Origin of the sequence: Cetobacterium somerae (genome assembly GCF_022430525.1) — a bacterium.
Taxonomy (GTDB): Bacteria; Fusobacteriota; Fusobacteriia; order Fusobacteriales; family Fusobacteriaceae; genus Cetobacterium_A.
This window is the reverse complement of sequence record NZ_CP092520.1, coordinates 115,343-173,013: the sequence shown is the minus strand read 5'-3', so window position 1 is coordinate 173,013 and position 57,671 is coordinate 115,343. Positions and strand designations below refer to the sequence as shown.

Below are 57,671 nucleotides of genomic sequence, written 5' to 3'. Positions count from 1 at the left end.
TTATCTCTAGAGTTACTTCTAAGTATTAAGTAAAATGGAACATCACTATATAAGAAAGATAAATTTAAAATTATTCGAGATAATCTTCCATTACAGTCACCAAAAGGATGAATTTTAATAAATTTAGCAACAAATAGCATTGTTTCTAAATAGATATTACTTCCACTTTTTAATTTAACCAAAAGATCTCTTATTGATTTTTCTACTGCTTCTGAAATTAAAGAGGGTTGTAAAAATATTGTATCCATATCTATACAAGCTCCATCAACTCTATATTCTCCAGGAAGTCCATTATTATTGTTATCTAATCCTTTGCTTAATATATTATGAAAGTCTTTTAAATTTTCTGAATTAAATAGATTATTATAGTCTATTGCTTTATTCTCACTTTCTCTAAAGATAATATCTATAGCAGAAATTAAAGTTAGGTGATTTAAAGTAGTTATAAACTCTTTTTTCTTATCTTTATATATTACTAATTTATTATCATTAAAATCTGTTATATCTAAATTTTCTGTTAACTTCTTTATATCTTCTATTATAGATTTAGTCATATCAATATCTTTTTTATAAGTTGGTTTACTACTTTCAAATTTTATGAAAGATGGTTGAAATATTTCAGAGAATAATCTTTTTGTACCAGTTAGATCTAACCCTTCATTTTCAATGGTATTGCTTTCAAAAACCATTCTTATCATAGTTTCTGTTCTATAATCCTTAAAGAAAGGAGTCAAATCACTTCTTTTTTTTATAGATTCAATATATTCTAACATCAGTATAAAATCCTCTTTATAATTTTTCCACCAAGACATGAATCTCTCCTTTTGTTATATAATTAGTTTTTATATTATATTTTATAGTGTATGCAGTTCTTTGTCAATTAATTTCCCCACTCGCTAATAACAGTATTTAAAAAAATTATTACTCCAAATCCTTTTTCTTTATTAAACCATTTAACTATTTCTTTTAACATACTTCCCTCTAAAAAATAAAAGTTGCAGGAAAATAACCTGCAACTTTTTACTATTGTATCTTGTTTTCTATTTCAATTTCTTTTACTTTTTCTCTTAATTCTCCATCACTTGTAAAAATATATTTAGAGCTATATCTTCCAAAAGCATTTTGATCATACTTTCCCCATTTACCTGCAAGTTTTTTTTGACCACCACCATATACCGGTAACATAGCTCCATCTATTTCTGGATTTACATGTTGAGAATACCAACTTAATAATTCATATCTCATCTCTTTTATAGTATCCAAATATTCTTCGCCGTCTATGTTGTTTATTTTTTCGTCAGGATCTTTTTGTAGGTCATAAAATTCATACGGTCCATCAGGATATCTGTGTATATATTTAAATTTATCATTTCTTATCATTCGTGTTGGACCATATTCATCATAAACCACAATATGCCCTTTTTCTTCGTTGCTTTTATTTTCTAAAATACTTTTAAAACTTTTTCCTGGATATTTTACACCAACATCTAAATAATCATTTAATTTTAGATATTCTAAAATTGTATGCCTTATATCATAGTGACTTAATAACTTATCTACAACTTCTGGAATAAACTCTCCTTTTTTATACATTATAAATGGAATTTTTACCGATGTATCATACATATTTAGTGGACTTGTTCCATTTCCTTTCCCAAAGATTCCATGATGTCCCATATTCATTCCGTTATCACTTGTAAAAATTATCAAAGTATCCTCCAATATTTTTTTATCTTCTAAAAGCTTCAAGACTCTACCTATATTAAAATCCATAGAGGTTAATGCTGCAAAATACCCTTTTAAAACATCTTTTCTTTCTTCTTCATTTCCTTCAAATGTTTCAACTATTTTCCAAGGATGATAAGGATCTCTTGGACAGGATAAAAATTCACAGCCTTCATATAAATCTAACAACTCTTTTGGATGATTTTTAGAATTCCATGGTGAATGAGGAGCAGTATAATTCAAACTTAAAAAAAATGGATTCTCATCGTTCGAATGTTTTTCTAAAAATTCAAGTGCGTAATCTGTTATTTTATCAGTTATATACTCCTCTTCATAAATTAACTCTCCATCTTTATACATTGGAGCATTGTAATACGGTCCTCCTCCTTTTTGATGAGAATACCAATACTTAAACCCACTTTGAGGTTTTTCTGCGGCTCCCATATGCCATTTCCCACTCATACAACAAGTATAATTATTTTTAGATAAAATATCTACAAATGTATTTTGACCTTTTAAATACTCCTCTGTTGTTGTTCCATTCTCCCATTCATCTAACCAATCTAGTATTCCATGCTGAGATGGTATTCTCCCTGTGAAAATAGACGCTCTTGCAGGTGAACAAACTGGAGATGCACAGAAAAAATTTTCAAATTTCTTTCCATCATGAGCCAACTTATCTAAATTCGGAGTTATTGCATCTTTATTTCCATAACTTCCCAAAGCCCAATATCCTAAGTCATCTGCTATAACAAAAATAACATTACTTTTCTTCCCTAGCATTTATTCCTCCAAGCATTGTTTTTATATTTTTAAATCCTTTTACTCCCACAATTCCTATTGTTATGACATACCAAACTAAACCAAAACATATTAGAAATTTCCAAAATCCAACTAAAATATTTGTCATGCTATCTCCTCCTCTAAAATTCCATCCTTTTCTTTAATTGCTATTTTTAAAAGAGAACCGGCAACCATCGCAATCCAAGCAAAAACAAACGATGCTATCCCTGAATAATATGGCCCTATTGCATCTGTTATTGGACTAAGAGTTGGAATTTGCTGTGCTACTAAAAAACCACCTGGAATTAAAGCACCAATTATTATTGTTGCAAAAGCTCCCCAATCATTAGCTTTTTCCCAATAACAAGCTGCTATTAAAAGTGTTGACACACTTACAGAATAAATTGTTGCTGTTAACGTCATATAAATCCATAAGTCTGACTTTAATGGATACCATAATCCATACAGTAACAGAAATACACCTATTATTCCTATTAAAATTCTATTTATAAATATAGCCCTTTTCTCTGACCAAGAGTTTTTATGAAATATTACTAAAATATCATTATAAATTACACTTGCCCATCCTAAAAGATATGAAGAATCTGTAGACATGTCAGCTGCAAGCATTGCCGCTACTAAAAGTCCTATTATTCCACTAGGTAATAAAACTGATAACATTTTTGGCATTGCATATAATGGATTTCCACCTACTGCATCTAACTTCACTAAAACTAATGCTGTAACGCCCCAAAGTACTGGAATTAGTGATCTTACAATATAAAATATACTTGTTTTAGTATACATTTTTTTAGCGACTTTTTCATCTTTTGCTGATAGAACTCTAGAAACCATTGTTTGCCAAGTTAAAACTGTTGCCGTTAACACTAGTGTTGTATATAAAACATATTGCCACCCTAATTTAGGATGTACAAACGGATTTATTCCTCCTGCTCCATATTGTGTTATAACTGTATCAAATAATTTATTCCATCCAACTTTTATAAATACTGTAAATGTAGTTAATATAAGTCCAATACTCATCAATAAAAATTGCATATAATCTGTTACTAATACCGATAACATTCCACCCAATATTGTATATAACGCTACAATTATTAATAAAACTGTCATTGTTATTTCTAAATATTTTGGATTTAACCCTGCTACATAAACTAAAAATTCTCCTCCAGTTCTTAAAAAGACTCCCATATTTAATAGACCACCTAAAACAATTACAACTCCAGAAGCCCATCTAACTCTACTCCCAAACTTTTTTTCAAAAAATTCTGGAATTGTCACAACACCAGCTTTTCTTAACGGTTCAATACAAAATCCTGTTTTTCCCACGATAAACATAACTATTGTCATTATTATTCCCACAGTTGCTCCAGCAAATCCATATCTATATCCTAACTGACTTGCCGCCATACATGTTATTATTCCAAATTCTGTTGCTGCTAATGATGCCATCCCCACATGCAAATCAACACTTCTTCCTGCAACTAAGAAATCATTGACATTTCTAACATATTTTTTGATAAAAATTCCCACAATTAAACTTAGTAGAATATAAAATCCAACTAATCCTCCATCAAGAAACCAATTAAAATTTGTCATCATACCCTCCTTTTATTTATCTATTCATTAAAATAATAGTCTAATCCAAAAAAAATTGCTCCTTCTAAAATTGCATTTTTTTCATACTTTGATTTTAATAAACAGATTTTTTTATCTTTATTTAAAAGATTATTATTTAAAACTCTTTCTACTTCTTTCCAAAAGAAATCTTTACACTCTGTTATTTTCCCCGTTATTATTATTCCCTCTGGATTTAATAGATATTCTGTCCATAAAATTCCATGAGAAATCGCTTTTACTAAAGATAGTATTAAATTATAAAAATATGTTTCTCCTTTATTTGCTCTGTAAATTATCTCTTCATAATTAAGAACTATTCCCTTCTCTTTATAAACTCTTTCTATTACTCGCCAATTAGCAAGATATGTTTCAAGACATCCTTTATTACCACAACTACATATCGGTGCATTTTCAGAATAATCATATGGAGCATGACCAATTTCTCCAGCTTCAAATTTTGTTCCACTATACAAGTTTTCTTCTACAATTATTCCAGCACCAACCCCTTCATCTATATTAAAAATTATAAAATTTTTCAATTTTTTTCCTAGTCCATTTCTTTTTTCTCTAAGTGCCATTAAGTTTGTTCCATTCTCTAAAATTACTGGAATATTAAATTCTTTTTCTAAAATTTTTTTTAATTCTACATTTTTCCAATTATAGTAGACTGATAAAATAGATATCCCATTTTTATTATCTACAACTCCATTCATCCCCAATGATATAACTTCTACTTTATATCTTTTTATAAATTTTTTAATTAATTTCAATAAATTTTCTAAAACTAAATCTGCCGATATTTTTTCTAAGTTTATTGAACTAAATTCTAATATTTCACCCGATAAACTTCCAATTCCACCTCTTATTTCTTTATCACTCAAATGAACTCCTAAAATTTTTCCAAAATTTTTTTTAAAGTTTAATTTTATTTGTGGTTTCCCAACTACCCCTTTTATTTTTTCCTTTTCTTCTATTAAAATATTATCTTCTATAAGTTGCTTCGTATACCTTCCAATTATAGTTTTAGATACTCCTAAAATATCTGAAAGTTCTTTTCTACTTTTAGCTCCATTTTTATAAATTGTAATTAGTATTTTTTTCTTATTTAAATTCATTTTTTCTCCTTTGTATCCTAAGTATATTTTCTTATCGTGTTTAAGTAAATATCGTTTTCTTCAATTTTAACTCATTTTTTGGGGTTTAGTAAACATATTTAATTCAATTATATACAAACATACCTTTTTATAGACCTTTTTATACATATTTAGTAAACCTTCTATAATGTCATCCTAACTTTCTACAACCTTATAAATATTTTGTTAAATAAAGTTTATCGTTGACAAAGTATAATATTTTGATATAATTTATTTTGTAAAACAAAATATTGAACAAGGAGATTAAATGAAAAACTTTATAATAACAGCATTTATCATTTTTCTATCAATAATCTCTATTTTTTCAGGCGTAGCAACAGTAAATCTCTCTGATATTTTTGTTCAGGGTACAAATAGTAACAATATAATATTTTTAAGTAGGATTCCAAGAACCATAAGTATAATAACTGCGGGATTTGGAATGAGCATCTGTGGTTTAATTATGCAACAACTTACTATGAATAAATTTGTTTCTCCAACAACTGCTGGAACTGCTGACTCCTCAAAATTAGGGATTTTAATAGCTTTACTTTTTTTCCCAAGGGAATCAATTATATTTAAGATGCTAATTGCATCGATATTTGCCATGGGAGGAACATTTCTTTTTCTGGGAATAGTAAGAAAAATAAAAATAAAAGACAACGCTTTAGTACCACTTATTGGTATGATGATCAGTGGAATACTTAGTTCTATAACTATGTTCTTTGCATATAAAGGAGATTTAATCCAAAGTATTAACAGTTGGCTTTTTGGTGATTTTTCAGGAGTACTAAAAGGTAACTACGAACTTCTATATATCACAATTCCTTTAGTTTTAATCGCTTTCTTTTATTCAAAACAATTTACAATCTCTGGAATGGGAGAGGAGTTTGCAGTAAATTTAGGAATTAACTATAAAACTATTGTAAATATAGGATTAATCTTAGTATGTTTTATATCTTCATTAGTTATGATAACAATTGGTGGAATACCCTTCTTAGGTTTAATTATTCCAAATATAGTGTCTCTATTTTTCGGAGATAACTTATCGAAAAACCTTTATATAACTGGAGCTTTAGGAAGTTTATTCTTACTTCTATGTGATATTTTAGGTAGAGTGATTATATATCCACATGAGATTCCAATTGGAATGATAACAGGAGTATTCGGAAGTGGGATATTCTTAGCTATGATATTTAGGAGGTTAAATTTTGAAGAATAATGAAAAAAGGATGGAAAATATCCTACTAGGTCTTCTCTTAGCCTTGTTAATAGCAGCGGCATTTTTTCTCTTAGTAGGTGTTAACAAAAATAACTTTAGATACTTAATATCAACAAGAGGTATAAAAATATTAGCAATAGTTCTAAGTGGAACCTGTGTTGCTATATCAACACTACTTTTCCAAACAGTTACAGATAGTAGAATTCTAACTCCTAGTGTTATGGGACTTGATTCTATGTATGTTTTTTTACAAACAATGACTATATTTCTATTTAGAAGAACTGTACCTTTGCTTACAACACCAATTCCAAAGTTTTTTATAACGGTTGGACTTATGGTTGCTGTTAGTATCTTTCTTCAAAAGTTTTTTAGGGGTAAAAGTAAGGGAAAACTACTTTATATGATTTTAATCGGAATGATTGTGGGAACTTTCTTAGATAGTTTATCTAATGGAATTCAAATGATAATGGATCCAAATGAATTTCTAGTTTTACAAAGTAGTTTATTTGCAAGTTACAATAGAGTTAATACAACACTACTTTCAATAGCTTATTTTATTGTTACCCTTGTATTTTTCTGGTTAAGAAAAGATATGAGAACTTTAGACGTTATGAGCTTAGGATATAGTCAATCTATAAATTTAGGATTAGATTATAAAAAACTTTTAAGAAAAAATCTAACAATAGTAGGACTATTAGTTTCTATATCTACAGCTCTTGTTGGACCAGTTGTATTTTTAGGACTTTTAACAGTTAATATATCAAAAGAGTTATTAAAAACTTATAAGCATAAATATTTAGTTGTCGCTTCTATTTTTATGAGTATTTTATCCTTAATTATAGGACAGCTAATTGTAGAAAAAATATTTAATAATAGTTTCCCTGTAGGAACAGTTATCAACTTTGTTGGTGGAATGTATCTACTATGGATTTTATTAAAAGAAAGGAGAATAGGATAAAATGATTGAGATAAAAAATGTAAGTAAATCATATAGATCAAAGTTTGTTGTAGAAAGTGTTACAACAGATATTCCTGAGGGAAAAATAACTTGTATCATAGGACCAAATGGAGCTGGTAAAAGTACTTTGTTAAATATGATTAGTAGATTAACTCCCTTAGATTCTGGTGAAATAAAGATAGATGGAAAAGCTATTGCTGAATGGGATAAAGCTGAGTTAGCTAAAACAATTGCGACACTAAAACAAGAGAATACCACAAATGTAAGACTTACAGTGTATGAATTAATATCCTTTGGAAGATTTCCTCATAGTGGTGGGAGACTAAACAGTGAAGATAAAAAAGTCATTGAAGAAGCTATTGAATATATGAATCTTGGAGAGTTTAGAGATAAGTATTTAGATGAGTTAAGTGGAGGTCAAAGACAAAGAGCTTATATAGCTATGACAATTGCTCAAAATACAAAATATATACTACTTGATGAGCCACTAAACAATTTAGATATGAAAAGTTCAGTAGCTATGATGAAAATTTTACATAAACTTGTAAAAGATTTCAATAAAACCATTGTTATAGTTATGCACGACATAAACTTTACATCTGTTTATTCAGATTATATATTAGCAATGAAAAATGGAAAATTAAAACATATGGATGAAACTCAAAATGTAGTTGTAAAAGATAAATTAGAAAAACTTTATGAGATGCCATTTCATATTGAAGAGATAAATAAAAAAAATATATGTGTGTACTTCTAGGAGGAGAAAATGAAAAAAATATTAGGTTTATTAGCTGTAGTAGTCGCAATCTGTGTAGGTTCATTTTTCTACCTAACATCTAGTGATAAAGAGGCAATAACTGGAGAAAAAATAACTATAAACCATGTAATGGGAACAACAGAGGTTGTTAAAAACCCCAAGAGAGTTATCGTATTTGATTATGGAATCGTTGAGATGTTAGATACTACAGGTGTTGAAATCATAGGATTACCAAAAGAGAGTTTACCAAAATTCTTAGAAAAATATAGCGACGAAAAATATATTAACGTTGGTGGATTAAAAGACCCTAACTTAGAAAAAATTTATGAAATGAAACCAGATTTAATTATTATCTCTGGAAGACAGGAACCATTTTATGAGCAACTATCAAAAATAGCTCCAACAGTTGGATTAACAACAACTGGTGATGACTATTTAGAAGCTCTTAAAACTAATGCTAAAACTATGGGAGATATATTCTCTAAAGAGACTGAGTTAACAAAAGAGTTAACAGTAATCGAAAACAATTTAAATGAAATCAAAGAAAATGTAAGTAATAAAAATCTAAATGCTGTGGTAGTTTTATCAAACAATGGAAAATTATCAGTATATGGATTAAAATCAAGATTTGGAATAATCTTTGACCACTTTGGATTTAAACCTGTTGATGAGGTTGCTGTTTCAACTCACGGAAGTAAAATAAACTTTGAGTATTTATTAGAAAAAAATCCTGATTATATCTTTGTTGTAGATAGAAGTGCTGTAAACGGTGGAGATGTATCAGCTAATAAAGCTTTTGATAATGACATTATAAAAGCAACAAAAGCTTATAAAGATGGAAACATTATTTTCTTAGATGCTGAAACTTGGTACACTGCAACTGGTGGAATAAAAACTACACAGAAAATGGCTGATGAAGTTAAAGCTGGATTAAAATAAATAGTAAAATAAAAAAAGTTGTAGTGCTCTCTACAACTTTTTTAAAAATGATTCTCCATTATCAGGTAATACCCGCCCAAAGTACTCTGCTACACTTTGACCAATGTCAGAAAGACTACTTCTCTCTCCTATTTCTCTTGAACTTAAACCTTTTTTATAAACTAAAATAGGTACTTTTTCTCTTGTATGATTAGAGTGTCCAATCATTGGATCATTTCCATGGTCTGCAGTCACAATAAATATATCATCTTCATCTAATAACTCCATAACCTTTTTTAACTTTCTATCCACAACTTCAAGTCTATTCCCGTATCTTTCTACATCCTCTTGGTGTCCTGCTAAATCTGTCTCTTGGATATTTGCACAAATGAAAACATTATTATTATTTTTTATCTCTTCTATCAACCTATCCATAATCTTATCACTATCTACACCAAAAATAGATTTCCCCTTAGGATTCTCTACTATATCTGCAACTTTTCCTATTAATATTGTCTTTGCAACACCTTCTAAAATTTTTGGTAGCTGCACTTCACTATCTATTCCATATCCCATATGTTGCACTTGATAACCATTCTTATATACTCCAGATTTTGGTGCATTTATTCCACCAAAAAGATTATCTTTACACTCATACGCATTTTTTACGTCTTCAATACTCACGTTTTTTCCACCAAAAGTTATAACTCTTGGTACCTTTACAACACTTCTAACAACTTTTCCTATCTTTAAAAGATCTTCATAATTTATTAAATCTAGTGCACCTGTTATATTATAAACCTGTCCCAAATCTGCTTCTAAATTATCTCCAACAGTGGCACATTCATCTACTATCAATACCTCTCTTGGTGACCCAAATCTTTTTACTGAATATCCCGAGTTTTTTAAAGCTATTTCCACCTCATCTATAGCCTCATAAAAAGGTTCAGTTTTAGGTTTCTTTGGATAAGTCCCCATAAGCTCTTGATGTCCATAGAAAGTATCGCACCAAAAGTGCTTAAGATTTGCTTTTCCATAAACAGCTTCTTTTGAAAATTTTATATTTCCTATCTCCAATTCTGCAGAATTAGCAATACCTAACTTTTCTAAATTAGGTATCTTTAACTTTGGATTATATTTTAAAACACTTTTATATGTATTAGCTCCAACATCTTGCGGTCGCACTACTCTTACATCATTCATTTCCCCAATACCAAAACTATCTAATACCAACACCACAAATCTTTTCATATCTACATCTCTCTTCCTAAACTATCATACACACCTACAAGTTTTGGATTACTACTTTTGACTCCCTCAACCAATGCCACACTACTTCTCGTTACAAATATCTGTGTTCTAAATGCTCCAATAACTGTTTCTCCAACATTATTATTGCCACATAATTCAAAATAGTAATCTATACTTTCTAAAGTTGGAGCCTCCACTGGTGATCTCCTCATTTTTTTTATATTTTTACCTACTAAAACACTATTCATTCCAGATCTTCTATAATGACCTCCACCATAACAATAAGAATTATAGTCCAAATTATGAGATATTTCAGAAACATATACAATTGCCGGAATCTCTCCTTCTAAATTTCTGCTATTAAATGGCGTTGTTCCTGTTAAAGCGTGCCCTGGTTCTCCGTGAGTTCCTCCATAAGCTTTTATACTTTCAATATTCTCTAAAGAAGTTGCTGAAGGCATATTCAGTTGCTCTACAAATATTCCTAACTCTTTCAATACTCTCTCTGCCTTTTTTATACTTTCAATATTTTTAGTACCCTCTATTATATTTTTATCACAATTATATAAAAAACATGGGAAAGATGTTAAACCATTAATTCTAACGTTGTTCAATTTCAAAATCTCTTTAGCTACATCTTCTATATCATCTAAATAAAATCCACCACTTTGACCAGAATATATTTTGCTATCTTTTTCTAAAACTCTTAGCATAATATCTTGAACTTTTCCATATTTTTTAGCAGCTTCATCTATTTCTTTTATCTTCTCTAAAGAGTAAACTGTTATAATCTCTGGACTATGTCTTACAACTTTATCTATAAGTGACGATGGGATTTGAACTAGATGACCAACGTTCCCAAGTTTAACTCCATTGTCCATCATAATTAGAGCTTCTTTAAAATCTACAGTTACAACTCCAGCAAATCCAATCTCCACTAATTTTTTAGCTAAGTATGGAACTCTTCCAAATTGTTTTGTCATAGCATAAAGTTTAATGCCATTTTCCTCAGCTTTTTTACAAAGAGCTCTTCCGTTTTCTAAAATAGCATCCACATCTAAAACGTATGTATCTGGTAATATTTCACCCTTTTGATGAAGCTCTATTGCTACCTTTATCAAATCTGGATTTTTTTTCTGAACAATATCTATAAACACACTATTTCACCTCTTTTGCTATTTTATAACTCTCTTTTAATATTCTAACTATCGTTTCAACTCCAGCTCTATTCGGATTTATTCTTATCATTCTTTTTTCTAAAGTTGGATCTGTAGCTCTAAATGTTCCAGACACTCTATAAAAAAGCGGAGAAAACTCATACTTTGATTCTGCTCCCACAGGATTTGGTAGTGCTCCTAGTTTTTCAGCATGAACTAACATCTCCTCAGCAATATTTTCTTTTAACTCTACAACTATTACTTTCGACTGAGCATTTACAAGGTAAGCACCCTTAATAAATTCTATCTCTCCACTATTAAATATTTTATGTAACTTATCATTTACTTCACCCTGAATAGCAAGTGAAACAGGGGCATAAACTAATCCTCTTAAAACATCAAGAGCTTCATGTCCTTGAACTTGTCCTCCACCAGAATAGTTACTACTAATAATTTTATTAACAAACTCTTTTTTACCAACTACGCATCCAATCCCTTCTGGACCAAGTAGTTTAAAAGTTGAAAATGCTGAAAGATCAGCTCCTAATTCACTTCCAATTTTATTTACTTTCATAACAGCATAATTATCATCTGTCACAATTGGTGTATTATATTTTTTTATTTCTGTAATAACCTCTTTTATATCATATGAATCATCAATTTTTTGACGAGTATATTGAACTAAAGCTGCATCAAAATTGTTATTTTTTAATACTTCCTTTAGCTCATCTAAATTATTAAAGTCAGCCTCTATCTTTTCCACACCCATCATTTTAAAAGTTACATCTGTTGTAGGATAAACAGGTGCTTTATGAACTAAAACTTTTCTTTCTCTTTTTTCACCTAAAATACTATAAAGTCCCCATTTTATAGCTGCAGTACCAGATCCTCTTACAAGAACTGCTGCTTCACAATCGAAAAATTCAGCTATTACTTTTTCAGCTTTTTCAGTAGTAACAGGTTTATTTAATCCCTTTACAACTCCAAGATCTCCTCTTGTTAAAACTTCATGGCCTTGAAAATATTTTGTTATTATATCTATCATTTTAAATTGCTTCTCTTTTGCTACTTCTATTCCTATAGATTCCAATGGATATGTTTTCATTTTCATTCAACTCCTAAAATTCTCTTTGGATTTTCTACCAACATATTTTTTAAATCACTCTCTTTTACCCCAACCTCTTTTAGCATAGGAACAAAAGTTTCAATTAGATATGCATACCCAATTCCACCATTTGTTTTTAAGTGAGATCTTCTTGTTAAATCAACTGACATTAATAATTTTTCACTCCATCCCTCTTCACAAAGTGTTTTTATAAAATCAACCCTAGTTTCATCAGGAAGATAGTTATTTTTACCAATAGTATCAAACTCTACATAGGCTCCTCTTTTTAAAAGAGATTTTATATAATTTAAATTACCACTCAACGCTACATGTCCTAAAATAACTTTATTTAAATCTACACCTAAGTTTTCTAAAAAATCCAACTGCTCATGCCCTAATTTCCCCAAACTTGTATGAGTTGTTATAAAAACTCCTGTGGCTTTTTGAGCAATTGCAGCTGCGTGGAAAACTTTTTTTTCAAGCTCAGTCATAATTTCAAATCCTGTTCCAATCTCTCCTATAAGTGTTGCACATTTAGTTTTTCCATCTATTCCAATCTTTATATCATCTATCATTTTTTTAGCAAGCTCTTCAACACTTAACTCTTCAACTTCTTTTGGCAAAAAAGGTTCCTTATAATACCCCGTAGACATATAGATATTTAGTCCTGTGGCCTCCTCCATTTTCATAACATAATCCACATCTCTACCAATACCAACATTACTCACATCTACAACTCTAGTTACTCCAAGTTCTTTTAATCTTAAAAACTCCTCTTTCGTTATATCAAAGGTATCCAATTTACAATCTATATTATTTTTCTCCTTAGAGAGATCTATTGTTACATGTTCATGCATATATGTTATATCTTTAATCATTTTCCCTCCAAATTTTAAAATCTCGATTATCTATCTCTTTTAATGGATAGTTTAGAAAATACTCTCTATAAAGTTTTGGCCTTTTATCCTCATTTAAAACTTTAGATATCTCTAGTAAAGATTTCAAATATATCTCGCCCTCTGGTACAACTATAACAATTGCACTTCCTATATCTCCTGTTGGAATAGTTATAGCTGAACAATTTAACATATTTAAAACTTTTAAAAATCCTTTATTTGAATTTTTTTGAATCTCTTTAGCTTTCTCTCCCATAACTCCAAAGACAGAGTCTCCTAAACCATAAAGCTCCACATCTTTTTCTAAATATATAAGCGCACTATATGATTTAAAAGTATTTTTTAAAAACTCTATCATAATATCTCTTTCATAAAGTTTTTCTTGTTTTTCTAAAATATTTATCTCATAACCTTTTTTTAATTTTCCATAGCATTCAATATCTAAATCTATAACGCAGCATTTTTTTATAATCTCTTGAGGTTCAGTTAAAAATATCTCACAAACTTTTTCTAATTCAGTAAAATCTTGAGTTATAAATCCAACTCCTGGTGTAAATTCTATAGAATCTGTTGATTTTTTATTTGTTCTTCCTTTAAGTCCAACTCCAGAAAGTAAAACTGAATATAGATTTAAGCCTATAGCTGGGCCAAGCACAGAGCCTCCCCCATCAGTTCCAACTCCAACTGTGTTTAATCCATATAAAACATTTATCGCTGTTCCACTAGATGAACCAATCATAAGTTTTCCTGTTATTGGATTTAAAAGATTTAGATCTACAGCTCTTCCTCTATCTGTACAACTATCAATTGTGTTCCAAGAATAACCTTTCTTTAATAACTTTTTTATGATGTTATCACTTATCTCACTAGTCTCTTTAACTCCAAAAGTTTTATAATTAGAATCTTCTCTAAATATATCTAAAATTATATTTGGATTTTGCTTCTTCACGCTTTTACCTAAAAATTCCTTTGTTCTTTGTACTCCAGAAAGAGCTTTTATATCCATTTCTTCACCTCACTATAATTTAAGAGGAGTAAAAACTCCTCTTAAACTTTATCTATGCTATGCACCATATAATCCTAAAACTGAGAATATATTTAGTAAAATTCCAAAGAATATTGCAGCTACAGGTCCCACTGCCATATCTACAAGAGGTTTCTTAGCTGTTTTATTTAAAATATAAACTCCAGCTACAAACAGATAACCAAGTCCTGGAGCCATTGCATCAGCTGCAATCATTCCACCAACAATAAGTGCAACTTCTAAAACTCTAGACATAGCTGTTCTAATCTGATCTCCACAACCTTTTACTCCTGGGAATTTATCTAAGAATTTAGCTATTGCTCCAAGAGCATATATCTCAAAACAAATAGCTGCTGCTCCACCTATAAATGCTATAAAAGGATTTCTTAAGAAAATTCCAATTGCAAATACAAAAGTCATTCCTGCTGGAGCATAAACTCCAGTTGCTATAGCAGTTGTAGCAACCAATGGTACAAATCCAATAGCTCTTGCTAATGCTGCAAGTCCAGCTTCAGAAGTTTTTCCATCAGCTAAAAGATTTAAAGATATTGGATCTCCTGCAACTAAATGTAAGCTTATAGCCGCAGATATTATTCCTCCCATAAGAGCTAATCCTAAAATATTTTTCTTTATTCTTTCAACTCTAGCAGCAAATATATTAAGTAACATTGCATTTGATCCAGGAGCATCAGTAGCTGCCTTTTCTCTCATAGCAAAAGCAATCATAATTACCATAGCTACCAGTAATGCCATTCCATCTGGATTTAGTACTACCTTACTTCCATCAAACATGAAAGTTCCATACTTTTGAACAAGTTGTCTAATAACTATAGTCAATCCAAAAGTTGTAGCTCCTTTTTTAAATCCATATTGATAAGCCACTACCAATGCTGGGAATGCAGCAAATGCAACTATAATTGGAGATCCTACTTTTCCTAAAGATGGTAAGAAATTCACTGGTAATTTTGCAAATAGTTCCACAACAACTTTTAATCCAAGAGTTATTAGAAGTCCATAAAGTCCACCAGCTACAGTTGATAAAATTGCACCTTTTTTATCAAAACTAAAAGATGTTCCAATTATATCTGTTCCCAAAAGAATACTATGAATAAGAATTATATGTGTTGTAAGGGAAAATGGAATTCCAAATCCTACAACTAAACCAAAGCTTAAAGCAAAACTTGTAGCTGCTAAAGATTTTCTATCCATTCTTCCCTCTAAAAACTCAGGAACAATAGGTCTTAATCCATCATTGAATATAGCTACTCCTCTGTTTGCTAAAAGTGCTGCTAAACCTCCCAATAAAACTGCAACTATATAGTTCATTCTTACCCCCTATTTTAAAATCTCTGCTAAAATAACTGGTACAACTGCATCTATGTGCTGAGCTGTAAATCCAAAAGCCTTTTTTCCAGCGGCAATTTCAGATTTTATTTCTTCGTCACTTTTTATGTTTCCTGGCATAGAAACTGTAGCGCAATTACTTGCTCCTAAAAGTGCAATAGCCATAGCTAAAGCTCCACCTCCACCAGTATTACAAGCTCCTAAATAATAATCTGCCATATTTGTTTTTACATCCATAGCCGCTTCAATATCTGTTTTCACTGTTATAACAGCTCTTTCTCCACATATTTTTCTTACTGTTTCAGCTAATCTCTCTTTATCAATCTGTCCACCTATAACTATTCTTTTCATTAAAATCCACTCCCTCTTATTTTAATTTTTTAATTATTTTTCTAATATTACACAGATATTTACAAGCATATACTTCTTTTCATCATCTGGTAAAGTTACATCTAAAACCTCTGATAAATCATCATAAATTAGATTAGCTCTTTCAATATGCTCACTTTCTAAAGTCTCTTTAAATACCTCTTCATCTATAGTTTTAACTGGCTCACCATTTTTCACTCTTGTTATAGCCATTGATAGATGAGTTACCATCATCGCACCATTATCTTCAGTAAGTTCAATATTATGCTTTTCATTAAACATATTAATTACATTTAGCATAACATCTTTTGTACAATCAGTTATTGCTCCTGAAACATTTAAAATTTCTAATCTAGTTTGTAAATCCATCTTCCCTCCAAATTTTACTTAATCTATAAGTTTAAATTTTTCCTTATCGAAAAATTTTTTAAATATATTTTTTATAATCTGATTATCTTTTCTTATTACTATAACTGATTCAGTAGCTAAAAGATTTCCCTCATTTTCATTTAGCTCCTCTATTACTATCCCATGTTTTTCTAAGTGTATCATTTTATCTAGAACATCATCATAGTTCCAGATAGCTGCATCAATCTTTCCATCTATTAAATTTTCAATAACTTCTGAATATTTAATATCTACAAAATTTATATTTTCATTTTTTTGAAAATTAAAATTTGTTAAAAAAATATGGTCGTTAGACTCAGGATCCTTTCCAACATTAACCACTTCTCCATTTTTCCTTTTTAAAATAACATGTTTCGTAACATAAGTTCTTGGTCCAAATTGCTCTATAATCTCCAAATCAAATCCAGAATCAATAGCATTTTGAGCTGCTAATTTTGAAACAACACCAAAATGATAAACACCCTCTTCAATAAGTTTTAATCTTACATATCCACCTCTCATGTGAGAAAAATATAATGGAATTGGAATCTTTAAACTATTTGTTATATTATCCATTATTTTTTTATATCTCTGTGAATATGTTATTGGCATAACACATAGTAAGTAATCTACCTTTAAAACTTTTAAAAGATTTTTGTAATCTATATTTTCAATTACAGTTCCATACTTACCTTTTTTCTTTAAATCAATTACTTTTTTATCTGTTAGTTCTTTCAAAGCTTTTTGAATTGTTCCTAAAGATAGTTCTAAATACTCAGAGTAGTTTGTAATTGTATCTAAATTATCATCTATCTCTCTACCTAAAATATCTTTTGACAATCCCACTATAGCTTTTTGTAATTTTCCAGTTTTACTATTCATATCTACCTCTTTTCTAATTTTCATTTTTTTGAAAATAAGATTTATGTACTTATTATAACCTATTTTTTTATAATGTCAACAGTTTTAAATTTTTTCAAACAAAAAAAGTTATAGAGCTACCTATAACTTTTTTAAAACTCTTAATTTTCTTTAAATATATTTTCTCCTGCTCTTTTTCCAAAAACAATTATCTCAGTTATGGCATTACCACCTAATCTATTTGTACCATGAAGACCTCCGACAATCTCTCCTGCTGCAAATAATCCTTCAATAACTTCTCCATTTTTATTGAGAACTTGGTTTTCTTTATTAATTCGAACGCCACCCATTGTATGATGTACTGCTGGAGCAACTTTTTGAATATAATAAGGTCCTTCTGAAATTGAAACTAAACTTCCTCTTCTATTAAAATCTAAATCTTTTTTGTTTTTGACAAAATCATTATATCTTTCAATTGTACTTAAAAGCTTTTCTTCATCAACACCCATAAATTTAGCAGCATCTTCTAAAGTTTCTGAAACAACAATTAAATTGGAATTTTTCAATCTCTCAACTTCCTCTTTATTTTTACTAACATAGTTAGTTATCTTTTCAATCTCTTGTCCCCAAACTAAATAACCTACTCCATTTTCCTGTTTCAATATAGCTTCTGACACAGTATCTCTTCTTTCAAGCTCCTCTACAAATCTCTCTCCACATTTATTAACTAGTATAGCTCCATCAAATCGACTTCCTCCAACATGAGAAAGTTCTCCTGTTTCAGGATTAGAAATAGGAAAAGTTTGAATATACTCCATTTGAATAAAATCTGCTCCAACCTTTTCACACATTAAGTGCCCATCTCCAGTTATCCCACTTATATTTGTAGTTTTATATCTTTCATCTAAACTTGGATTATATTTTTTTCTTAATTCAATATTTCCACTAAAACCACCAGTAGTTAAAATAACTCCTTTTTTACTCATAAACTTAACATTTTTCTCTTCAATAGTTGCTAAAACTCCAATCACTCTTGAATCTCCATCGATTATTAACTCTTTAGAACGTACTCCAGTTCTAATATCAACTCCCAACGAAACTGCTTTTGCTCTTAATTTTGCAATTAATTCAATTGCATATTTACCAGAAAACACTGCTGCTCTTGGTACTGTATGCCCACCAAAATGAATAAGTTCATTTTTAAAAGAAACTTTAATCTCATCCTTTAGCCATCTATATGTTGGTAGAGCTTCATTTACAAAAATATCCAGAAGTTCCAATGAGTTTTCATTATCTCCACCTAAGAGAATATCTTTTTTATAAAGTTCAACTGAATCTTGAATATCTTTTTCTATTTGTGCATCATTTCCAGGAATGTTTATTCCTCCCATAGAAATAAGTGTATTCCCACCAATTGATGACATTTTTTCTAATAAAACTACTTTTGCACCTTTAGAAGCTGCCGAAATAGCTGCTGATAATCCAGCCCCTCCAGCTCCCACAATGACAACGTCAAAATTTTCAACAGGTTTAATTATTTTTTTACTAGCTCCATCTCCTATTTTAACTAAGTTTTCAGCTTCTAACATTTGGATTTCAAGTTTGTCTAAACTTTCACCACCTTGAATTAAAGCATTTTTTATAGCTTCTCTAATTCCTCTTGAACTCATAGAACATCCTGAAACATTAGGAACTAAAATACTATTGCTTTCTAAAACTAATCTAGGTATATGAACAAAGGCTGGATCAGAAATTATTTTAGTTTCATTATGAGAAAGAATTTCTATATTTTTTATAGAGCTATCATTGATTTCAACCTCTACAGAAATATCCCCTCCATATCCTTTTCCTATACCTATAAATTTTCCATTTTTCATTTTTGTCTCCTCATTAAATATAACTGTCTTTATTGGAATTTGAATCTCTGTTATATATTCGTTTTTATTTTGAGATAAAAATGAGTTTATAATATCAATTTCATAAATAAATGGTTCAATACTAATTTTATTTAAAGATATGTAGTCTAAAATCTTTTTTAGTGCACTCTCTTTGTTTCCATATCGATACCTTATTGTTATATATTCATTTCTTTCAATTTTTTCTATACTTTTTAAATAATTTTCATTTTTAAAAAGTAAAAACTCACTTATTTTTTCTATAGTATAATCTCTCAAGTTTGAAAATCTAAATTTTTTTCCCAAATGAGCGCTTCCACATTCAACAGAAGCTTCAATAATTTTATAAATATCAAAGATTGAGTTATTTAAATCTTTATTAGTGATAACATCTAAGTTATATAAAAACTTTTTAGGTAAACACTTTAAAATAATTTTATCCACTTCCAAATAGGAAAATTCATCTAAAAGATTTTCAAGTCTCTTCTTACTATTTTTTAAATTTTCTATCTGAATATCTATATCTTCAATTTTCTTTTTGTATATATCAAAAAAACTATTTATCTCTCTAGTTTCACCTTGGTCAAATCTTTTTTTTATCTCTTCTAAAGAGAATCCATTGTCTTTAAGAGTTATTATATTTTGAAGTTTTAAAATTTGATATTCACTATAATATCTATAACCGTTATTTGGATCAACATAATCTGGTTTCAAAATATTATTTTCATCATAGTATCTCAACGTTTTATTAGAAAGTCCTGTTATCTTTGATATTTCACCTATTAAATACAGATCTTTTTTCATAACTTAACAATAACTCTCCCTTTATTTTCCCCTTTTAAAATTAATTCAATTTTTTCATTTAACTCTTCTAATGTTACTTCTGTAGAAAGTTTTTCTAAATCATCTATCTTCCACTCTATAGATAACTTATTCCATAGAAGCTCTCTTTCAGAAGAACTTATTTGAACAGAGTCCACTCCATAAAGAGTCACTCCTCTTATTATAAACGGATAAACAGATGATTCAAAAGAAGCTCCTGCAACATTTCCACAAGTTGTAACCACACCGTTATATTTCAAAGATTTTATAGCTGTAGAAAGAATATTTCCACCAACAGTATCAATAGCTCCTGCGTAAACTCCTTTTAATATAGGTCTTGATGTGTCATTTACTTCATCTCTTCCTATAACTCTCTTAGCACCAATATTTAATAGAAACTCTTTTTCCTCAAGTTTACCCGTAACTCCAACAACATCATATCCTAATTTACTTAAGATTTTAACTGCAACTGATCCAACCCCACCAGTAGCTCCAGTCACTAAAATCTCTCCATCTTCTGGTTTAACCTCTCCTTTAATAACTAATTTATAAACTGAAATAGCTGCAGTTAAACCAGCTGTTCCATAAATCATGCTCTCTTTTAATGACATATTTTTAGGAAGAGGTACAACCCACTCAGAAGGAACTTTTACATATTCTTGATAACCACCTGAAGTGTTCATTCCAAAATCATATCCTGTGATAATAACTTCTGTTCCAGGTTTTAAATTTGGATTTTTACTTTCTACAACTGTACCTGCACCATCAATTCCAGGAGTATGAGGATAAACTTTTGTAACACCTTTATTTCCACTTGCTGATAATGCATCTTTATAGTTTAGTGAACTATACTCAATTTTAATTAAAGTATCATAATCAGGTAGTTCATCAATATTTTTTTCTACAATACTTCTGTTATATTTTCCATCTTCTTCTGTAACTAAAAATGCTTTAAATTTCATAATAGCCTCCATAAATATTTATTTATAATAACATTATAAACTATGTCCTAAGGTTAATGTCAATTTTCTATATATATTTATCTTATTTTTTAAATTAAATTGTCATTCCTAATTTTCTCATAAAAGATGGATTTAATATCTAATTTCTAAGAATTATAAGTATTGTTATTAATATGTCATTTTAACTAAAATTTATATCCAACTCCTACAGTTACATTTATATTTCTATTATAATCTTTAGCAAACTCTAAACCTACTCCTGCTGTATAGATCATTCCATTTATTTGTTCTAACTCTAGGTTATAACTAACTTTTCCAGTTGTTTTAGGAAGTTCTACTCCTTGAATATCAAACTTCTTCCCATCTTGTTCTTTTCCTAATATATAACCACTTAACTCTTTTGATTTATCTCCAATTGTCTTTATTACTCCTAAAGATAAAATATTTTTTAATTTTCCATTATTTAAATATAAACTCTTAACAAAATCTACTCCAACTTCTATATCAGCTGTATTACTATTTACTGCATCTGTTTTCATTGATATTTGTCCAGGTGTATATCCTTCATTTGTTTTATCTTGATCTATATAAAAATAACTTAATCTTACTTTTGGTTCTACCGTCCAATCTTGCTCTGCATTATAAACATATTTAGCCTCTACAAAAGCATTTAATGAATTAATATCATATTTATCTCCTGTTGAGAATGAATCATATCTGTTTGATACTTTTCTCTCTGCATCAGCTGATGTATATTGATATCCAATCCCACTCATAAATTTAAAATTACTAATATCTGTTTTAGTAAATGTTCCTAAATATAATGAATTTCCTTTTATTTTACTTGAACCTTTAAAGTTAATATCTTGGTTATTTCCACCTAAAACAACTCCAACAGATGTTTTATCACTTAAACCATATTCAAAACTTGCTAATCCTCCAACTATATTTGTTGTTGTCTTATAGTTTCTATGGCTAGTATCAAAACCATAATAATTTTTTCCTGAATCACTACTATCATTTTTAACTCCAGTATAAATAGATTTACCTTGAACTATCATCTCATCTTTTTTAGGTTTTATTGTTAGATATGACAGATTATCTTCAAATAATTTCAAACTATCTCTTGATGATTTCAAAGTATAAGCATAAGGATTATTTGCGTATATTTGATCTAAAATTGTTAGTAATTCACTTAAAGATTCATTATATGTTTTACCTTCTATTAAAGTTGTTTGAGATAATTCTCCAACTTCTCCCGCTATCACTATTGACTCATATACTTTATTCAATTTTCTATATAAAACTTTATCTATATTCAAAGTTGGTTCTTCTGGAGATTTTACAACGCTTATTTCATATGCTTTATTTGTTATTCTATCTACTGCATACATTTTTCCATTTTTATTTTCTATCTCTACACCTGAAGCTATTAGTTCATCTAACTTACTTGTTGAAATATCATATTTTCCTGCCACTACCCATGGTTTTACTGCTACTTCATACGCTGTATTATTTTTACTATCTACAACATACTCTTTATCTTTATATGTTTTTATTTCTCCTGCAGCTTTTAGACTATCATACTCTTTTTGTGTTAGCTCCTTAAATGGCTTTTCTGTCCAGTTTGTTATTTCATATGCTTTATTTGTTGTTCTATCTACTGCATACATTTTTCCATTTTTATTTTCTATCTCTACACCTGAAGCTATTAATTCATCCAACTTACTTGTTGAAATATCATATTTTCCTGCCACTACCCATGGTTTTACTACTACTTCATACGCTGTATTGTTTTTACTATCCACAACATACTCTTTATCTTTATATATTTTTATTTCTCCTGCAGCTTTTAGACTATCATACTCTTTTTGTGTTAGTTCTTTAAATGGCTTTTCTGTCCAGTTTGTTATTTCATATGCTTTATTTGTTGTTCTATCTACTGCATACATTTTTCCATTTTTATTTTCTATCTCTACACCTGAAGCTATTAATTCATCCAACTTACTTGTTGAAATATCATATTTTCCCGCCACTACCCATGGTTTTACTGCTACTTCATACGCTGTATTATTTTTACTATCCACAACATACTCTCTATCTTTATATATTTTTATTTCTCCTGCAGCTTTTAGACTATCGTACTCTTTTTGTGTTAGCTCCTTAAATGGCTTTTCTGTCCAGTTTGTTATTTCATATGCTTTATTTGTTGTTCTATCTACTGCATACATTTTTCCATTTTTATTTTCTATCTCTACACCTGAAGCTATTAGTTCATCCAACTTACTTGTTGAAATGTCGTATTTTCCTGCCACTACCCATGGTTTTACTGCTACTTCATACGCTGTGTTATTTTTATTATTAACTACATATGTTTTACCCTCAAATTCTACAATTTTTCCATCTTTTTTTAAAATATCAAACTCTTTTTGATATACTTCTTGCGATTGATTAATTGTCCATATTTTTATAGTATGATAAATTGCATTTTCATAGTCTAATCCTATATAGTGTCCATCTTTTAATAAAGCCTCATTATTAGATAGTAAATTATTTAAATCTTCTTGAGTAATATTCCAAGTATTCCCACTTTTCCATAAAAGTGAATCTAAATTTTTTTTAGTTGTTATAAAAACATCTCCATCTTTTAACTGAGCATCCAAAACTAATGAGTTAGTTTTTAAACGATCTGATTCTCTCCACCATTTATTATTTATATCTGGCTTTAGGGAAAGTTTTCCCATTGAAATAGTTACATTTTCTCCTAACCCATTTAATCCTATTATTAAATCTCCTCCAGTACTAGATAAAGTACCTTCATTTTCATATAGCGCATGCCCTATTATTTTTCCATTCAAAGTTTTTGTTGGATCAATTCTTAGTGTTAAATCTCCAGTTTCTAAAACTATATCCTTTGCTCCTGTTATTTTAGAAGTTTCAAATAATACAACACTTCCATTAGTTAGTATATTTTCAAAGTTATTAATTTTTTGAAATATATTTAATTTAGTATTCGTAACTTTTTTTTCTCCTAAATTTAAATTATCTTCTCCTAGTCCTCCATCTAAACTACCATTTAGTTGCACAGTATTTGAAACTACTAAATTATCATTTCCATTCTCCAATTCTAAGTTTCCATTAACTATTGAATCTCCTAATAATTTTAAAGAGTTTTCACCATCACTTCCTTTAACAACTGCGACATTATTTTTTACTCCTCCACCATTTATAATGATATTAGATCCAACAAAATTTGTATTATCCTCTAAAAATAAAGCTGTATTATATCCATTGATTATAGTATTATAAAGTGTACTATCATTATCAACTACTAAAGATCCCTTTAAAGTTCCAGCACCATTTATAATAATATTATCATTTATTTTTAGTTGTGAAGCTAATGTAAAACTATCATTTCCTGAAAGGGTACCATTTACAATCTCTTTACCATCTACATTTCCACCATTTCCAACTTCTATTTTATTAATTCCTCCATTAGAATCTAAAAATATTTTAAGACCATTATTCGTAAAATTAACTCCATCACTTGGTGTTTTACCAGCTAATATTCCATTATTTAAATAAATATTAGATGGATTAAGTTGAGAAGTAAATATACCTGTTTCATTCCCTTTAATAAGACCATTATTTATTATAGTTTTAATAGCATCTTGAATATTTTGATATGGAGTAGAGTTGCTTATAAACAATCCCTTTCCACTCCCTTCATCAGCATATCCAGAAATAACTCCATTATTTAAAAATTTTTCTATAAAAACTGCATTTGCATTTTCTTTACTTCCATCCATATAAAACCCTACGGTACTTCCTACACCCTCAACAACAGAACTAATTAATCCCGAGTTATTAATGTTCTCAATATTACTAATTCCACTTAAAGTTTTCTTAGATAAATTTAATTGAACTCCTCGATAACTCATAAAATCTTTTCTACCAATTACAAATGTTGAAATAGTTCCTTTATTAATAAACTCCTTTAAATCACCAGATGTTTTTTTTAAATTTTTACTTCCTGAAAATGAAATTCCTCCTTGCACTCCGTGTATAAAACCTGTATTAACAATACTATTTAGTTTCGAATCAACTACTTCATCTAAACTTACACGCAAAGCTGTTGATGCTGTATAATTTCCAATATTAGTATCTATAACTCCATTATTTACAATATTTCCATTATTTTTTAATAGAATAGAATTATATCTTCCAAAAACAGTTCCTAAATTTAAGAAATTTTTCATACCTTTGCTTAAATTAAATTGACTATTATAAATAATTCCATTATTCATAATCTCCCCACCATCTACACTACTATTAAAAGTTGAAGAATCTATTAATCCGTTATTTATGAGTTTTGAGGTCGTTTCAGTAAAATTTATTACTTCGTTTAAATGGCCATCATTAATATAGCTGTCAGCTATATCTATTGCATAAGTTATACTTCCTGTTATTAAAAAAACTACGATTAAAGATTGACTAATTTTGATCTTTTTTTTTAATTGGTGTTTTAGTACATTAATTTCTTTCACTGTTCCATTCTCCTTTTAACTTTTATAAATTTTTATTCAAAATCACTCTTTTTTTTGACTTTATAGATGTCAAGGGGCGTTGAAGATCTTGAGCCAATTCAATATTTTTTTTATATATATTTTTTTGTAAATATTCAATCTCTTCATTTGTCCAAGGTTTAACACCTACTAATTTTAATTTTGTGATTTTTTCATGTACTTGATACGGACTTTTTTTCAAATATTTTGCAATTTCTTCAACAGAAACTTTTGTATAATTTGTTTTTAAAAAACTAATCTCTTCATCTGTCCAATTGGATACTGATAATCTTTGCTTAGATTTTTTAAACTTTAATTCCCCATAAAGCCTGATAAACTTTTCATAAATTTCTTCTGAAATATTTCTAAAAATAATAACTTTCTCATTTTCAAAATTTATGTACAAATCGTCATTTATCTTATGAAAACTTTTTGGCAAACTACTTATAAAAATATTTAAAATATATAGCTCCTTCTCATTAGAAAGTTTTAATAATTTTATAAATTTTTTAATCATTAACATCCCCTTTATGTTAAAATTGTTATTCTAATAAAAATATCATGTACATGTCTCTTTCATGTCTCTAATTCAATTTATATATTTTATTAAATTTATTTAATAATCCGCAATTTTTTATTAAAAATTGCAGATTTAAATTCAGTGGTGCTATATTAGAGTAATTACAAGAAACTTTAACATCTAACTAAAATAGGAGAATTATTCAGATGAAAACAATGGAGAAAATATTATTTAAAATAAATCAAAATCCTGGAATAACAATATCCGAATTGTCTTTTCTTTTAAATTTAACAAAATCAACTCTATCAATGCACCTAAAAAAATTAGAACTTAATAATTTTATAAAAAAATATCCATTTCACAATAATTTAAAAATTTTTAAAATTCATCCAACAAATCAAGGAAAAAAACTATATTTAAACAAAAAATTAGAGCTTTTAGAAAAAATAAAATAAAAAAAACCACTGAAAAAATCAATGGTTTTTTATTACTTTTTATTTATTTTTAAATTCTCATCTTTTATATAAATTATTTCATCATCAGTCCACTTTTTGATAAGTTTATTATCTAATTGTGAGTTTTTCCCTAATATTGTTACATTATTATTTTTACAAATCACTGTAATTTCATCTCGCATTTTAATAGTATACTTCATAATTCTTTCCCCCTCAGTTAAAATAACAAATCAACACTAAAAAATTATATTATTTATAATTTTATATTAAAAAATAATACCTGTCAAACGATTTGAAAAATTAGTGTTTTTTTTGTATATTATTAATGCAATGTCTAATATCGAACACAACAATAAAACACTTCCATAGTTTAATAAAAAAGCATTCTTTTAATTTAATAAAAGAATGCTTTCTATATTCAATTATTTATTTACTCTATTAACTCTCAGAGCATTAAATTTATTTTTGTAACTCTCTTTTTATCATTATTTCTAATAATTTTGAATAATCAAACTCATAAGTTTTGCAAATTTCTTTTCCTAAATATTCATATAACGAAAGAAGTTCTTTTACATCTGTTCCATCAATTTCAGTTACGATCTCTTCATCGTTCAATATAATACTTAATTTCATTTCATTCCCCCTAGCTTATTAAATTAACTATTACAAATAATCTACTAAATTAAATATTAAATTATTTTTTTATTTCTAATAAATTATATATTATTTTTTATTTTTTTTCAATCATAATTGCTAAAGGAACTATTCCCTATCATAAACTACAATCTATCGCCTCTAACACTAACAAGTTTCTAACTAACTACTAAAATATTATTCTAAAAAGGATATGTATAACTTCTTCTCCTGGATACAACTTTTACTGGTTTTTTAAATATGATATAAATATGGAAAATCTTTCTAATGAAATATCAAAAGTTGTAGCAGATGTACAAATTAGTGGCGGGTCTAAATTACAAAAAATATTTTAACTTCTAAAAATTAAAGGGTATATTTGTAATAAAAACTACAAATATACCCTATTTATCTATATACTATCTCTTTGAAATTTTATTTTTTACAACCTCGTAAATGTAAAACAATATAGGAATTAAAATTAATGTCAATAGCGTTGAAAATATAAGTCCGAAAATAACTGCTATAGCCATTCCTTTATACATCTCACTACCTTGCCCAATTCCTAAAGATAACGGAATCATTCCAAATACCGTTGTCATTGTTGTCATAAAAATTGGTCTTAGTCTTGTTCTTCCAGCCTCTAATATGGCTTCTTTTAAAGGAATCTCTCTTTCTAAAAGAATCTTTATGTAATCAATTAAAACTATTGCGTTGTTTACAACTATTCCTGCTAGCATAATGATTCCAACAAAAACCATCGTATTTGTTTTTTGCCCAGTTAATAAAAGTCCGCTATAAACTCCTATAACTGAAAGAGGAACTGTTCCCATAACAATAACTGGTAAAATATATGATTCAAATTGTGCTGCAAGTATAAAGTAAACTAAAAACATCGCCACTACAAAGGCAGCCTTTAGTTGTTCGTTCACTTCAGCCATATTTCTTCCACTTCCACCAAAAGAATATGTTATTGTTTTAGGTAACCCAACCTCATCTAAAATCTCTTTTATATATTTTTGACCTGTCACTAAATCTAACCCATTTGTAGTATTAGCATCAATTGTCACCATTGTGATTTTATCCTCTTTATCTATTCCGTAAGCTCCCTCTCCAATTTCAAAAGTGGCTATATCTTTAAGTTTTACAACTCCTCCATCTTTTGATTTTATTCTTAACTCTTGAATCTTTTCAGGAGAGTTTCTAAACTCTTCAGCAAGTCTTAAACTTACATCTACCTCTTCATTTGCTGTCTTTATCTTTATTGGCGCTCCACCTAATATTTGATAACTCACCGAAAGCGTTAAATCGTTAACCTTAACTCCATAATACTCCATTTTTTTTCTATCTAAAATTATTCTCACTTCTGGATTTCCATTAACCATAGAGTTATTTATATCTGTAAAACCTGGATTTGCTGCCATTTTTTCTGAAATCACTTTAGAAACATAACTTAATTGATTCAAATCATCAGATTTTAAAATTAGAGATACATCTCTTCCTGTTCCTCTTCCAAAAGCCATTCTAGGAACTAAATTTAACTTTACATCTGGAATATGTGATATCTTTTTTCTTGTTTCGTTCATAATCTCTTGAACTTTTTTATCTCTATCACTTTTAGGACCAATGTCTACCATAACAGAAACTGCTTCTTTACTAACTGAAGATATGAACTTTTTCGTTTGAGGATCTTTTCCAACAATCCCTTCTAACTCTTTTGTAATTCTATTTGATTTTTCAATCTCCATACCACTTGGAAGTTCAGCTATAATAGTATAAACACCATCATCAGTTGTTGGCATAAACTCTCCACCAATTTTCTTAGATCCATACCCAACAACAACTATGAATAAAACAACCATAGCTCCTAAAACTATTCCTTTATATTTTAGTGATAACACTAAAACTTTAGAGTAATACTTCTTTATAGTTTTTAAAATCTTTCCCTCTTCATGAACTGTGTTTTTAGATTTTAAAATTCTACTACATATCATAGGAACAAATGTTATTGCTATTATTAAAGAGGCTAATAAAGAGAATGTGATTGAAAAAGCCATATCTTTATACATCTCTTTTGCTCTTCCCTCTCTTATAACTATTGGGATAAATACTGCTATAGTCGTTGCTGTTGAAGCTATTATTGGGATGATAACTTCTGAAGCTCCGTTTTCAGATGCTTCCATCCTATCTTGACCTAGCTCTGTTAAATGTCTAAAGATATTATCTAAAACAACTATAGAGTTATCAACTAGCATTCCCACTCCTAAAGATAATCCCATTAACGATATTATATTTAGGGTCATTCCTTTTGCTCCAAAGAATCCAAATGTTGCAATTATAGAAACTGGTATAGCTACTGTTACAACTAAAGTTGCTCTCCAGTCTCTTAAGAAAATAAACAGTATTATTCCAGCTAGCACAAGTCCTGTAACAGCATTACTTTTTACTGTATTTATAGATGTTGTTATATCTACTGCAGAATCTCTATTTATAGTAAAAGAAGCTCCCTTAGGTAAAAGAGGTTCCATCTTTTTTAATTCCTCTTTTGCTATTTTAGAAATTTCAACAGTGTTTCCAACATCACTTTTCTCTATATTTATTATTATGTTATCAATTCCATCAGTTCTACCATAACTGTCTCTATCTTTTATACTTAACTCTACGTTAGCAACATCTGTTAAATATAGTGTTTGACCGTTGGCATTTTCTAAAATAATCTCTTTTATATCCTCTAAAGTCTTAGCTTCTCCTGAAACTTTTACTAAGTACTCTTTATCTCCCTCTCTTATATATCCAGATGGGAAGTTTAAACTTGAACTTTTTAAAGTACTATATAAATCTGTTACTGTAAGATTATATGCCTCTAATTTCTCCGGATCAATATTTATACTTATTTCCTTTTCTAAACCACCAAAAACACTTACAGTTCCGACACCTTCTATTCTTTCCAACCTTGGTATAACAACATTATCTGCAAAACTTTTTAGATTTATTAGATCTTCACCTCGTAATCCAATAAGCATTACTCTGTCTCCAGAAGATGAAGTTTTTCTTATAACAGGTTCGTCTATATCGTCAGGTAGATTATTTCTTATTCTACTAACTGCCGTCACTAAATCGTTTACTTTATTATCTATAATAACACCATATTCAAACTCAACTGTTAATGCTGATTTTCCCATGGTAGATTTTGTTGTTATTCTTTTAATTCCTTCTACACTTGTTAATCCTTTTTCTACTTCTTTTGTAACTAGCTTCTCCATATCATCTGGAGAGGCCCCTTTCCAACTCACTCTAATTGCAGCCATTGGCATATTATAATTTGGCATAAGTTGTGTTTTTAAATTAACTAACGTTAATATTCCCAGTATAACCATTGATATTATTATCATCATAGTAACAACAGGACGCTTTATTGAAAACTGTACTATATTCATCTGTTCCCCCTATTCTATAATATTAACTTTATCTCTATCTTCTAATAAAAATTGTCCCTCTGTTACAAGCTTCATATTCGAATAAAGTTCATCACTTATTATCTCTTGCTTGTCTCCGTTAGAATATCCTCTTTCAATCTTTATTCTTCTAGCTTCATCATTTTCTACAACAAAGATATATGAGTATAACTCCTTTATGACAATAGCATTTTTAGGAACTAAATATCCATTTTGTTTACCAGTTTCAACTAAAACCTTAGAGTACATTCCTTTTTTTATTTTTCCTTCTAAATTTTCAATCTCTACTTTTATCTGATATTTTTTATTATCTTTATTAGCTACGGGATTTATTTCATACACACTACCAAAATAGTTATTTTCAATTCCTTCTAAATCTATCTCTGCTTTATTTCCAACAGATAGTTGACTTATCTCATGAACAGAAACTCCTGTTTTTACAAGAATTTTACTAATATCTACAACTGTTACTAAATCAGTATTTGCAGCTATTTTTTCATATAGTTTCAGATTTAAATCTGTAATAACTCCATCTAATTTAGATTTCACAACTAAGTCTTCAAAATCTTTTTTAGCTGATAAATACGTCGCTTCTGAACTTTTCAAATCACTTTCACCTTGCAAATACCCAGTCTTCTTAGCTAGGTATTCATCCTCTGATATAAGGTTTTTATCGTAAAGTTGTTTAAACTTTTCATAGTTTTTTCTTTTTATTTCAAAGTCTGCTTTATTAGAAACATATGTTGCTTGAGCTTTTAAATAAGCTGATTGCACTTCTTGATCCTCTAAGACTAATATAATTTGACCTTTTTTTACTTTATCACCATTTTTAAAGTTTATTTCTTTAACTGTTCCACCTGTTTTAGTTACAACTTTAACCTCATTTAAAGGTTCCGTCACTCCACTTGATATATTTAGTCTTGTTATTAACTCTGGTTTTACTTCAGATATTTTAATATTTTTTCCTAGCTTTTCTTTTGAGTTTTGTTTTGCACTACCATTACCACATCCAATTAGTATTAATGATATTAATATTCCTAGTAATTTTTTCACTATTTCTCCCTCCAATTATTGTTTTCTATACTATATAAGCGACGATCTATATGTTTCAAATGCTACATAATAATCTAATACTGCTGAGTTATAATCTACAGTTGCCTGTCTATATTGACTTTCAGATAATAAGAAATCTACAGTTGAAATAAGCCCCGCATTGTATCTTTCTGTATCTATATTAAAGTTTTCTGTTGCTGCTTCTAAAGCTTTACTTCTAGAGTTTTTCAGTTGTTGTAAACGTATCAACTCTCTATAATTTTTTGTAACAGACAGTTTTATACTATCTGATGTTAGCTCTTTATTTAAAGATTCTATACTCTCATTGTTCTTAGCAACATTATATTCATCAATTCCACTTCCAAATGAAAATACATCCCATTTCACAGAAACTCCACCTCTCCACTCGGCATTATCGAAACTATTTTCAAAGTTATGACTCTCTTTTGAAGTTCCATATGTTGCAAATGCATCAACTTGTGGTAATAAACTCGATCTTGCAACCATCTTTTCAGCTTGAGCATAATCCACTTTATTCACCGCCAATTTAGCAGATAAACTATTTGTTAGTGCTTCGTCTAAATCTTTTCCAAAATCAATTCCTGAAGTTAGATTTTCTGGTACTTGGAAATCTTTTAAAGTAATATCTTCGTTATTTGGAATCATTAACTTTAATTTTAAATCCTTTTTAGCTATTTCTAAATTTGTTTTAGTTCCAGTTATTTGAGCCTCTAAATCTAAAATAGAGTACTCAGTTTTCAATAGATCAGCTTTTGTAACTAACTTTAAATTTAATTGCTCATTTTGTTTATCATATCTAGCTTGCAACTCTTTTCTAGAGCTTTCTAAAACTGTTAAGTTTTTTTCAAAATTTATTATACTTGAATATAAAGATATGATATCTAGTCTCACATCTCTTTTTTCAGCCCAAAAGTATAAATCAGCTATATTTTTAGATGCTTTAGCACCTAAAACACCACCTGTTATAGCTCCACCTCTAAATAGTGGTTGATAAAGTCCAACACTTTGTGAGTAACCACTTTTTTCTCCTCTACCTATTGTTCCATCTGAATCTAATATATCTATCATACTACGTGTAGTATGTTCCGCTCTTTGAAATTGACCGTTATAAGTAACCTTTGGCAAAGCTGTTTTAAAAGCTCTTTTTACATTTAACTCTGCATTCTCTTTAGAAAGTTCAGATGTTTTAATAGTTTTTCCATTTTCTAAAGCTAAGTCAATTGCACTTTCTAGTGTTAACTCCCTTGAAAATGCTACTGTTGAAAACAAAACTACTAAACCTAATAACTTTTTCATTTACTCCTCCTGAATCTATATAAATTTTTTATACTATTTTACTTTAGCTTTGTGTATTTTTTGTGTATTAAAAAAAGTTGCAGATTTTTTTCTGCAACTTTTTTATTTACTCTAATTTATAACTCTTCTGTAGTAAATTCACTGTAACCTTCGTAGTAGTAACTGATATCTATTCCTTTCATGAATAGATTACGGTCATTAATTTCAGTAGTCAATGCTGCTTTTAAAAGGTATTTAATTTCAATATCTTTAATAACACTTCTTTCCATAGCTGATAAATATTCATCCTTATCAACAAGATTCCAATCAATTACTTGCTTGATATTTTGTTTTAATATCAAATCAAGCCATATACGAGTTGCTCTTCCATTTCCTTCACGAAAAGGATGAGCAATATTCATTTCAACATATTTCTCAACAATCTCTTCAAATGTTGTTTCAGGCATAGTGTCTATATATTTTAACGAGTGTTCAAGATACATTAAAGGTGCAAAACGAAAATTTCCTTTAGCTATATTAACTGTTCTTAACTTTCCTGCAAAATCATATATATCTTCAAATAAATATTTGTGAATATACTGAAGTCCCTCAAAAGTTCCTATTTGCACTGCTTTAATATCTCCAGAGTCAAAAAGTTGTTTAGCTTTTTGTTTACTAATCTTCTCCTCTACTTTTGAAAGTTCTATCTGATTTTTAATATTTAATTTCACCTCAATCTTTTATTCTTTTTTCATATCTATTTTTCTTATATTATACCATACCTTTAAAATCCATTTCTATTTTTTCAGATTCTACAGGTGAAGAGTTCCTCACGAAATATTTTCAATAGATCTTTTTTAGTTTTTTCATTTGTTACAATAAACTCTCTAAAACTAAATCCATGTAGATCTAATTCCAACTCTTTTTTTATTAAATTTTTTAAAAGTTTTTCAAGACCAGTGTCATACATATCTCCAACTTGAGGAATTAAACAGTATCTAAATATCTCTAATGGATTATACACTATCTCTCCTGAAATAACATATCCTGAATAATATTTTTTAATCTCTTCTAAATTGTCTGTTAAATCATACTCTTTCAAAATTTCGTTCAACTCTTTTTCTGAAATTCCAAAATATTTTAAGTTTTTATCAAAAATTGTAGATGCAGCTAAGTTATTAACTTCATCCATTATAATCCTTGTTGTTCCTGTAATAACTGCAAATTTACATGGGCTATCCTTTAATCCACTTCCATACAAACTCATTAAAAAACTTTTTATATCTCCTAAAGATTCCTTTCCAAATGCATCTAACATTGGAGCATCATATTCATCTATTAAAATAACAGCTTTTTCTCCATAATATTTTTCATAGAAATATATATTACTGGATATTTTCCTTGTTCACTCATATTTCGTGATGCTTCTATATTTAATCCTGTAAATAGTTTTTTATTATACTCAGCATCTTTTTTATCTAAAAAATATCTTAATGTACTTAAATTTAGAGTTTTTCCAAATTTTTTAGGTTTTGCTATTAATTCTACAGCCACTCTTTTTTCTAAAATTTCATCTATGAAGTCTGTCTTATCTACATAATAGTAGTTTCTTTCAATTATTTCTTTAAAATCATCTATATTTATTGGAAGTTTTTTCTTCATTATACTCTCTCCTTTTTTATGTTTATAATAACATAAAATTAAAAAATGAATATAAAAATAAAATTTGGAAAACGTTTAAAGGAAATTAGAAACCAAAAAAAAGTAACCCAAGAAAAACTTTCAGAACTTGCTAATATTGATAGAAGTTATATTAGTGATATTGAAAGAGGAGTAAAAAGTGTATCTCTAGAAAAAATAGATCAACTTGCAAAAGCTTTAGATATTAACATTGTTGAACTATTTAAATTTTAAAAAATTGAAAAAAGTTGTAGATTTTCACTCTACAACTTTTTTATTTACTCAACTTCACTTTCAATAGCTACATCTTTGCCACTAAAAGCCATTCCTATCTTTATAACTTTTGATACTCCATTATTTTTCATAGATGTATCATATTTCTTTTCATTTATTTGAGTTAAAGCTTCCTTAGCTTTCTCTTCAATAGAGTTTTTGTCCCCTATTTTAAATTCAAATATTAACCCATAATTTCTTTTATCTTTAGGTTCTAAAGCTATATCATATCTTCCATATCCACTTTCTCTATTAGAAGTTATTATATATTTGTCTCCTAATGTTAAAAGTAAACCTAGCATAAAGTGATGATAGTACTTTTCACTATCCCCTGTATCATGATAACTTATAGCTGAGGCATACATTTTTTTAAATCTATTCACAAATGAAGTTAGATTCCCCAAAAACAGATCTTCCATCATAAGACCATAAAAATGTACATCTCCTTTTGTATACGTTTCTATAAAACTTTGTCTAAAGAAACTTTTAATCTCTTGGTTAGGTATTTTTAATGAATATGATTTAAGTCCAGTTATTGTAGAAATTCTTATATCTTCATATGTTAAATATCCTGAAAATAACATTAAAGACCAAATAGTATTTATATTATCTAAATCATCAAAAATTATATTCTCCGAAATTGTTTCCCATATTGTTTCACCTTTAAATACTAGCTCTAACTCTTCAAATACCTTTTCATCGTTTTTAGTCAATAATTGTTTTATCAAGGTATTATCACTTGTATTTACCCAATAAGGATTTAACTCATTTTTACTAGCAAAATTAATTAATGACCATGGATTATAAACTAACTTATTTCCAAACTTATATCCGTTATACCATTTTTTAACCTCTTCTAATTCATACTCTAATTCATAGTATTTTAACAACTCTTCTACTTCCTCTTCAGTTAAACCAAAATGATTAAAATCTCTATCTAAAATTGTTGATACTGCAAGATTGTTTAGTCCTGAAAATATACTTTCTTTAGCTACTCTTAATATACCTGTAAGTACTGAAAACTCTAAATATGGATTCCCTTTTAATGCTGCACTTAAAAAGTTTCGAAAGAAAAATATTGCCTCATCGTAATATCCTTGTGAGTGTGCTGTAACTAATGGTGTATCGTATTCATCTATTAGTATTATCACTTTCTTCTTATATTTTTCATATAAAAATTTTGATAAATCTAAAATCGCATTTTCTTGATTTTCTCTTTTCTTCTCCAAAGTTAAATTGTATTTATCATATTCATTTTGCAATAAAAGATGCAACTTATTTAAGCAAAGATCCCAATTATTAACTTTTATCTCTTTCAAACTTATATATATTACTGGATACTCTCCCATATATTTCATTTTATCTGTATTTGAAATAGCTAGTCCTTCAAATAACTTTTTATTGTTATCTTTATCATCTATATTAAAAAAATAGTTCAGCATTGACATATTTAAAGTTTTTCCAAATCTTCTTGGTCTTGATAATAGCGTCACTTTTGATTTTTTACTTAATAGTTCATTTATTAATAAAGATTTATCTACAAAATAACAATTACTTTCTATTATCTCTTTAAAATCATCTATTCCCACTGGCAAACTTTTCTTAATCATGCTTTCACCTCACCATATATTTTTCTTATATTATACCATACCTTATATTTTTAAACAAAAAAAGTAGTGCGTTCACACTACTTTAATTTATTTAAATTTATTCTGCTTTTTTAAAACTTTCAATAAACTCCTCGATATAACCTATCACATCTACAAGTATTCGCTCTCCAAGATCTACTGTTGAATTTTTAGGATCATAAGGTCCTATCCAACCATTCGGAACAACGCTTTTAAAACTTCTCATTATTTTAACATTTCCATTTTTATAGTTATGAAGTGTTATGTACTTATTAGTTATTTCATCTGATAACTCATTTATTACTAATGGTTCACAATATTCTAAATTTACAGAACCTCTATCTATTGCCATAACTGTGCTAGTTTCTTGGATATCTCCATGACCACCATCATAATCTGGATTTAAAAGTTTGGCTAAATTCCACCAATCAATAGTTGCTACTAACCCACCTTTTTCAAAAGTGTCTAGTCCCACTTGATCTAAAGCTGATATATTTCCGCCATGACCGTTAACAAATATAAATTTCTTTAATCCACTATTTAATAAAGAGTCCACAATAGAATTTAGAATATTTATAAGATTAGTACTTCCTATATTTATAGTTCCTGGAAAATCTTTAATTGATTGACAGTTCCCATAAGGTATTGGAGGAAGAGTTAAAACATCATCTCTATAAGATAGTTTTGATACTATATAATCTGGTATTATGTAATCTGTTCCAAGGGGAGCTTGAGCTCCATGATACTCAATACTTCCAATGGCTATTATAGCTATTGGAGATTTCTTCATAAAGTTTACAACATCTTTAGCTGGAGTATTTGATATATTCATAGTTCACCTCTTTTATTTATTAGAAAATTCTACATTATATAAATCAAAATATCCTGTAGGATGTAGAACAAAATTTTCTACATATTTTTGAGTTGCAACATTTTGATTGTTATAAACCATAGTTACAGATGGTATCTCCTCTTGAATTATTCTTTGAGCCTCTTTATAGTTAGCCATTCTTTTCTCTTGATCTGTTGAAACTCTTGCTTCATCAAGAAGTTTATCCACAGTAGCATTTGAATAGAAAGATCTATTTCCTGGTCTTCCATGAGCTGAACTATGGAATACTGGGTACAGACCATAATCAGGATCTCCTGTTACAGTTATCCATCCTAAAATATACATATCGTGTTCTCCTGCAGCAGTTCTATCTATATACGCTCCCCATTCAAGAGTTTCAATAGTTGCATCAATTCCAATTGTTTTAAATTGGTCTTGTAAAATTGTTGCTATATCTTTTCTAATTGTATTATCACTTATCCAAATAGAAGTTTTAAATCCATTTGGGTATCCTGCTTCTGCTAAAAGATTTTTAGCTTTTTCTACATTATACTCATAATTTTTAACATCTTTATTATACCCTGGAATTTTTGGACTCAATGGTGAATTCCCTGGAACTGCAGTATTTTTATATGCAACCTCTATTATATCATCAACATTTATAGCATGAGCAATAGCTTGTCTTACTCTTACGTCATCAAAAGGTTTATGCTGAGTATTTAATCCTAAGTAAGCATTTCCTAAAGATTGTTCCATTAAAAACTTTAAACTCTCATTACTTTTTATCTTATCTATGTCAACTGGTTCAACATCGTAAACTATATCAGCTTCACCAGTCTCTAAGGCTATTGTACGATTTGTTCCTTCTGGAATAGACTTTATTATAACACTTTCTATTGGTGTTTTTCCCAAATAATAGTCAGGGTTAGCTTTTAAAAATATTCTATCTCCTGCTAGCCATTTATCAAAAATATATGGTCCTGTTCCAACTGGGTTTTGGTCATATTTTTCACTAGAATTTGTTACTGCTTTTTCATTTAATATAACAGCTCCAGGATGGGATAAGTGACTAAGAAGTGGTCCAAAACCATCTTTCGTTACTATCTCCACTGTATAATCATCAATAACATTTACTGCCTCTATCTCACTTATAAGAAATGAAACAGTTGGCTGATTTTTCATTCTATCTAATGTGAATTTAACATCTTTCGCTGTTAGCGTCTCTCCATTATGAAACTTCACATTTTTTCTTAAATTAAAAATAGTTTTTCTTTCATCAATTTTTTCCCAACTCTCTGCTAACCCAGGAACAATATTCATATCCTTATCTTTTTTTAACAGTCCATCATAAATTTGATTATAAACTCTTACCGTTGGAGTATCAATAGCTTTTTGTGGATCCATTGTTCTTGCATCTGACCCTTGAACTATAACAAGAGGTTTTTCCTCTTTCTTCTCCTCCTTTTTTTCACATCCTAAAAGAGTAAGTATCCCAATAATTAATAAAAATATTTTTTTAATCATAATCCCCTCCCACTTTTTAAAAAACTTTTTTTATTTTTAAGGATAATGATAACATATTTTTATACAATTGTCTTATATAAGAATATAATAAGGTTTATATATTGAATAACTAATTTGAAAAAGGAAAGAGCTGTAGATTACTCTACAACTCTTTCTAAAGTTTTTCTAACTCCTCCTACCTCTCCAACCATACCTAAAAAGTATTCTTCGATTATTTCTGATAAACCAACAGCAACTAAATCCACTCCGAATATACTCTCATTAGATAGAATTTTATTTAAACTTCCTTTTTTATAACTACTTAAATTTAAATATTCTATCCCTTTTAAGTTTTCTCTTAATTCTTCTAACAGTGGATCACTACTTAAAGCCATCTCAGCTCCATTGTCATCAACACCCATTAAGTATCTCATCCATCCTGCTATAACTAAAGGAATAAATCTCATTTTTTTCACATCTAACTTCTCATCTTTCAAATACGCTTTTATAGTCTCTCCAAATCTAATGCCAACTTTTTGAGATGTATCTGTTGCTATCCTTTGTGGTTGATCTGGTATAAACGGATTTGAAAAACGCTCATCTAAAACCTCTTCTAAAAACTCTTTAGGATTAATTATTTTAGGGTCTTCTACAACTATCAAAGATTCTTCATATCCTAACCTTCTCACTAAAGTATTTAATAAAGAATCTTTCATACAATCAGATATAGTCTTCTTATTTAATAAACATCCAAATATAGCTAACGTCGTATGTAAAGGATTTAAACAAGTTGTAACTTTCATTCGTTCAACTTTTTCAACAGATTCTCTATCAGTTAATATAACCCCTGCTTCTTCGAACTTCGGTCTTCCATTTGGAAATTTATCTTCTACAACAAAATACTCTGGTACCTCTGCATTTACAAATGGTGCTGTATAACTATTTTTTTTAGTCACTATTATATCCATATTTGAGAATCCTAAATTTTCTAAAAACTCTTTAATCTCTGGTGATGGTCTAGGTGTAATTTTATCTATCATCGTTATTGGATAACTTACTTTTTTCTCATCCTCTAAGTAATTTAAAAACTCTTTCTCCACTAAACCATTTTTTAGCCATTCATTGGCTACTGTTTTTACAGCCTCTTTTATTTTATCACCATTAGCAGAACAGTTATCCATACTCAAGAGAGCTATTGGAGCCTTATTTTTCTTATAACGTAAATATAGTAAAGATGTTATTTTTGCCATTAAATGATTTGGATCTATTACTCCATTTTTTAAATTATACCCTTTTTCAGTTATTGTAAAGCTTATGATTTGTAAATCTTTACTTGTGCAGATCTCTTCTAATCTTTCACAATTTTCAGCTGTTGCATCAATACTTTCAACTATACTCGTTATTACTTCTGGCTTAAATTTTCCCTCTTTATCTAAAGTAACTAGAATCGTTTCATTGTTATATGGCTTAAATACCTTTTCAATAATTTCACCATCATAAGTTTCAGCTACAACAATACCTGTACTCTCTAATCCTTTTTCAATTAAAGTTTGTTGAACTTTTCCCATATATCCTCTAAATATATTCCCTGCTCCAAAGTGTAACCACTTAGGATTTTTTTGAGATATACTGTCTTTTTCCATAAGCATTACCCTCTCTTCTCTTGTCTATTTAAACTATCCCATATTCCCCACATGTACATTATTCCAAGAGCTCTATCATATAATCCATATCCTGGTCTACACTTCTCTCCCCAAATATGTCTTCCGTGGTCTGGTCTTGCATACCCCTCAAATCCAGCTTCATGATAAGCCTTTACAACATCATATATATCTATAGATCCATCACATGTTCTATGTGAAGTTTCTATAAAATCTCCATTTTCATATATCTTTACATTTCTTATATGAGTAAAAGGTATTCTATCAGAAAACTCTCTTACTATAGATGGGATATCATTCTCTGGACTTGCACCTAATGAACCTGAACAAAGAGTTAATCCATTTGATGGACTATCAACTAACTCTAATAATCTTTTCAAATTCTTCCCTGACGTCATAAGTCTTGGTAACCCAAATATTGACCAAGGTGGATCATCTGGATGAATCGCCATTTTTATACCATTTATCTCTGCTACAGGTACTATCTGCTCTAAGAAATATCTTAAATTTTCCCATAACTTCTCTTCGTCAACTTCCTTGTATGCTTCAAATAGACTTTCTAATCTTGCAAATTTTTCAGGTTCCCAACCTGGCATTGTATATCCTTCACTTCCTTTACTTACACTTTTTATAAGTTCCATAGGATCTACATCTTTTACTTTTGCATTTTCATAAAACAGTGCTGTTGATCCATCTTCTAACTCTTTAAAAAGATCTGTTCTTGTCCAGTCAAATACTGGCATAAAGTTATAACAAATTACTTTTACTCCAACTTTGGCTAAATTTTCAATTGTTTTTTTATAATTTTCAATATATTGGTCCCTTGTTGGTAATCCTAATTTTATATCCTCATGAACATTTACACTTTCAACTACATCTATATGTAATCCTGCTTTTTCAGCTTGTTCTTTTATCTCTAATATTCTATCCATTGGCCAAACATCCCCAACTGGAACATCATGTAGTGCCCAAACTATCCCTTCCACTCCAGGAATTTGTTTAATTTGAGATAACTCTACACTATCATTTCCCTCTCCATACCATCTAAATGTCATTTTCATGTTGTCTTTCTCCTTTTATTTAAAATGTAAGTACTATTTTACAAATTTCATTTGGTTTATTTTCTATTAAATCCATCGCTTTATCTACCTCTTTAAAAGGGATAACATTTGATACTAATTTTTTAGCTTGTAATTTCCTATCATTAAATAGCTCTACAACATTTGCAAATTTATATGTCTGATGTCTTGAACCTCTAACATCTAACTCTTTTATAGTTATACCTAACTGAGCAATTTCTGAAGTGTCTTTAGAAAATCCTAAACACATAACTCTTCCAGCTACAGATGTTATTTCAATAGCCTGCTCAAATGTTTTTGGTAAACAAACTGCATCTATTGTTACATTTGACCCCATTCCATTAGTTATCTCTCTAACTTTAGTTAAAGGGTCTTCTAAATTTGGATTAATTACATAATCAGCACCTAACTCTTTAGCTACTTTTAATCTTTTTTCATTAAAGTCTGAAATTATACAAATTCCACCTTTTAATTTAGCCATCTCTAAAACACATAGTCCTATTGGTCCTGCACCAATTATAAAAACATAATCTCCTTTTCTTATATCTGCTCTCCAAGTTATTTGATCAGCTATTGTGTATGGTTCTATCATAGCTGCTTCTTCCCAAGAGATTGAACTGTCAAATTTAAATATATTTTTTCTAGGAGCTACGTAATATTCTTGAAATCCTCCATCTACATGACATCCTCTAACTTTAAGAGATGAACATGCATTTGGTCTTCCTGACTTACATGCATAACATTCACCACATGCAATCATCGGTTCAACAACGACTTTATCTCCAATCTCTAAATCTTTTACACCCTCTCCAACACCTATAACCTCTCCAACCATTTCATGTCCTATTACTCTTGGATAAGTTGCCACTGGAGAAGTTCCATGATAAATATGAACATCAGAACCACATATTCCTGCTGCCTTTATTTTTACTAGTACGTCTGTTGCCTCAGATATTTTAGGTATTTCTCTTTCTACAATCTGTAATTCTTTTGGTTTAGATACTATTATCGCTTTCATTTGAACTCCTTTTTATCCTAATATTAAATTTGGTAAATATAAACTTATTGCAGGAATAAATGTTACCATTCCTAATACCACTAAACTAATTAATAAAAATGGAACTATCGCTTTTATTGCTTCGCCCATAGATATTTTTCCAATACTAGAAGCTACAAATAAACATACCCCTACTGGTGGTGTTGTAAGTCCTATTATTAAATTTAAAACAACCATAACTCCAAACTGAATTGGATTCACTCCTAAAGGTATAACTATTCCAAGTAAAACTGGAAATAGTATAACTAATGCAGCTATTGTTTCCATAAATGTTCCCACAAATAAAAGAAGTAGATTTATAAGTATTAAAACAATATATTTATTTTGAGATATTCCTAAAACCCCTTCTGCTATGGCTTGAGGAACTTGTTGGCTTGTTAAAATCCATGCAAATATATTTGCAAATCCCACTAATAACATAATAGCTGATGTTCCAACCATTGAATCTAAAAGTATTTTTGGTAAATCTTTAAATTTCAACTCCTTATATATAAACTTTCCAACTATAACAGCATATAACACAGCTGCTATCGATGCTTCTGTTGGAGTAAAGACTCCTCCTAAAATTCCAAATAGAATTAAAACTGTAAGCATAATTGCCCAAAAAGCATCTTTAAAACAGTTAATTTTTTCTTTTAAGGTTACTTTAACTCCTTGAGGATGATTTTTCTTTATAGATATTCTATAAGAAACTGCCATCATCCCTAGACCTAAAAGTAATCCTGGAATAGCTCCTGCTAAAAACATTTTTGATACTGATATCCCTGTTAGAGTTCCAACTATAATCATTGGTAAGCTTGGCGGGATTATTGGTCCAATTGTTGAGGATGCTGCTGTTACTGCTACTGCATAGTCAGGATTATATCCTTCTTTTTTCATAGCTGGAATCATTATTCCACCAATACTAGCTGTATCAGCTAAAGCTGTTCCTGATATTCCTGCAAAAACCATCGATGATCCAATATTTGCTAATCCTAATCCTCCTCTAATATGTCCGACAAAGGCGTTACAAAATTTTATAATTCTTTCAGTTATTCCTCCACCATTCATAAGATTTCCAGCCAATACAAACCCTGGAATACAAAGTAGAGTGAATGAATCTATTCCAGCATACATCTTTTGAGGTATTACAACTAAAGGTATATCGCTCAGCAAAAGATAAACAAAAGATGATAATCCTAAGCAAAAAGCTACTGGAACTCCTATGAATAAAAGTATAAAAAATACTCCAAATAACATTAATTCCATTCTACTCTCCCTTCTTCTAAATTAATTGCACTTATTTTTATATCTGACTTTTTAGTAATTTTATCTTTAAGAATCTGTAATCCATATATTAATAAGAATACTCCTGAATAACAGATTGTTCCATAAGATAGATACATTGGAATTCCCATAGCTGGTGATGTTTGTTTTAATCCTAACTCACCAAATGTAAATCCTTCATAAGCTATTATTAGGAAAAAAATATTTAATAAAACATATGTTATTATTTCTAATACATGTTGTAGTTTTTTATTTAGTTTAACTAATAAAATATCTACTCTAACAAATTCATTTCTTTTTAAAGCTAAGGGTGCTGCTGTCATAATCGAATATATAAATAAAAATCTAGAAAGCTCCTCTGTCCAAGAGGGTGCTTTTGGTAAAAAAAATCTAGCAAATACTTGTAAAAACACAACTAATATCAGCATTAAAAAACTAATAATAACCATACATTCCAATGTTTTTTCTATATATCCTTTTTTCATAATCCCATCCTTTCTTATTTTGTATTAACTATTTTTAAATATAGCTCATACTGCTCTGGTGTTAAAATATTTTGCATCTCTGGCATTATTTTATTCTGATACTCCTCTTTGTTTACTGATACAATTTTCATTCCTTTATCTAATAAGTTCTGTCTAGATGTAGTTACAAACTCTTGGAACTTACCTTGTGCAAACAGTTGAGCTTCTTCCGCTGCTTCTAAAACTGCAGTTTGTTGCTCTGGTGTTAGTTTATTAAACTGCTTTTCACCAACTGTTGCATATATCCATTGGATTACATGTTCTGTTTCATAAGCATACTTTTGAACTTCATAAAATCCTAAACTATATATTAAATCATATGGATTTTCTTGTGCATGTATTGTATTTTGTTGAAGAGATGTAAATACCTCTTGTAATGACATTGGAGTTGGTTTAGCTTCTAACTTTTCCCAAGTTTTTACAAAGATTGGAACATCTGGAACTCTAATAATCATTCCTTTTAAATCTCCAACAGATTTTATCTCTCTATTCGTTGTAAGGTTTCTTGGCGCTCTCTCATGATAATAAAGTGGAATTAATCCTGCATTTGTTTGAATATTTTCTTTTATCTCCTGCCCTATCTCACCATTTAGTACTGTATTCATATGATTTAAATCTCTAAAAGCATATGGAACAGCCATTAGTGCTGCTTTTGGTGCCCAGTTTTGTAATGTTTCTCCAGTTAAAACCATATCTAAAGTTCCTAATCTTACGCTATTAATCATATCTGTTTCTGATCCTAATTGACCATTTGGAAAAATTTTAACTTTTACCTTTCCATTTGTTTTAGTTTCTACAGCTTCAGAAAATTTAACTGCTGTTTCATGCCAAATATGATCTGTATTTGCATTGTGCCCTAACTTCCACTCCACTGTTTTCTCTTTACTACCAAAAAAAGAAAAACTAACTGTTGCTATAAATAAAAATAAAACTAAATTAAAAAATTTTCTCATAACTTTATAACCTCCATTTTTACTTTACTTTCAACTTGTATATTAATATATATACTTCTTATTTGTTTTTTTGTCAAATTTTTTGTTCGTTTTTTATATTTATATTTTGAAATTAACCCATTTAAAATATAAATATAGTTCTAACATTGCTTATTTTTTACAAAAATGCTAATATACAAGTTGAGAAATACGAAATTTTGGGAGGATTTTTTTATGATGAAATTCGCTTTAAAAAATTTAAAAGAAAGTAACCGTGAATATGTTTATAGAACTTTAAAAGAAAATATTATAAATTTTTCTTATGTTCCAGGAGATATGATTAGTGAGCCTGAGATTTGTTCACTTTTTAATATGAGTAGAACTCCTATTAGAGAAGCTTTTATTAAGTTATCTGAAGATAACTTGGTAAATATCTATCCTCAAAAAGGAACTTTTATATCTAAAATTAGTACCTCTCGATTAGATGAGGCTATGTTTATGAGAGAATCTCTTGAGAAATCTGTATTTAAAGTTGCACAAGAAAAATTAACACCAGAAGATATAATTGAGTTAAAAAAATTAGTTAAATTTCAAGATGGAATTTTAGAGTTTGGAAGTGATATTAAAGAATTTTTTTATTTAGATAATCAATTTCATGCTACTATTTTTAATAAATGTGGATTTTCAAGTATCTGGAACTCTATTGAAAATATTAGCCAAGATTATAATAGATTTCGTTTTTTAGACACAATCTCTAAAATAAACGCTACTAAAGTAATTGAGCAACACAGTCAGATTATAGAAGCTCTCGAAACAAAAAATGAAGAGTTGTTTAATCAGATAATTTCTGAACATCTTAGAAATATCTGCCCTCAACTAGAGTTATTTAAAGAGAAATTTCCTAATTATTTTGAATAAAAAAAAATTGCAGAATTATTATTCTGCAATTTTTTTAACAAAATATTCTATATTTGTAATACATTTTTAGAACATGTCCTTATTCGGCTTTTTATACTCTTGTATACTATTTTTTAACTCTATGACTACTAATTAGGCCAATTTCAAACGAACGCCTTAAATCTCAAATTAAAGAGTCATTTTTATGGACTTTTGTGTATAAAATAGTACCATCAACTTTTCAGCCTTATTTTACAATACTTTCATTATAAAAGTATATATTTCTAGTATAAGCGGTCGTTTTTACTACTAAAATTCCACTTGTTCCACCTAAAGTATCTATACATACATCTTTAAAAGAAGTCCCTCTTCCAGGTATAAAACTTTGATGAAACTCGTCACTAATAGCATATAGTATTACAAATCCCACTATTTCTAAAATCTCTCTTTTTCCTGCTTTTTCTCTACTTAGTAGTAAACTCATTCCTAAAACCATATATATAAAAAAGTGAGCATTTTTTCTAATATTATATTTTATTCCTTTACCTATAACTTTATTTACTTGTTTTTTTACATATGTTGATTGTCTAGCTGACTCTTTGGCATCTTGATGAGAAAACCAAAATATAGAAAGCATTACAGCTATAGATAAAAATTTAAAAACTTTCTCTTTTTTCATTTACTCATCTCCTTTATTTATGTCAAAAGGCAGAGCATCAAACTCTACCTCTAACTATAATTTTATAATTTATTAATATTTATTTAAAGTCTCTATTATTTCGCATAACTCAATTATAGTTTTATCTAAATTTTGCTTTTTATCATCTATAAAACTACTATTCATACCATACTCTCTTACCTTATCTATCCATCTCAAAACTACCTCTTTTGGATACCCCTCATTTATCAAAGAATAATATATATAAGCAAACTCATTACTTAATATAGAATTAAAAACAGATGGATCATCACTATTTATACTAACCATTAAATATTTATAATTTTCATCATCTTTTTCATACTCTAATCTATTTAAATTAGTTATATAGTGTTCAAAAATACTTTTTAACTCCCCTATTGCCATATTTGACGTTGGATTAGTTTCTATTATTATCCCATCTTCAGATATTTTTTTCAAAACTAATTTTTGAAGCTTTTCAAATATCTCTATCTCCTCTTTTTTTATTCTTATTTGAATAGGTTCATTCATTCTACACAAATATTTTTCACAGTGATATGCTTTTAATAGACTTTCTAGTGTCCATATTTGATTTTTATCTTTAAAGCACAAAACTCTTTCAAACCTCTCTCTTCCTAACTCTTCAATATTTGAATCTACTGATATTAAACATGGACTATAACCTTTTGTGCTAATATCTTCTACATGAAATTTTTCAAACTTCTTACAATACATCTCCCATAAATTAAATATTGTTATCCCATCCATTTTCCCATATATATCTTTTCCTGTGTCAAAAATTAATTTCTCCAAATAAGTAAGATTCATTTCTAAGATACGTTCTCGACTTTTTCCCCACATCCAAATTAAATTTTCAAAATATTCTACTCTAGGAAGTATTATTACTGGATGATGTTCACACCATCTTTTCATATCTACACCTAAGGCTATCCCATGACCTATTCTATCACCTGAATGATATTTAAAATATTTCATAGTTTCATCTATTCTTCTTATGCCTGTTATAATATGTCTAAAATCCTCTCCTGCATGAAAAGAAAAACCTAAACTTTTTATTCCTCGTCCACTATCACATCTATAACCATTATCACTATCTCTTATCCCATCATAAATAGATGTAAATACCCAAGGCTCTGTATTGTTCTCAATGCTTGCACCATCTACTCCTACAATATATTTTGATAGATTTCTAATTTTTCTTAATTCTAAAATATTCTTTTTTTCTTTTTCATATTGAATTATATTTTTATTAAAATTTAATAATCCGTGCTCTGACTTATTTTTACACTTTTTATACCAACATTTTTGAAGTTTTGATTGATCTCTACTTTTAATAAAATGGTATATTATACCTATTTTTGGAAAATCTATATCTCCGTCAAAAAACTCACTTTCTAAAACTTTTTTATAACTCTGAAAAATAGCTAATAACTCTTTTTTCATAATGTCAAATGATGTACTTGGTGAAATTCTAAATTCAACTTTTTTTAAATTAGAATCTTTAAATTGAGTTCTAATTCTATGCTCCCACCAATATTCATCTTCATCAGCACCTATTTTTGTTGACCTTTTAAAATAATTAGTAAAAATATCTAAACCTTTAACTTTATTTCCTTGAACCATAATTTTAAAATAAACATTTTTTACTTTTAAATAATCAAAGAAACATTCTAAAAATATTTTATCTTTATTTTCACCTAAATCTAAATAGTTTAAACACTTCATTAAAAAAATATTTTCTTCATTTGTTTTTAACTCTTCTATATCTTCCTCTTTCCAAATATATCTTAAAATATCACCATTTTTTAGCTTTTCAAACTCTTCAACCGTAAAATTTCCATTAGAAATTATATTCTCTTTTAACTTATGAAAAATTTCTTCCAACTCTTGAGTATTTCCATCTTTTATCTCTTTGTATTCTAATTTATAATATATGTCCTTTCTTTTCTCTTTTAGATATCTTTTGAAATCTAACTCATCTTCATCTCTTTTACATATAAAATCCGCTAATAAAATTCTATATATAGCTGCTAAAACTTTAAATTTCTCTAACTTTTCAAATTTTCCCAGTATTCTATCTTCATAAAAACTTTCATTTCTATTTTTTAATCTCATTAAATTTTTCCAAGAGTTATAAAAATCTGTTGAAGCAGATGCATGAAGATGAGTTTCAGAGATACCTTTTTTTAGTATTGAATTTAACTGCTTATCCTCTAATTTTATTATAGATGAATAGTTTTTCAAGTTTTCTAAATCATTTAGTTTATTTGCCCTTAAAAATAAAACTCCAATTATATCTGTTGGAATTATTCGTGTTAAACTATTCCAAATTAAAACTTTTTCCACACTGTCAAAAGCTTTAAAAATGTCTTTTTCACTATTCCAATATTTAAAAGTTATTTCACCATCTCTATGAGTTAAAAAACTTTCACTAAAAGATTTTAAAAGTTGTAAATATCTCTTCTCCGGATTATCTTTTAACTTTTGAAAAGATAATCCATAAAATTTTTTAAATGTTAATTCTAATTCATCTAAATTTAAAATTTCTATTTCTTTATTTAATATAGGATATAATTCATTTAAAACTTCGCTAATATTCTTGGAATTTTTAAAGATATCATTTTCAAAAAACTCTATATTTCTAAAAGGAGATAGTATTGTGTTCAATGTTCTATCTATATATTTTGTATCTATTTTCATTTTTTACTCTCACTAAATAAGTTTTTTAATTTTGTTTTAGTCTTCAAACTCTTTTCTAAACTCTTTAACTTCTCTTCTCTAGACCCAGCTATTTTTATTTTACTTTTCTCCATCTTTTCTTTTAGCAGCATCTTAAATAAGTTTAAATAAACTTTTAAATTTATATAATTAGAATCTGATACAAACTCTTCATACTCTATATTCATAAATTGTTCCCTACTCATATTTATATTTTTTAATATATAATTTTGTACATAAATTAACTCTTTATTTATTACATCTTTTCCTTGATTTAAAGAAAGTCCTCTTATATTCTTAATACTATCTTTAGATAACTTTAAGAACTTCATTGGATTTATATAGTTATTTAAATTAAGTAATCTTGAATATGCACTCTCTTTTATAATATTTAAAATTACCTCATCTTTTATTGACAAGATTTCTTTACTTAAAATAAGTCCATTTTCCAATTCAAAAATTCTTTCATCTATATCATCTAACATCTGTGATATCTCTTTTAATGGTTTGCTTTTAAACAGTGACTCATATAAATAGTGATTCAGCTCTTTTTCGTATATTTCAATATAATTCTCTCTAATTTTAAGAAAACTTGAATTTAATTCTGCTTTTACATCTATTTCATTACATTTTGAAGTTTCATTTAAGACCATATAATGGATTTTAAGAAAATCAAGTTTATTTACTATTTCACGTATTTTCATCACTCTTTGTAAATTACCCTCTTCATTTTGTATACTTTTCTCGATCTTTTTTATCTGTTTTTCTACTGCCTCCATTGAATTACTCTCTAAAATTATCCCTAAATTTTGTAACTCTTCATCTAACTTTAAAGTATTAATTTTAAACTCTCTGAACAATCCACCTCGAATTATCTTACTTAACTCAACAAAATCTCCAATTTCCAAATTATTCGAATATTCTTGTTTTAAATCATTTATTAATCTAGTTCTTTTTTCTCTTTGTTCATCAATATTTATATCTTTTCTTAAAAATATATTTTTCCACTCATCTTCTAACTCAATTATTTCCTGTAATTTATTATCTAATTCAAACTCTAAAAGTTCTGCAGTATTTAGTATATCTCTTACATCTTTTCTCATATTTTCCAACTTTTCAATTAGACTAGTATCCATTATATTCATACTACCTAAACCAAACTCTTTAAAATTACTCTCTAAGCAACGAGAGCTTTTTTCTGAAAGTAGTTCGTAGTTATTTTTTTTCTTTATTCCACCACATATTTTTTTCCATTCATCCAAATTAATATTTAAAGGTTCCTCTATAATATCTCTAATCCCATCTACTAAACACAAATTTTGAAATATAAATTCCATCTCTTTTCTAACTTGATTTTCCTCTATCTTATTACTATTCTGAAGTTTTTCAATAATTCTTTTAATCTTCTCTTTATTATAAATTAGATTTTCACAAAAATAATCAGGAATAGATTGCCCTTGTAAAATTAAAGTTAAACTTTGAACGTAAGCACTTATAAAATCACTCTCCTCTATTTTTCTATTCCCTAGCTCTTTTCTTATGAGATGAAACAATTCAATATTTTTTACTAAATCACTCTTAGTTAAGAATATATCATACATCTCTTTAGAACTGTATGATATCGAAGCTAGGTTTAAATTCGTTTTAAAATATTCTACAAAATAGTTTAAAATCTCTTTTTCATATATAGTTTGATTCTCATTTATTAATTCATCTATAAAAACCATTAAATACAGTTTCAATAAATTTTGTTCAGAGAAATCTTTAAAACTAAATTTTTCAAAATTAACTATTACTTTTTTATCTTGAATCTCTATTAACTCCTCTATGCTTTCTTTTTCTATATTCAATATACTAGATGAATCAATTATAATATTTAATATTCTTTTTATAAAAAGATTTTTATTCTTCTCATCTAACTCTTCATATTTTTTAGCACTCTCTAAAAAATAGTATATATTCATAAGTCCTCTAGGTTTTGAATCTAAAAGATCATAATAGATATTATTAAAATTATTTCCTAATTTTTCTTCAATTAAGTTTTTTAATTTAAATTTATTGTCATCTAGCTTACCATATTTAAAGTCTTTCTTTTCATCTAAATTATATTTTTTTAGTTCATACCTTAAAGCTGGCGATAGTACTTTTTTCAAATAATCATACGCTAATGTCTGTCGAACTTCTAAAGCAGTACATTTTTCAAAAGTTTCATTCAATAAGTCTTTATACAACAATCCATCATCTTTTAAATATTTTAGTGTTATTGTCTCTTTAAATGTTGAATAATCTCCTGCTACAAAAACAACTATATTTGCATGAGAAAGATATCTCATTATTGTTTCTAATACCATTAAACATTTTTTATTACTTATATCTACGTCATCAAAAAATATATGTATTAATGGCTCGGAAGCATTGTTTTTATTTACGTTTTTTTTATACTTTACATACTCATCTATAAAATCTTTAAATTTTTTAGAAAGATTTATATCCTCTTTTATTACCTCTCCATTTCTTTCTATGTACTCTGTTATAGAGTTATCACTATTTATACTATTTTTATAACTTTCACTTCTTATAAAAAAAGATTTTTTTAACTCTTTAAATTTCATTAATACTGGATTAATTTTACAATTCTTTTCATAATAAAACAGTTGCCTATTTTCTTTAAAATCCTCTTCTATCTTCTCAACTAAATTTGAAAAATAAGCAATTATCCACCCTATTGCACTTGAATTTCCCTCCATATCTTGTGGAACTATCAGCTGTAAAATAGTATCATTCTTATATTCTTCTTTATTCTTATAGTGCTCCATCAGTCTATATTTCAAACTTAATTGAACAGACGTTTTTCCTGCTCCTCTTTCTCCTAATATTGAAAATACATTATTATGATGTTTCTCAAACTCAGGTTCCTCTTTTAATATTGAGTCTTCTTCATCTTTTCTTATCGAGCTATCTCTTATTTTAACAATCTCTGAAAATATATCTTCCCAATTTGGCAACAAAACTTCTAACTCTTTATCTGACAAATTTCTTGCTCCTATTTTTGTATTGCTCATTTATTGTCTCTCCTTTTATTTTATATTTTTACTTTGTAGTTAAAAAGGTAGAGCTTTTTACTCTACCTATAACCAAAATCTTATATTTTTTCTTAAACTAACTCTTTTTCAACAACTTCAGCAATCTCTTTTGCTACTCTGTTCACTGTTGCCATCTCTTTTCCTTCAACCATTACTCTTACTATTGGTTCTGTTCCAGATGTTCTTACTAATACTCTTCCTAAACCTGCCATCTCTAACTCTTTTTCTTGTATAAACTTAACTATCGCTTCATTTTTATTCCATAGATTTTTTTTACTATTATCTACTCTAACATTTATTAATAGTTGTGGCAATCTACTATTTCTCCTACCAGTTCATCTAATGATTTTCCTGAATCTCTTATAGCTTCTACCAGTTTAACAGATGTTAGTACTCCATCTCCTGTTGTTCCAAAGTCTGATAATATTATATATCCTGACTGCTCTCCACCTATATTTACATCAAGTTCTTTCATTTTTTCAAGCACATATCTATCTCCAACATTAGCTCTTATTAGATCTATGAAAAGATTGATTAATATGAAAACTACTGTTACAGTTGATAATAAAAATTCTTTTTCCAACCATAAATTAATGAATGGTAATATTAATTATATATATAAACTATAAAAAAGTTACTGATAACATATAAATTGAGTATAACTCTCTTCAAATTCATATATTTTATCCTTACTATTTTTAGCTATAAACACTCCTATTTTTTGGAGTATATTTGTTGTAAAATAAAATAGGCAGTCATTACAAAGTCAATTTTTCTGTATTTACAAAAGTATGAGGGTCGTTTAGAGTAAAAAAAGCTATTCTTAACAACAAGTATCTTTAAAGTACCCAATTTAAGATAGCCTATTTGAATATTTAAAATTTGATATACTCTCTAAAAAGAATAAAAGACTGAATTTATATTAAAAATAAAATTTAAAATACTCGAAATATTATTTTTCTTAATCCTTAAACTTCCTGGTAATATACTTTCACGCTCTTTAGAAACAATAGCTGATATTGTGTCTCTATAAGTAACTCTTCTGAAATCTCTACCATATATAATCTCTCACAATATTTGTTCATTCTCTTAGTATTCATCTCAGGTCTAAAAAATCGTATCTCTCTATTTTCTTCTATATATCATCATTCTCTCAAAAACTTTCTGTCCATAGTGAAATATAAAAGATACTAGTCCAAAGGGAACTATTGAAAAGTTATACTTCACTTTCTCAACTTCATAATCCATCTGGAACATATAATTTATAAAATTTTTTCCAAATTGCAAATTTTTAAAATAAAGTTTAATTTTTAAACCCTCTTTTTCTATAATATTTATTTTTATATTCTTCTCTTTAAATATTTTTTAATGCTCTTTTCTTTTTTTATAAATACTTATCATTAAAATGAATTTAAGTATTGATGACATCAAAGCTGCAAAACAAAAGCCATATATCCCATAATACTTTACTAGTAATAATGAAAGAACAATGTAATTAAAATTATTAAAAATATTAATCCACATCTGCCATTTAATATCACAAAATTTCATAATTATCGGATTTATTACATTACTCAACATCAAAATTATTGATGTTAAAGTTGTTATATATATTAACTTCATCGCCTCATTTACATACAACGGATATAAAATTTTTAATAACGGTTTACTTACAACTATTATTATAAAATAACTTATTCCACCTAAAATAGCAGAAAATATTACCAAAAAGTCAAAAGAGTTTTTTTCAATCTTTTTCATTTTTGATATATAAGTTAGTAATACATTGTTTATTGGTCCAATCAATAGTGACAAAGTTTTTCCTAAGAGACTTGATACATAGTAAACAGTAACAATCTTTCCTCCCAATATTGGAAATAATATTAATCTATCTATATATGAACTAGCTGTCCCTAAAAATGAAGCCACTAATATCGTACTACTATGTTTAAAGGTTTCTTTAAATAATATGGTTTTTCTATATGATTCACTTAATATATTGGACCTTTTCAGTATCGATATTAAACTAATCATTTCTCCAAAGATATAAACAACTTCCCATTTCTTAGTATATATAAATACAATTACACCTATAAGATAACCGATTATTAAAAAAATATTACTATTTAAAATTCCAGTATAATTTATTTTTAATCTAAAAGACACTAAAGTGTATTTTCTAATTAGTTGCAAATTCGACAAAAAAACAACCAACAATATATTAAGACTGTTGAATTTATCTTCATATAAATATGTCCCTACACTAACTACTATACTATTAATCATACAATAAGCAACCAATAATATGTTAAAATCTCCAACTGTATTTTTTTCTGTATATTCAGAATTTTTTAATAATCTAGAATTCGTTAAAGCTATGCTCAAAGATTGGGTTGATAGAGTCACTAAGCTTATTATTGTTAACATTAAACCATAAGTTGCCTCATCATATTTTCTTCCAATAATTGGTAATAATATAAATTGTAAAAATAATATTGGAATAAATGAAGCAATTATATTTACAAACATATCTTGACTCACTTCTTTTATTTTTTTTGATTTTATTTTTTTTAGTATTTTTCTCTCCTTTTTTATAAACTATTTATAACAATAAATTCCTTTTTCTGCAAATTCTCTTGCTTTTTGAAATCCTTCTTTTGCATCAATAATAACCATTTCTAAATTTGATATCTTTTGATATCTTTTATTTTTTATCTCTCTAAATATTTTTTTAAAATTTTTATTATTATTTGAATGTCCACTTTTCCTTGTAATCATCTTTTTTGAATATTCTTGATCCTCTATTACGAGTTTTGAATTATAAACGTTACTTAATAAACTCTCAAAATATTTATTATTTTCCATTAGCTCTGCACTAACACAATGAAATAAAGATATTTTAGTAGGTTCTTTTCCTAATCCTAAGAATAATATTTTTGAATTATCTAATTTTATAAACTTTGAGTATGGGGAATATTTATCAAATCCATATTTACTAAAAAAATGATCTTTTGTTAAATATTTTGAATTTTTTCCATAAGCAGACATTGAAAAATGAGTACAATGACTTCTTAAAGTTCCTGGTAATTTTCTAAAAATTTCTGTTATAACGCCTGCATTTGATTTACTTTTATTTACATCAAAATATCTTATATTCTCTCCATAAGATGGCATAATTAAAGTTCCATCTTCTCCTAAAATTTCTTTTAAAACTTCTATTACATCTTGTGGTGTTCCTAAAAAATTGTAAAATTGTCTCCAAGATGAATGGACTATCAAATTATCTCCAGCTCTCACACCTAGTTTTTGAATATTTTCTTTCAACTTCTCTTTAGTTATTTTTGATTTATAAAATTTTTTTTGAATATTTATTTTTTTTCTTTCAATTCCACTATTAATAGTCTCATTTTTTTTTAAATTTAATATTCTTCTTATAAAACCTCTTATTTGACTTTTCATATTTTTCTCCTATATTTTTTAAGTTTTCTTCGTTTTTCTAAAAAATATAACGTTATGCATAATCCAATTAAACCATGAGTTAATAAAATTGTAAAATAAAATGAACTAATAAAAATAAAAGCCAAGGTTATAGCAGGTGTTAATAATATTTTATCTTCCAACCCTTCAGCACAAGAATCTAATATTTTTAGTATAAATATTATTGCTAGGGGCATTAGAAAAATTCCAAAAATTCCAAAATTTGCATATGCATCACTAAATAAACCATTATTTGCACCCATTTCAGGTTTATTAAAATAAATATCACCTATCATATTGTCTATCGGTGGATATTCAGATTTTTGATTTAAATATCTCAAAAAACTTTGTTTTAAATAATCAGGAGTATTCTTTTTAAAAAAATCGTAATAATAATAATTAAGTAAATTAGGAACAAAAAATACTCTCCTTATAAAATAATTTATTATTGTATATGTTTTTAATATATACACTTCTAACACTCCTAAAAAATTAAAACTAATAAAGATCCAAGGAAGTAACTTTAAATATTTTTTTTTATAAAACATATTAAATATTACTGCTAATAAAGTCGTCGTCAAAATTGTTTTTGAACCATTAATTGAGAAACTTAATATCTGAATAATGAAAATCAATATAGAATACTCATATTTTTTCTTTGTTAAATAATATGCTAATAAAAGAGGATTTATAGATTTTGAAGCTGAATATATATATCCTAATATTATAGGTATTTTAAAAGTTTGAGCTTCACTTCTTAATTCATAAACATTATGAAAGTTTATTTTAAATCTAAACCCTGTATATCTTCCTGAAATAAATACTATTGTTCCAACTAAAATAAAAACTATAAACATTAAAATTTTCTTATTCGTATTTTTTTTAAATACTTTTTTTATTTTTATTTTTGGTATCATAATATAAAAAACGAATATTAGCATCCAATAACTTAAACATTGAACAATAAATTTTTTTTCCATTGGGAAATATGCTACCATTGTTGTAAATGGAATATATGAAAGATATACTAATAGCAACACAATTATACTTGAAAATGTATTTTTTTTATTTAATTTTCTAATAAACGGAATTATTAAGACTACTAATAAATAAGATATAATTAAATTAAAATTATTAATTAGAACTTTAAATCCTGAATATCCAAAAATTTTTC

General features: G+C 27.9%; 46 protein-coding genes and 2 pseudogenes (2 of these 48 running past the window's edge). 7 read left to right on the top strand and 41 right to left on the bottom strand.

The genetic code is table 11. The features are described 5' to 3' along the window. The 5 genes from MKD34_RS09850 to MKD34_RS09830 form a co-directional block, all read right to left on the bottom strand. A protein-coding gene (locus MKD34_RS09850; RefSeq protein WP_240221222.1) for a Fic family protein crosses the window boundary here: on the bottom strand, nucleotides 1–812 show its 5' portion. It extends 202 nt beyond the left edge of the window; 812 of the gene's 1,014 nt are visible here — the first part of the coding sequence; the start codon lies at nucleotides 810–812; its stop codon lies off the left edge, out of view. 211 nt (nucleotides 813–1,023) lie between these two features. Continuing rightward, nucleotides 1,024–2,508 carry a sulfatase-like hydrolase/transferase gene (locus MKD34_RS09845; protein WP_240221220.1) on the bottom strand — a complete coding sequence of 495 codons (1,485 nt, stop codon included), beginning with the start codon at nucleotides 2,506–2,508 and terminating at the stop codon, nucleotides 1,024–1,026. Beyond that, nucleotides 2,489–2,635 carry a hypothetical protein gene (locus tag MKD34_RS09840; RefSeq protein ID WP_240221218.1) on the bottom strand — a complete coding sequence of 49 codons (147 nt, stop codon included), beginning with the start codon at nucleotides 2,633–2,635 and terminating at the stop codon, nucleotides 2,489–2,491. The genes MKD34_RS09845 and MKD34_RS09840 overlap by 20 nt, the downstream gene beginning before the upstream one ends. Further along, nucleotides 2,632–4,128, bottom strand: coding sequence for a sodium:solute symporter family protein (locus tag MKD34_RS09835; RefSeq protein ID WP_240221216.1), 1,497 nt, complete (start codon nucleotides 4,126–4,128; stop codon nucleotides 2,632–2,634). Before MKD34_RS09835 ends, MKD34_RS09840 begins: the two co-directional genes overlap by 4 nt. 20 nt (nucleotides 4,129–4,148) lie before the next feature. After that, complete coding sequence (locus tag MKD34_RS09830) at nucleotides 4,149–5,264, bottom strand: ROK family transcriptional regulator (protein ID WP_240221214.1); 1,116 nt, start codon at nucleotides 5,262–5,264, stop codon at nucleotides 4,149–4,151. Between the two features lie 286 nt (nucleotides 5,265–5,550). Between MKD34_RS09830 and MKD34_RS09825 the strand changes: the two genes are divergently transcribed. Genes MKD34_RS09825 through MKD34_RS09810 form a run of 4 tightly spaced genes read left to right on the top strand, consistent with a single transcriptional unit; the run spans nucleotide 5,551 to nucleotide 9,158 of the window. After that, nucleotides 5,551–6,504, top strand: a complete 954-nt coding sequence (locus tag MKD34_RS09825; protein WP_240221212.1) for an ABC transporter permease — start codon at nucleotides 5,551–5,553, stop codon at nucleotides 6,502–6,504. After that, on the top strand, nucleotides 6,494–7,462 hold the full coding sequence (locus MKD34_RS09820) for an iron chelate uptake ABC transporter family permease subunit (RefSeq protein ID WP_240221210.1): 969 nt from the start codon (nucleotides 6,494–6,496) through the stop codon (nucleotides 7,460–7,462). The genes MKD34_RS09825 and MKD34_RS09820 overlap by 11 nt, the downstream gene beginning before the upstream one ends. A 1-nt stretch (nucleotide 7,463) precedes the next feature. After that, nucleotides 7,464–8,219, top strand: a complete 756-nt coding sequence (locus MKD34_RS09815) for an iron ABC transporter ATP-binding protein (RefSeq protein ID WP_240221208.1) — start codon at nucleotides 7,464–7,466, stop codon at nucleotides 8,217–8,219. 9 nt (nucleotides 8,220–8,228) lie between these two features. Next, the gene (locus MKD34_RS09810) at nucleotides 8,229–9,158 is read left to right on the top strand and encodes a siderophore ABC transporter substrate-binding protein (RefSeq protein ID WP_240221206.1); all 930 of its coding nucleotides are present in this window, start codon (nucleotides 8,229–8,231) and stop codon (nucleotides 9,156–9,158) included. A gap of 30 nt (nucleotides 9,159–9,188) precedes the next feature. Here MKD34_RS09810 and MKD34_RS09805 read toward each other — a convergent pair whose 3' ends face one another. The 13 genes from MKD34_RS09805 to MKD34_RS09745 all read right to left on the bottom strand — a co-directional run bounded on the left by MKD34_RS09805 (nucleotide 9,189) and on the right by MKD34_RS09745 (nucleotide 26,292). Beyond that, nucleotides 9,189–10,388 carry a phosphopentomutase gene (locus tag MKD34_RS09805; RefSeq protein WP_240221204.1) on the bottom strand — a complete coding sequence of 400 codons (1,200 nt, stop codon included), beginning with the start codon at nucleotides 10,386–10,388 and terminating at the stop codon, nucleotides 9,189–9,191. A gap of 2 nt (nucleotides 10,389–10,390) precedes the next feature. Then, the gene (locus MKD34_RS09800) at nucleotides 10,391–11,545 is read right to left on the bottom strand and encodes a YhfX family PLP-dependent enzyme (RefSeq protein ID WP_240221202.1); all 1,155 of its coding nucleotides are present in this window, start codon (nucleotides 11,543–11,545) and stop codon (nucleotides 10,391–10,393) included. A 1-nt stretch (nucleotide 11,546) separates the two neighbouring features. Next, nucleotides 11,547–12,650, bottom strand: a complete 1,104-nt coding sequence (locus tag MKD34_RS09795) for an aminotransferase class V-fold PLP-dependent enzyme (protein WP_240221200.1) — start codon at nucleotides 12,648–12,650, stop codon at nucleotides 11,547–11,549. A 2-nt stretch (nucleotides 12,651–12,652) separates the two neighbouring features. Further along, nucleotides 12,653–13,528, bottom strand: a complete 876-nt coding sequence (locus MKD34_RS09790) for a phosphotriesterase family protein (RefSeq protein ID WP_240221198.1) — start codon at nucleotides 13,526–13,528, stop codon at nucleotides 12,653–12,655. Further along, nucleotides 13,521–14,552: an amidase family protein gene (locus tag MKD34_RS09785; protein WP_240221196.1), complete on the bottom strand. Its 1,032-nt coding sequence runs from the start codon at nucleotides 14,550–14,552 to the stop codon at nucleotides 13,521–13,523. The genes MKD34_RS09790 and MKD34_RS09785 overlap by 8 nt, the downstream gene beginning before the upstream one ends. Before the next feature lie 57 nt (nucleotides 14,553–14,609). Continuing rightward, on the bottom strand, nucleotides 14,610–15,896 hold the full coding sequence (locus MKD34_RS09780; RefSeq protein ID WP_240221195.1) for a YhfT family protein: 1,287 nt from the start codon (nucleotides 15,894–15,896) through the stop codon (nucleotides 14,610–14,612). 9 nt (nucleotides 15,897–15,905) lie between these two features. Continuing rightward, entirely contained in the window at nucleotides 15,906–16,265 is a 360-nt protein-coding gene (locus MKD34_RS09775; RefSeq protein ID WP_240221193.1) for a DUF2620 domain-containing protein, read from the bottom strand. A gap of 33 nt (nucleotides 16,266–16,298) precedes the next feature. Next, nucleotides 16,299–16,652, bottom strand: a complete 354-nt coding sequence (locus tag MKD34_RS09770) for a PRD domain-containing protein (protein ID WP_240221191.1) — start codon at nucleotides 16,650–16,652, stop codon at nucleotides 16,299–16,301. 18 nt (nucleotides 16,653–16,670) lie between these two features. After that, complete coding sequence (locus tag MKD34_RS09765) at nucleotides 16,671–17,552, bottom strand: YhfZ family protein (RefSeq protein ID WP_240221189.1); 882 nt, start codon at nucleotides 17,550–17,552, stop codon at nucleotides 16,671–16,673. Nucleotides 17,553–17,692: 140 nt separating this feature from the next. Beyond that, complete coding sequence (locus MKD34_RS09760) at nucleotides 17,693–20,230, bottom strand: flavocytochrome c (protein ID WP_240221187.1); 2,538 nt, start codon at nucleotides 20,228–20,230, stop codon at nucleotides 17,693–17,695. Continuing rightward, a complete protein-coding gene (locus MKD34_RS09755; RefSeq protein ID WP_240221185.1) occupies nucleotides 20,227–21,210 on the bottom strand; it encodes a YhdH/YhfP family quinone oxidoreductase in 984 nt (327 codons plus the stop codon). Before MKD34_RS09755 ends, MKD34_RS09760 begins: the two co-directional genes overlap by 4 nt. Before the next feature lie 185 nt (nucleotides 21,211–21,395). After that, the gene (locus MKD34_RS09750) at nucleotides 21,396–25,757 is read right to left on the bottom strand and encodes an autotransporter outer membrane beta-barrel domain-containing protein (RefSeq protein ID WP_240221182.1); all 4,362 of its coding nucleotides are present in this window, start codon (nucleotides 25,755–25,757) and stop codon (nucleotides 21,396–21,398) included. A 22-nt stretch (nucleotides 25,758–25,779) separates the two neighbouring features. Further along, nucleotides 25,780–26,292 carry a hypothetical protein gene (locus MKD34_RS09745; RefSeq protein ID WP_240221180.1) on the bottom strand — a complete coding sequence of 171 codons (513 nt, stop codon included), beginning with the start codon at nucleotides 26,290–26,292 and terminating at the stop codon, nucleotides 25,780–25,782. Between the two features lie 209 nt (nucleotides 26,293–26,501). Between MKD34_RS09745 and MKD34_RS09740 the strand changes: the two genes are divergently transcribed. Then, entirely contained in the window at nucleotides 26,502–26,750 is a 249-nt protein-coding gene (locus tag MKD34_RS09740) for a MarR family transcriptional regulator (RefSeq protein ID WP_240221178.1), read from the top strand. A 32-nt stretch (nucleotides 26,751–26,782) separates the two neighbouring features. Here MKD34_RS09740 and MKD34_RS09735 read toward each other — a convergent pair whose 3' ends face one another. The 7 genes and pseudogenes from MKD34_RS09735 to MKD34_RS09705 form a co-directional block, all read right to left on the bottom strand. Continuing rightward, nucleotides 26,783–26,950 carry a hypothetical protein gene (locus MKD34_RS09735; RefSeq protein ID WP_240221176.1) on the bottom strand — a complete coding sequence of 56 codons (168 nt, stop codon included), beginning with the start codon at nucleotides 26,948–26,950 and terminating at the stop codon, nucleotides 26,783–26,785. A gap of 259 nt (nucleotides 26,951–27,209) precedes the next feature. Next, nucleotides 27,210–27,383, bottom strand: coding sequence for a hypothetical protein (locus tag MKD34_RS09730; RefSeq protein WP_240221161.1), 174 nt, complete (start codon nucleotides 27,381–27,383; stop codon nucleotides 27,210–27,212). Between the two features lie 419 nt (nucleotides 27,384–27,802). Further along, nucleotides 27,803–30,820 (bottom strand): efflux RND transporter permease subunit, encoded by a 3,018-nt coding sequence (locus MKD34_RS09725; RefSeq protein WP_240221159.1) that lies wholly within the window; start codon nucleotides 30,818–30,820, stop codon nucleotides 27,803–27,805. Between the two features lie 9 nt (nucleotides 30,821–30,829). After that, on the bottom strand, nucleotides 30,830–31,891 hold the full coding sequence (locus MKD34_RS09720) for an efflux RND transporter periplasmic adaptor subunit (protein WP_240221157.1): 1,062 nt from the start codon (nucleotides 31,889–31,891) through the stop codon (nucleotides 30,830–30,832). 30 nt (nucleotides 31,892–31,921) lie between these two features. Continuing rightward, nucleotides 31,922–33,208, bottom strand: a complete 1,287-nt coding sequence (locus MKD34_RS09715) for a TolC family protein (protein ID WP_240221155.1) — start codon at nucleotides 33,206–33,208, stop codon at nucleotides 31,922–31,924. Between the two features lie 116 nt (nucleotides 33,209–33,324). Then, on the bottom strand, nucleotides 33,325–33,924 hold the full coding sequence (gene fic / locus MKD34_RS09710; protein ID WP_240221617.1) for a protein adenylyltransferase Fic: 600 nt from the start codon (nucleotides 33,922–33,924) through the stop codon (nucleotides 33,325–33,327). Nucleotides 33,925–33,992: 68 nt separating this feature from the next. Then, a pseudogene (locus MKD34_RS09705) lies at nucleotides 33,993–34,849 on the bottom strand (AAA family ATPase). A 45-nt stretch (nucleotides 34,850–34,894) separates the two neighbouring features. Between MKD34_RS09705 and MKD34_RS09700 the strand changes: the two are divergent. Next, nucleotides 34,895–35,101, top strand: a complete 207-nt coding sequence (locus MKD34_RS09700; protein ID WP_240221153.1) for a helix-turn-helix domain-containing protein — start codon at nucleotides 34,895–34,897, stop codon at nucleotides 35,099–35,101. Between the two features lie 44 nt (nucleotides 35,102–35,145). Here MKD34_RS09700 and MKD34_RS09695 read toward each other — a convergent pair whose 3' ends face one another. The 9 genes from MKD34_RS09695 to MKD34_RS09655 form a co-directional block, all read right to left on the bottom strand. Further along, the gene (locus tag MKD34_RS09695; RefSeq protein WP_240221151.1) at nucleotides 35,146–36,750 is read right to left on the bottom strand and encodes an AAA family ATPase; all 1,605 of its coding nucleotides are present in this window, start codon (nucleotides 36,748–36,750) and stop codon (nucleotides 35,146–35,148) included. A gap of 97 nt (nucleotides 36,751–36,847) precedes the next feature. Further along, entirely contained in the window at nucleotides 36,848–37,600 is a 753-nt protein-coding gene (locus MKD34_RS09690; RefSeq protein ID WP_240221150.1) for a creatininase family protein, read from the bottom strand. Between the two features lie 12 nt (nucleotides 37,601–37,612). Further along, nucleotides 37,613–39,124 carry a glutathione ABC transporter substrate-binding protein gene (locus tag MKD34_RS09685; RefSeq protein WP_240221148.1) on the bottom strand — a complete coding sequence of 504 codons (1,512 nt, stop codon included), beginning with the start codon at nucleotides 39,122–39,124 and terminating at the stop codon, nucleotides 37,613–37,615. Nucleotides 39,125–39,261: 137 nt separating this feature from the next. Continuing rightward, nucleotides 39,262–40,746, bottom strand: a complete 1,485-nt coding sequence (locus MKD34_RS09680; RefSeq protein ID WP_240221146.1) for a mannitol dehydrogenase family protein — start codon at nucleotides 40,744–40,746, stop codon at nucleotides 39,262–39,264. Nucleotides 40,747–40,751: 5 nt separating this feature from the next. Beyond that, entirely contained in the window at nucleotides 40,752–41,825 is a 1,074-nt protein-coding gene (gene uxuA / locus MKD34_RS09675) for a mannonate dehydratase (RefSeq protein WP_240221144.1), read from the bottom strand. Nucleotides 41,826–41,844: 19 nt separating this feature from the next. Next, complete coding sequence (locus tag MKD34_RS09670; protein WP_240221142.1) at nucleotides 41,845–42,861, bottom strand: zinc-binding alcohol dehydrogenase family protein; 1,017 nt, start codon at nucleotides 42,859–42,861, stop codon at nucleotides 41,845–41,847. Nucleotides 42,862–42,873: 12 nt separating this feature from the next. Next, nucleotides 42,874–44,148, bottom strand: coding sequence for a TRAP transporter large permease (locus MKD34_RS09665; protein WP_240221140.1), 1,275 nt, complete (start codon nucleotides 44,146–44,148; stop codon nucleotides 42,874–42,876). Continuing rightward, nucleotides 44,139–44,651 (bottom strand): TRAP transporter small permease, encoded by a 513-nt coding sequence (locus tag MKD34_RS09660; RefSeq protein ID WP_240221138.1) that lies wholly within the window; start codon nucleotides 44,649–44,651, stop codon nucleotides 44,139–44,141. The genes MKD34_RS09665 and MKD34_RS09660 overlap by 10 nt, the downstream gene beginning before the upstream one ends. Nucleotides 44,652–44,665: 14 nt before the next feature. Next, nucleotides 44,666–45,643 (bottom strand): TRAP transporter substrate-binding protein, encoded by a 978-nt coding sequence (locus MKD34_RS09655; RefSeq protein ID WP_240221136.1) that lies wholly within the window; start codon nucleotides 45,641–45,643, stop codon nucleotides 44,666–44,668. A gap of 213 nt (nucleotides 45,644–45,856) precedes the next feature. Here MKD34_RS09655 and MKD34_RS09650 point away from each other — a divergent pair, with 213 nt between their 5' ends. Continuing rightward, the gene (locus MKD34_RS09650; RefSeq protein WP_240221134.1) at nucleotides 45,857–46,540 is read left to right on the top strand and encodes a GntR family transcriptional regulator; all 684 of its coding nucleotides are present in this window, start codon (nucleotides 45,857–45,859) and stop codon (nucleotides 46,538–46,540) included. Nucleotides 46,541–46,766: 226 nt separating this feature from the next. Here the strand turns inward: MKD34_RS09650 and MKD34_RS09645 are convergent, their stop codons facing one another. The 7 genes and pseudogenes from MKD34_RS09645 to MKD34_RS09615 form a co-directional block, all read right to left on the bottom strand. Continuing rightward, nucleotides 46,767–47,198 carry a VanZ family protein gene (locus MKD34_RS09645; RefSeq protein WP_240221126.1) on the bottom strand — a complete coding sequence of 144 codons (432 nt, stop codon included), beginning with the start codon at nucleotides 47,196–47,198 and terminating at the stop codon, nucleotides 46,767–46,769. A gap of 72 nt (nucleotides 47,199–47,270) precedes the next feature. Next, entirely contained in the window at nucleotides 47,271–49,919 is a 2,649-nt protein-coding gene (locus tag MKD34_RS09640) for an amidohydrolase family protein (RefSeq protein WP_240221124.1), read from the bottom strand. Further along, nucleotides 49,916–52,999, bottom strand: a complete 3,084-nt coding sequence (locus MKD34_RS09635; protein ID WP_240221122.1) for a transcriptional regulator — start codon at nucleotides 52,997–52,999, stop codon at nucleotides 49,916–49,918. The genes MKD34_RS09640 and MKD34_RS09635 overlap by 4 nt, the downstream gene beginning before the upstream one ends. Before the next feature lie 92 nt (nucleotides 53,000–53,091). Further along, a pseudogene (locus MKD34_RS09630) lies at nucleotides 53,092–53,543 on the bottom strand (phosphoglucosamine mutase); the annotation flags it as partial. A gap of 842 nt (nucleotides 53,544–54,385) precedes the next feature. Beyond that, nucleotides 54,386–55,549, bottom strand: a complete 1,164-nt coding sequence (locus MKD34_RS09625; RefSeq protein ID WP_240221114.1) for a lipopolysaccharide biosynthesis protein — start codon at nucleotides 55,547–55,549, stop codon at nucleotides 54,386–54,388. Nucleotides 55,550–55,618: 69 nt separating this feature from the next. Next, nucleotides 55,619–56,479, bottom strand: a complete 861-nt coding sequence (locus tag MKD34_RS09620) for an AAC(3) family N-acetyltransferase (RefSeq protein ID WP_240221112.1) — start codon at nucleotides 56,477–56,479, stop codon at nucleotides 55,619–55,621. Next, nucleotides 56,476–57,671, bottom strand: the 3' portion of a protein-coding gene (locus tag MKD34_RS09615) for an O-antigen polymerase (protein ID WP_240221110.1). 82 nt of this gene lie beyond the right edge of the window; 1,196 of the gene's 1,278 nt are visible here — the last part of the coding sequence; the start codon falls outside the window, past its right edge — the gene reads right to left on this strand; it ends in the stop codon at nucleotides 56,476–56,478. The genes MKD34_RS09620 and MKD34_RS09615 overlap by 4 nt, the downstream gene beginning before the upstream one ends.

Coding starts and splice junctions, on each gene's coding strand:
- MKD34_RS09625 (WP_240221114.1), bottom strand. CDS start 55,549: ATGTTTGTAAATATAATTGCTTCATTTATTCCAATATTATTTTTACAA.
- MKD34_RS09665 (WP_240221140.1), bottom strand. CDS start 44,148: ATGGAATTAATGTTATTTGGAGTATTTTTTATACTTTTATTCATAGGA.
- MKD34_RS09805 (WP_240221204.1), bottom strand. CDS start 10,388: ATGAAAAGATTTGTGGTGTTGGTATTAGATAGTTTTGGTATTGGGGAA.
- uxuA (WP_240221144.1), bottom strand. CDS start 41,825: ATGAAAATGACATTTAGATGGTATGGAGAGGGAAATGATAGTGTAGAG.
- MKD34_RS09770 (WP_240221191.1), bottom strand. CDS start 16,652: ATGGATTTACAAACTAGATTAGAAATTTTAAATGTTTCAGGAGCAATA.
- MKD34_RS09775 (WP_240221193.1), bottom strand. CDS start 16,265: ATGAAAAGAATAGTTATAGGTGGACAGATTGATAAAGAGAGATTAGCT.
- MKD34_RS09635 (WP_240221122.1), bottom strand. CDS start 52,999: ATGAGCAATACAAAAATAGGAGCAAGAAATTTGTCAGATAAAGAGTTA.
- MKD34_RS09815 (WP_240221208.1), top strand. CDS start 7,464: ATGATTGAGATAAAAAATGTAAGTAAATCATATAGATCAAAGTTTGTT.
- MKD34_RS09845 (WP_240221220.1), bottom strand. CDS start 2,508: ATGCTAGGGAAGAAAAGTAATGTTATTTTTGTTATAGCAGATGACTTA.
- MKD34_RS09680 (WP_240221146.1), bottom strand. CDS start 40,746: ATGGAAAAAGACAGTATATCTCAAAAAAATCCTAAGTGGTTACACTTT.
- MKD34_RS09715 (WP_240221155.1), bottom strand. CDS start 33,208: ATGAAAAAGTTATTAGGTTTAGTAGTTTTGTTTTCAACAGTAGCATTT.
- MKD34_RS09745 (WP_240221180.1), bottom strand. CDS start 26,292: ATGATTAAAAAATTTATAAAATTATTAAAACTTTCTAATGAGAAGGAG.
- MKD34_RS09830 (WP_240221214.1), bottom strand. CDS start 5,264: ATGAATTTAAATAAGAAAAAAATACTAATTACAATTTATAAAAATGGA.
- MKD34_RS09660 (WP_240221138.1), bottom strand. CDS start 44,651: ATGAAAAAAGGATATATAGAAAAAACATTGGAATGTATGGTTATTATT.
- MKD34_RS09730 (WP_240221161.1), bottom strand. CDS start 27,383: ATGAAATTAAGTATTATATTGAACGATGAAGAGATCGTAACTGAAATT.
- MKD34_RS09640 (WP_240221124.1), bottom strand. CDS start 49,919: ATGAAAATAGATACAAAATATATAGATAGAACATTGAACACAATACTA.
- MKD34_RS09825 (WP_240221212.1), top strand. CDS start 5,551: ATGAAAAACTTTATAATAACAGCATTTATCATTTTTCTATCAATAATC.
- MKD34_RS09690 (WP_240221150.1), bottom strand. CDS start 37,600: ATGAATATATCAAATACTCCAGCTAAAGATGTTGTAAACTTTATGAAG.
- MKD34_RS09740 (WP_240221178.1), top strand. CDS start 26,502: ATGAAAACAATGGAGAAAATATTATTTAAAATAAATCAAAATCCTGGA.
- MKD34_RS09725 (WP_240221159.1), bottom strand. CDS start 30,820: ATGAATATAGTACAGTTTTCAATAAAGCGTCCTGTTGTTACTATGATG.
- MKD34_RS09840 (WP_240221218.1), bottom strand. CDS start 2,635: ATGACAAATATTTTAGTTGGATTTTGGAAATTTCTAATATGTTTTGGT.
- MKD34_RS09790 (WP_240221198.1), bottom strand. CDS start 13,528: ATGATTAAAGATATAACATATATGCATGAACATGTAACAATAGATCTC.
- MKD34_RS09760 (WP_240221187.1), bottom strand. CDS start 20,230: ATGAAAAAAGATCTGTATTTAATAGGTGAAATATCAAAGATAACAGGA.
- MKD34_RS09695 (WP_240221151.1), bottom strand. CDS start 36,750: ATGATTAAGAAAAGTTTGCCAGTGGGAATAGATGATTTTAAAGAGATA.
- MKD34_RS09700 (WP_240221153.1), top strand. CDS start 34,895: ATGAATATAAAAATAAAATTTGGAAAACGTTTAAAGGAAATTAGAAAC.
- MKD34_RS09620 (WP_240221112.1), bottom strand. CDS start 56,479: ATGAAAAGTCAAATAAGAGGTTTTATAAGAAGAATATTAAATTTAAAA.
- MKD34_RS09780 (WP_240221195.1), bottom strand. CDS start 15,896: ATGAACTATATAGTTGCAGTTTTATTGGGAGGTTTAGCAGCACTTTTA.
- MKD34_RS09795 (WP_240221200.1), bottom strand. CDS start 12,650: ATGAAAACATATCCATTGGAATCTATAGGAATAGAAGTAGCAAAAGAG.
- MKD34_RS09835 (WP_240221216.1), bottom strand. CDS start 4,128: ATGACAAATTTTAATTGGTTTCTTGATGGAGGATTAGTTGGATTTTAT.
- MKD34_RS09735 (WP_240221176.1), bottom strand. CDS start 26,950: ATGAAGTATACTATTAAAATGCGAGATGAAATTACAGTGATTTGTAAA.
- MKD34_RS09655 (WP_240221136.1), bottom strand. CDS start 45,643: ATGAGAAAATTTTTTAATTTAGTTTTATTTTTATTTATAGCAACAGTT.
- MKD34_RS09755 (WP_240221185.1), bottom strand. CDS start 21,210: ATGAAATTTAAAGCATTTTTAGTTACAGAAGAAGATGGAAAATATAAC.
- MKD34_RS09810 (WP_240221206.1), top strand. CDS start 8,229: ATGAAAAAAATATTAGGTTTATTAGCTGTAGTAGTCGCAATCTGTGTA.
- MKD34_RS09785 (WP_240221196.1), bottom strand. CDS start 14,552: ATGGATATAAAAGCTCTTTCTGGAGTACAAAGAACAAAGGAATTTTTA.
- MKD34_RS09685 (WP_240221148.1), bottom strand. CDS start 39,124: ATGATTAAAAAAATATTTTTATTAATTATTGGGATACTTACTCTTTTA.
- MKD34_RS09765 (WP_240221189.1), bottom strand. CDS start 17,552: ATGAATAGTAAAACTGGAAAATTACAAAAAGCTATAGTGGGATTGTCA.
- MKD34_RS09670 (WP_240221142.1), bottom strand. CDS start 42,861: ATGAAAGCGATAATAGTATCTAAACCAAAAGAATTACAGATTGTAGAA.
- MKD34_RS09650 (WP_240221134.1), top strand. CDS start 45,857: ATGATGAAATTCGCTTTAAAAAATTTAAAAGAAAGTAACCGTGAATAT.
- MKD34_RS09645 (WP_240221126.1), bottom strand. CDS start 47,198: ATGAAAAAAGAGAAAGTTTTTAAATTTTTATCTATAGCTGTAATGCTT.